We start from the raw sequence: 56,802 nt of genomic DNA, 5'->3' as shown, positions 1-56,802 counted from the left end.
CACGGTGGGCGCTCCTGATCGTCCGGTCCTACGGGCCCTGCCGACAAAGCGTTGCTGTTCTCGTACACGAAGCCGGCGGTCCGCAGCACGCCGTAGGCCCCCGGGGCCTGCTGTATGGGGTGGCTCCCGCGCAACCGCCGCGGACACGGAGCAGGAGCGGGGAGCGTGGCTGCACCCCGTGCGCTTTGCGCGGCTGCGGCAGGACATGGCTGCCGCAGACGTGCCGGCGTTCGGCGCGGGCGCAGTGCCGGCTGGCAGATGAGGTCAGCTGCCGGGCCAGTGACTTTTGATGTCACTCGGGTGCTGCGGGGCCACTCCCTCCAGTTCCAAGCTGAACCGGACGCCTCAAACCCCTGCTTCGCGGCCTGGCGTCGAGGTGGTCTGCCGGGACTGCGCGCCGTTCTTCGCAGAGGGCCGCCGCGGCGGGAGCGCCGCAGGTGCTGCAGGTCGCTGACCGCTGGCATCTCTGTCGGCACGACCGGAGCGATGTTGAGGAGGTCGCCGACAGGCTGACCCTTGGACGTCAGGTGTGGTTGTCGTGGAGGAAGTCGTGGATGAGGGTGGCCCATTCCTCGGGCTGCTCGACGAACGGGAGGTGCCCGGTGGTGATCTCGGCAAAGCGTGCCCCGGGGAGGGCCTCGGCGAGCTGCCGATGGTGGTGTGGGGTCACGAGCTGATCGAGCGTGGTGGAGATGACCAGGGTCGGCACGGCCAGTGCGGGAAGGTCGGCCCGGACGTCGACGTGGTCGATCAGCAGGTCGAGATGATCCGGCGTGCCGGGCGGGACCGTGGCCGCGGTGGTCTTGAGGACGGCGTCCAGATCGTCCTGGCTGACGGCATCCAGGGCAGGTGCGCTGAGTCCGATCAACGAGACAAAGGCGGCCAGCTGCTCCAGGTCCCCGGCCCGGAACAGGTCGCGCCACAGGTTGGCGGCGAGGCGGAAGCGCGGGTTGGGGTGGGCGAAGCCGGCGGTGAGTACGAGGGCGGTGACGCGGTGGGGGTGGCGGGTAGCGGCCCGGATGGCGACCGCGCTGCCGAGGGAATACCCGGCAATGGCGAAGGTCTCCACCCCCTCCTCGACGGCGGTGGCGACCAGTTCGTCGGCCAGGCCGTTGAGGGTGAGCGGCCCGTCGGCGCGCTCGGTGCGGCCGGTACCGGGGTAGTCCGGGCCGACCACGGTGTGATGGGCCGTCAGGGTGTCCATGATGGGGCCGTAGTTGGCGTCGATCCCGCCGCCGGCGCCGTGCGCGAGCAGCAGGCCGGGGCCGGTGCCGCCTACGAAGCGGCCGAGGCGGGAGACGGGCAGAGCGGTGGACATGTTTCATATCTCCTTCGGGTTGCGGCAGTGGGTGATCACTGGTGGCTGGTGCGGTGGCGGCGGGCGGTTGTGGCCGCGATGAGCACGGCGCCGCCGGTGAGCAGAGCGCTGGTCCAGGGCGGATCGGTCAGGTCGAGGCCGATGGTGGCGGGTCCGCCGACCTGGCGGCGGTGACCCACTCGCCGGTCCCTGCGACGAAGAGCTACGAGCCGTACGGACGGGACGCGGGTCTCGGTCGCCGAGGGCGAGGTGGTGGTCGTCATGACCGGGACGCTAAGGTCTCACATCGGTGTGAGAGTCAATGCGGTGAGGTACAGATCACGTGCGCATCGGGGAGATGGTCCGCCGGACCGGGGTGAGCGAGCGGCTGCTGCGCTATTACGAGGAGCAGGGGCTGCTGGCGCCGACGAGGCTGCCCAGCGGCTACCGGGTCTACACCGACGCCGACGTGGACGCCGTCCGCCGCATCCGGACCCTCCTCGCCGCCGGCCTGCCGACCGCGACCATCGCCCAGGTCCTGCCGTGCGTCCGTGACGACGGGGCGAACCTGGCGCCGGTGTGTTCGGACCTGGTGGCGGAACTGCGCCGTGAGCGCGAGCGCATCACGCACGCGATCAAGAACCTGCAGACGACGCGAGACCTGCTCGACGCGGTCATCGCCGCCGGCCCAGCCGACACTGCGGCCGAGCGGTCCAGCAGCCGCAGCCGGCGGGTTGACGCGGGCCAGATCTCGGCCGGCTGACTTCGGGGGCCCTCGCGGTACATCCCGTATGACAGACGGGTGTCGCTGGGCGCGTCGACGTCAGGCTGTCGCATGCGCGGACCGTGGCACTCCCTCGGCCACGCGGAGCATGTCGCCGAGTGGGCGCGCACCCGGGCCAGCGATGGTGACGTGCAGCTGGCCTGAGCCGACCCGGCCCTGAGGTCGCGTCGGCTGACGACCGGCCATTTCGTATGACGGAGGGCCTGTGGCTGCGCTCCCGCACGTGATGACGGCCTGGGCCGATTCGGCATCAGTTCAGGGTGTGGGGTGCGGCGGTGGCGATGTGGGTGAGCTTGGCGGGGTTGCGGACGAAGTAGATGCCGGTGACGAGGCCGTCGTCGACGCGGATCGTCATGACGCTGTCGATCTCGCCGTCGAGGCGCAGGAGGAGTGCCGTATCGCCGTTGATGGTGAGGGTTTCGCCGGTGAGAGTGCCTTCCTTGTTGCCGAGGCCGGCCAGGAGGAGGCGCACCACCTTCGCGGGGCCGGTGACGGGCCGCAGCGCGGCGCTCCTCACGCCGCCGCCGTCGCTGATCAGGACGACGTCGGGGGCGAGCACATCGAGTACGCCCTGCATGTCGCCGGTCTCCACTGCGTGCAGGAACGACTGGACGGCGGCCTGGGCCTGGCGCGGGGAGACCACGTGGCGGGGGCGGCGGGCGTCGACGTGTTTGCGGGAGCGGTGGGCGATCTGGCGGACGGCGGCGGGGGTCTTGCCGACCGCCTGCGCGATGTCGTCGTAGCCGACGTCGAAGACCTCGCGCAGGACGAACACGGCCCGCTCGGTGGGGGAGAGGGTTTCCAGGACGAGCATCACAGCCATGGACAGGCTCTCGGCGAGCTCGGCGCTCTCGGCGACGTCCGGTGAGGTGAGCAGGGGCTCGGGCAGCCAGGGGCCGACGTAGTTCTCCTTGCGGCGTTGCAGGGCTCGCAGCCGGTCGAGCGCTCGCCTGGTGGTGACGCGTACGAGGAACGCGCGCTGGTCGCGGACCTGTGCAAGATCGACTTGGGCCCAGCGCAGCCAGGTCTCCTGCAGGACGTCTTCCGCGTCGGCCGCCGAGCCGAGTATCTCGTAGGCGACGGTGAAGAGCAGGTTGCGGTGGGCGACGAAGGCGTCGGTCGCCGGGTCCACGGTGTTCTCTGGCATCTTCGAATCCTTTCATGGCGGCCCGTGGCCGGGGTGGGACATGGGGGAACGGCGGGGCGTGGGCCGCCCGCCCCACCGGTTACGACACGTGCGCGGGCCCGTTGGCGCGCGCGGCCTGGACGCGTTGCCGGCGTGTGTCGTCCGTGGCCTTCAGGGTGCGTGCGCCGGGCCTGCGCGCCTCGTCGGAGAGCTGCTTGACGGCGTGGGAGACGACCAACTCCTTCACTCGCGCGCCCGGGCGGCCGCCGATGTGGAATCGGACGGCGGTGTCGTCCTTGCGTGCGAACTGGAAGATGCCGGCGCTGCGACCGAGGCTGACGCACAGCCCGGCGAAAGCGATGCTGACGGCTTCGGGTCGCCTGCCCTCGATCCGGCTGAGCACGGCGTCGGCGGCGTGCGGACCGAGCTGGACGGCGGCCTGGCAGCCCATCCGGTAAGCGAGGCCCGAGGGCGAGGCGGCGTCCCCAGCGGCGACGATGCGGTCGTCGTCGATGCTGGTCAGGGTCTCGTCGGTGAGAAGGCGGCCCGTCTCGTCAGTGCCGAGGCCGCTGCGGGCGGCCAGGTCGGGAACGCCGAAGCCGGCGGCCCAGATGGTCAGGCCGCCGTGCACCTCGCGGCCGTCGGCGAGGCGCACAGCGCCGGCCGTCACTGAGGCCGCCCTGGTACCGGGGCCTTCGAGGACGGTCACGCCGAGGGCCGCCAGCCGCTTCGCGACGAAGCGGCGGCCGTTCGGGTGGAGGTAGGGGCCGAGCTGTCCTCCGCAGACGAGCGTGACGGTGCGGCCCGCCTCGGCGAGCTCGGCTGCGGTCTCGATGCCGGTGGCTCCGCCGCCGACGACCGTCAGCGTCGCGGTGGTGGGCGCGGCGGCCACGGCCTGGCGCAACCGCTCGGCCTCCTCCAGCGTGGCGATCGGGTAGGCGAACCTGTCCGCGCCGGGCACCTTTGGTATGCCGCTGCGGCTGCCCACCGCGTAGATCAGGTGGTCGTACGCGAAAGTGCCGCCGCCGGCCAGCGAGACGGTGCGTGACGTTCGGTCGATCAGGGTCGCGGTGTCGACCACGAGGTTGACCCGCTCGCTCAGGACATCCTTGTAGTCGACTACCGCGTCGTCGGACCCGGCGACCAGCTGGTGCAGACGCAGGCGCTCGACGAACGTGGGGCGCGGGTTCACGAGGGTCACGGCAACGTCGTCGCGACGGGTCAGGCGGTTGGCCGCGAGGACCCCGGCGTATCCGCCGCCGATCACGATGACTGACGTATGGCCACCGGTGTACTTCGTCATGGTCTGTGCTCCGTTCGCTCGGGGTTCGCACACAAGGCGTAGGGCAGAGGTCACTTGTGACAGCCTGTGTTCCAGATCACATGCCCGCGTCTGGTGCGCACAGCGAGCGACAGGCTGCGCTGGAGGTCGGTCCTCATCCGGAATAGGCCAGGGGCTACCGCACTGGTGCCATGCGGGGCGGGCGCGGAGCGGGTGATCGCCCGGGCGCCGGCGCTGCGCTCCCGGGGACTGAGCTGGCATCAGACCCCGCCCGTGGAGCAGGACCGGCTTGTCGAGACGCTGCGCTTTGCCATGAAGTAGGGCAGATGGCCGACCCGGCGGATATGTGTGGGCAGACTTGCCAGTGTCCCATGGGTACTTCCGCACGTGGGCGAAGATCACTTCTCACGTCTATGCCTGGTCAGGCGACGAAAGAACCGCTGATGCACCGTTCCTTGAACGAGCAGGCCTGTGCACACCGCTCTCCTATGTCCCCGAGGCCGCTCCGTGGCCTCTGACGCTGGAGGACGTCCGCAGGCCGGCCTGCTCTACAAGCCCGGCGACACCTTCGTGCTGTACACCGACGGACTGATCGAACGTCGCAGCGAGGACGACGCCGGCCTCGGCCGTCTCGTGGATGTCCTCGGAGAATGCACCCGCCTGCGACCCGGGCAGCTCGCCGACACCGTCCTGGCACACCTCGGCGTCTCCAGCGGCAGCCAGGACGACATCGCCCCGGTCATCCGCCGCCTCTGAGCGACAGCGACCGGCCTCGAAGCAACGGGCCGGTGGGCTGGCGCTGAGATGGACCACGGCCCTTGCCGGTCCCTGACGCACCTAGGATTACGAGGGTGACGGTACGTACCAGTGATATCGAGAAGGCAGCCGGTGTGCTGCGCGGGGGTGGCCTGGTGGCCCTCCCGACCGAAACCGTCTACGGGCTGGGCGCCAACGCCGAGGACCCGGCCGCCGTGGCGCGCATCTTCCAGGTCAAGGGGCGTCCGCCCTCCCACCCGCTGATTGTTCACATCAGCGGCGCGGAGTATCTGGACGACTGGGTGCAGGACGTGCCGGCGACGGCACGCCTCTTGGCCGAGCACTTCTGGCCCGGACCGCTCACGCTGGTCCTTCGGCGTGGTCGCCGGGTGCCCCTGGAAGCGACCGGTGGCCTTGAGACGGTGGCCGTGCGCGTGCCGGACCACCCCGTCGCACTCGCGCTGCTGTCAGCCTTCGGCGGGGGTGTCACGGCCCCGTCCGCCAACCGCTTCGGCTCCGTCAGCCCCACCACGGCTGCCCATGTCCGAGCGGAGCTCGGTGATGCCGTCGACTTCGTGCTGGACGGCGGCCCCTGCGACATCGGCGTCGAGTCGACCATCGTCGACGCCACCGGCGAAGTCCCGAGCATCCTCCGGCCCGGCGGAGTGACACGCGAGGCCCTCGAAGCCGTCCTGGGCTGCCCGATCTCGGTCCCCTCGACGAGCCTGGTCCGGGTGCCGGGCCAGCATCCGTCCCACTACGCGCCGCGGGCGCGGGTCATCCTCGTCGAGCCCGAGAAGGTCGCCTCCGAAGCCGAGCTGGCGCAGGAGCAGGGGCACCAGGTGGGCGTCCTTCTTCCTCCCGCCTGCGCCGGCGCTGCGGTGAAGGCGCACGCGGTGGTGGCCCTGCCCGGTTCGATGGCCGCCTACGCGCGCGGGTTGTACGGGTTCCTGCGCGAGCTCGACCAGCAGGGGTGCGACCTCATCGTTGCTTCCCTGCCGGTGGAGGAGGGGCTGGGACTGGCGATCGCCAACCGGCTGCGCCGCGCAGCGGGGCCCCGGCCCACCGTCTGACGCGCACCGGCGCCTTGCCTTTATTTCCCGGGCGCGGGGCACCGGGCGGGCGTGACGGGTGACGGATCCGGCTCAGCGCCCGCCCCTCCGGCAGGCCGGGCACAGCGTGTGTCGCCCGTCGTCGGTGACGACCGTTCCCCATCCCCGGCACCCGTCACAGTCTTCGGCCCGCGCCAGGTCGGCGCGGGGGACGTTGCCGGGTACCGGGTCAGCTGGGTGAGCCATCGAGAAGGACTCCTCACAGGGTGATCAACGCGCTGAGCCCGATGGGCTCGGCATCCACGTATACGGAAATCGCACAAGGGCGGCAAATCTCTCTCAAAGGTTGACATCCGGGGCGGTCAGGAGGCGGCGGTGACCGGCACGTCGAGGCCGTGGGCCGTGACGAGCTGCGCGCTGCCGTCAATAAGAGGGCTGTTCTGCCGCTGAGCTACAGAGGATTGGCGGGCCGCGCCCCTCGGGGAAGGGAAGGGAGAGGGCGCGGCCCTGGTGGCGGCCGGGCTGGGGGTGACCCGGCCGCCGGTCTGCTGTTCCGCCAGCCGGAGGCCAGCGAGCGGATGATGGGGCTGGCGGCGGACGTGGAACGATCCGGACATCTCGCCCCACGCCTCGGCGAGCGCGAAGCGGGTCTCGGCGAGGCCGAGCAGGTCATGGCGTGGCAGATGCTGCACGCGCACGAAACGGCGAGCCACAGGCCATGCAGGTCCTTGAACGAGCCGTGGTAGATGACCAGGCATGAGAAAGTAGGAGTTAACACAAGGCTGTACTCGTGCTTTGTTTCACATGACGCCTATCTGCTCATGACACGAGAAAGTGATCACCATGAGGAGGGACCTGCCACGAGTGCACCGGCGCAAGGTTGCCGAGGACGCACTTTCCAAGTTGGAAGCCGCGCTTGCGGACCTCGGTCTACCGCCGGCGTCCCGACGGCTACGAGTCGCCCTCCGAGCGAGGCACTACGCGTCAAACCTCGGCCACGCCGTCGTTGTGATGTTGAACGCGTTCATCGGCCTCATGTGGTGTGACGCCCTGATCACAACGCTCGTGAAGGGCGAACTGTGGGGACCGTTCAAACCCTTTGCTGCGGCGCCACTTCGTGCGTGGGAAGAACTTCGCAGTGGACGCTTCGACTCCGTCGCAAGCACCCTCAGCTGGCCAGTTGTGAACGCGATGGGCGCCGCGGCAATCGGACTGACCTTTTGGGTCGCCCCCATAGTCCTCGGCTTCGGAACTGCGGCAGGCCGAAGCTGGTCACTCTCAACGTCAACCAGATTGGCCACCCGTTTCGCCTCAGTGGACGCTGCCGCGCAAGCAGTCGCCGTGTGCGTCCGCGTCAGGAAGGCGCGCTGGGTTAAGCGTCCAAGGGAACTCAGGCGCTTGGCCAATGCGTTGGCCCGACTGAACGACGAGCTCATGCGCCTGCATCGGTCCAGTGGGCACCTGCTAGCTCGCTCCCATGGACGGCACCACCTCAAGCACCACGCAGGACTAGTCGTCGCCGCCATACGGCGTGCTCACCTGCGTGTGGACGAGGAGGGACAGACAGCGCTGGTACCACTTGCCACCCTCCTCATCGCAGTCGCCGAACGCGTCGCGGAAGGGCGCATCGGAGCCCTCCTCGACGACAACCAGCTCGATGCAGAGCTTGGGCCCGCGCGTGACTGGGAACCCCTGCGCCTGGCCACCGCCGCACTCCTCGTAGCTGCCACCGCAGTTGGCGTCGCCTACCTCCCCCTCCCTGACGGGGCCGACGTCTACATCATCGGCGGGTGCGGCATTGCGATCCTCGCCCTCCTTTATGGACGGCGAGTGCATCAGTTCCTGGACTTGTTGAACGTGATCCGAGGCGGATAATTGGCCCTGGTGCAAGCCGCGTTGCCCTGGGCCAGTGGGCGGTGGCGGTGCCCTCACCCGCAGTGTGCAGCTGCGGCTCACGTCAGATGGGCGCTACGTCCAGTGGCGTTGTCAGACCTGCATGCCAACATATGCGGTTGGAGGGGGTGTTGCATGACGAGATATCCAGTAGGGGACGGGCTTCCTGCGTGGCTCCAAGACCCTGCCGCCAGGGCTCGCGCTCTGAGCCTTCCTCGGCCTCGGCCGAAAACTGGCCATGTAGTGATGGCCACTGGGAGCGGCAAGACGGCGAGCTTCCTACCCTTGGTAGTGCAGGCGCACCGGACGCTACCTCTGTGTGTTCTTGACGACTACGCCGACTCACTGCCCTACACCGGCATTCTAGTCAACGGGAACTCTAGAGCTCTTGCCCTCTCTGAGCTGTGGGGGACAGCCGCCAGGATCGGTCCCCGGGAAGCTGCCGAACCGCCGCTGCCGCTGAGCCCCATGCCGTATGAGCGTCGCAGGCTGCGAGTCCTGCGAAGCGACGAGCACTACGTAAGGGTCATGGCAAGAGCTGAGCAACGGGAACGTGACGGACTGGATCGGCAGCGGACCGAGCAGACGATCACTCGGCGAGTGCGCAGCATGTCCGTGCGCAAGGCAGTGCTGTGGCGGTCGAAAGGGCACTGCGAAAATCCCGTTTGCCGAAACAACAAGGAGCCCGTGGGGTGGACAGATAGCGGTGACCCGATTTTGGAGGTTGACCACGTCGTAGAGCACGCTGCGGGTGGACGCGATCACGGAGAGAACATGATCGCGCTCTGCCCAAACTGCCACGCACTCAAGACACGTGGGCAGAAGCGTGCTGAGCTGACTCGAAGTCTCGTGAGCGTGGCCGCCGACCTACATCGTGCTGTCATGGACCGGTGTGCATAAGACCAGCCTCCGGGTGGCCCCGACTCATGACGCTCAGTTGTTCGGGAGCAGATACAGCCGGGGCCCGTTGTAGCGAATTGGTGCGCTGGTGTCTCCGTCCTGGGACGCATCATTGATGCACCAGGCCCGCGGCCGGTCGTCGTCAGCGCGCCCGTACACGGTGCGCTGCCCGCACGCCAGGCACAGCGCGTGCCGGGAGTGCACCGACGAGCCCCGCAGACCGAGCACCGTCAGCACCGTGCCGTGCCAGCGGCCACGATCCTCACGGCCTCCCCCACGCGGCCGGCGTTCTCCGCCGGGCGTGATCGCGGGCAGCGCCCGGGGCCAGGGCTGGGTATGCGGCGAGCCGCGCAGCTAGGGCCACGGCCTCGGCCTTGATGCGCTGCGACCAGGACACGGCCTCCAGAACGTCGGCGGCCGGGACCGGGCGGAGCTTGTCCGCCGTCCGAGGCCGGCCGCGTGCGCACCCCGAGGGTGTCGAGCCGAAGCAGCAGGCCCGGACCGCCGTCACCAGGGTGCTGGTCATCGCCGGTTTAGCGGTCGATGAGGTCTGCGATCAGGTCGTCAAGCGTCTGCACGAGCACCCCCAGCGGAGGCATCAGGCGCGGCATGGATCAAGGGGAGGCAGCCGTATGGGCGGCTGGGCTGGGCATCTTGGAACTCCGGTGGGAGCCATCGGTGACGCCCTGGTCCAGGGGTTCTTCAAGCGGCAGGTCAGCGCGCAAGAAGCAGTGGACGTCCGGCATCGGCTTCGCGGGGAACGCCGCACCGCGTTCGCCGCAGTTCTCGACCGCTGCGACGAGGCTGGAGAAACGCTCGACCCCGTCATCATTGCGCGAGCCAGTCCTGATTGGTGCGAGAGCGATGACCACCGGGACTTGTGGAGACCTGCGAATGACGCGCTGGCCGCGCTTCAGGTCAAAGAGGACTCGAAGCCACATGGGGTCAGTTCGTGGATGAAGCCCGCACCGTGTTGGACGCACCGCGCGGATAGTACAGGGCGCTGCGGAGCTCGCCGGGGCAGCTCTGACTCTGGCGGTCTCCTTGTTCTGCGTGGCGGCCCTCCAGGCGTCCACCACGGCCTTCGGGACGCGTCCGACAGGCGGGCAGGGGACTTTTGTTCTCTCGGGCCCAGGCGCGCACGACGGCGGCGTCGTAGCTCGGCGAGCGACGCTTCTTTAGCGCCAGCAGCTCCGCTTCGCGGGCGCGAGCTCGGCTAGCCGGGCCTCCAGGCGCTCGCTCTCGCTGGTGATGGCGGTGAGTTTTTGGTCCGCGGCGTACCGCTTCCGCAGGCCGGCGACGGCGGCACGGGTCCGGGCGGGCTGGTCGCGCACGTCGGGGTCGGCATGCTTGTCGGCCCACTTCAGGAGTCGGCCGATGGGCATCTTCTCGGCGTCCTGCCATGCGGGCAGTTCGGCGACGGCAACCACTGGGATTGCGTCGGCAACGGGGTCTCGCTGGCGGGTGTGGTGTCGGGCAGATGACGTGTTCAACGCCGGCACGGACCCTGCGGTGCTCAGCGTTGTCGTCTTCCTCGGCCTTCATCAGAAGGTGCCCGGGGCATTTGTGGTGCGGCACGGACATACCGCGGCCGGAAGAACTACAAGGTCCTCCGCGACTGCCGGCAGCGCGGCGACTGCTCCACCACGCTGTCCAGGCCGTCGCCCACATGCACAACCTCGCCCTCACCTCATGAGCAGACAGCCCCGTTCACCGGCTCTGACCTGCCCGAGCGCAGCCTTGCGCAACGCGCCTTAGTTCTCCGTATCCAGTCGGCCGGCCCGCAGAACGGGCAGGCAGGCATGGGCGAATCAGCCGCATAACCGCAGCCGGGGAAGGCGACACTGGTTCGCCTGTCTTTCCCGGTGGTTTCCGCCTGTTGTGTCGTCCACCATGCACAGAGATGGGCCGTTGACAGGCGTGCAGGCACCCAGGGAACAGGGTTGCCGAGGCCGATCTCAACCTTCGAAAGTTTTCGACTGACTCTGCATTCCAGCCCAAAAACCAGCAGTCTGCCGCAGTTTACGGGCCGGTTACAGCAATTCCCTTGCATGGGAAAGGAGGAGGCGTATTCAATGACGCCGCCCGGCCCGGCGACCGCTCCCTCGGCCGTCCGGTCACCGGCCCCACCGAAACGGGAAGGACAGGACAGTGCCGGACCCTGGAAGCAAACCCCCGATACGCACCTCGGCCGCCGTGGTCGTCCTGGTGGCCCTGGCCCTGGCACTGTTCTCGCTCAGTACTGTCGAGACGCTGCCCGTCGGTCTGCTCCCGTTGATCGCAAAGGACCTGGGGGTCTCCGAGGCGGAGGCCGGCCGGCTGGTGACCGGGTACGGCATCGTGGTGGCGGTCGCCTCGGTGCCCCTGACTCATTTGGTCCGCCGGGTGCCGCGACGGGCCCTGCTCGCCTGGCTGCTGATCCTGTTCGTGGTGGCGAACCTCGTCTCCGCCGCCACCCCCGGCTACTGGGTCCTGCTCGCGGCCCGGATCACCGTCGCGCTCACCCACTCGGTGTTCTGGTCGATCGTCGCGGCGACCGCCGCAGGTCTCTTCCCTCCCGAGGTACGCGGGCGGGTGGTCGCCGGGCTGTTCTCCGGCCTCTCGCTGGCCGGTGTGGTGGGTGTCCCAGCCGGCACCTGGCTGGGCCAGCAGACTGGCTGGCGGGTGCCCTTCCTGGTGATGAGCGGCCTCGGCTTCCTCGCTCTGCTCGCGGTCGTCACGCTGCTGCCCCCCACGGTCGGGGAGGAGAGCCACGCCACGACCGGCACCGAACCGAGCCGCCGCCGGTTCCTGGTGCTGATGGCGGCGATTGTCCTGGTGATCTGCGGCGTCTTCACTGGGTACACGTACATCACCGTCTTCCTCACCGAGGTGACCGGTTTCTCCCAGGCGGCCGTGGCCCCACTGCTGCTGGCCTCGGGCATCGCGGGCATAGCCGGCACTGTCCTGGCCGGCGCCGTGGTGGATCACTGGCCCCGCGGCACGCTGGTGCTGGCCGTAGGCCTGCTGACGGCGACGATGTTCGGCCTGTACGCGTTCGGCGGCACGGCCTTCTTGGCCGTCTGCCTGATGGCCCTGCTGGGATTCGCCATGTCCTCGATGACCACGGCTCTGCAGAACAGGATCCTCCATGTGGCGCCCGGCAGCACCGAGATGGCCTCGGCCGCCGGTTCCGCGGTCTTCAACGTCGGTATCGCGGGTGGCTCCTTCCTCGGGGGTTTCCTGCTGACCACCGGTCCCGGCGTACGGGGCGCGGTGCTCGTCGGCGGCCTGCTCGGAGCCTGCGCGGTGGCGGTCCTGCTCGCTGAGCCCCGGGCCGCCCGGCACGAGACACTCCGCGCCGCCACCCGGGAACCGGCGCGGGATGCGGCGGTCTAGCACCGCCGCAGTTACGGAGGCCGGTGGCCACGGCGGCGGTATTGGCTGAGTCGGGCTCGGTGTTGGTGGCGTCGTCGCCGGCGTGACCAGTGCAGGACGTGTTCGGTTTCGTGCCGGACGGCGTGGGCGAGCTTGCTCAGCAGGCGGCGTATCTCGTTCACGCTCAGTCGGATGAGGTCGGCCCGACGACCAACCGGACCACCGGTCACAGCAACTGCGGCTGCAGTACTAAGAGCACCCACGCGGTAGCCGACGTGCTCGGTGTCTCCCAGCGCACCATTGAGCGGTACATTCAAAGACCAGATCAAGCATCCCTGGCCCGACCTCGCGCAGCGCCTGGCCGATGCCGTACGCGCCCCGCACCTTCCGCGCCTACCTACGCAGACGCGGCATCAAAGCGACCATCCCCGAACGCGTCGACCAACTCGCAGGCCGACGCCGGCGCCGTGAACGGCCCTGCGGCTTCGAGCCGTCTACCGCCGCCGCAATGTCGTCGAACGCTGCTTCAACCGCCTCAAGCAATGGCCGGCATCGCCACCCGCTACGACGAACTCCCCGACCGCTACCGCGCCGCCATCACCCTGGCCAGGCGTGATCGACAGGACGCTACCTAGTCCTGGGGAGCGCCGTCGCACAGTGAGAAAGGCACGCAGTGCCCGCGGCAGATCACATAGTCAGGCCGCTGCGGTGCGGAAGACGCTGGGGCTGAGGCCGCGGTGGCGTTTGAATGCGGCGCTGAAGCCGAAGGCGTCGGCGTAGCCGACGGATTTGGCGATCTGGGCGATGGCGAGGTCGGTTTCGCACAGCAGAGCCTCGGCCTCGTCCATGCGGCATTCGGTCATGTAGGCGAGCGGAGGACGGCCCATGATCTCGGTGAAGCGCTTGGCGAACAGTGCCCGGGAGACGCCGGACTGGGCGGCGAGCGCGGCCACGGTCCACCTCTGGGAGGGCTGGGCGTGGAAGGCTTGGAGAGCGGGGGCGAGCATCGGGTCGGCCATGCCGCGGTACCAGTGCGGTGCGTCCGAACGCGCCTGCTCGAACCAGGAGCGCAGCGTGCACACCAGGGCCCAGTCCAGGAGCCGGTCCATCAGCGCTTGCGAGCCGGCCGAGTGCAGGGCGGCATCGACGGCGGCTTGCTCCAGCCAGGCGCAGACGTCGGCGTCCTCACTGACCACCAGCACCGGCGGCAGGCCGCGCAGCAGTCGCTCGTGGCGACGGCTTGAGGCGCGGTAAGCGCCCACGATCAGTGCGGTTGCTCCGTCCGGATCGTTGCCCCAGCGGATGCCGCCGAGGTTTTGGGCGGTGCACTCGGCGGATTTCGTGAAACAGGCGATCTCGTACTCGGAGTGGGGGCGGTCGAAGGAGGTCGACGCGTCCGCGAGGTGAAACGTGTCCGGGCCGCGTACGACGGCCGTGTCACCGGCGCGGACCGCTCGTTCGGTTCCGTCGGGCAGGCGCAGGGTGCCGCCGCCGCGCAACACGCTGACCATGGTGAGCGGGGCACCGTCGGCGAAGCGGATGGTCCAGGGCGCTTCCAGCACAGCGTGGCTGACCACCGAGCCCTCAGCCCGGATGCCGCTGAGTAGAGAACTCAAGGGATCCACGGGGGCCATCGTAGACGAACTCCTATGTCATGGAGCGTTTCTCCTATGGATCATCCAGTCGATCACTCGTGTACTGGACGGGCAGCACCGACCAAGACCAGTCAGGAGAAACGATGCCGCACCTCGACAGCACAGCCGGGACCGCCCTTGTGGTCGTGGCTCACCACCGCGCGGACTCCCTCACGGCGCACACGGCCCGCCGTACCGTCGCGCAACTGAAGGACGCCGGGTACAGCGTCGACCTGCTCGACCTGCACGCTGAAGGGTTCGACCCGCGGATGAACGTAGCGGACCAGCCCGACTGGGGTGACCGGGACAAGCCGTACTCGGACGAGGCGCAGGCCCACATGCGGCGCATCCTCGACGTCGATCTCGTCGTCGCCGTGTTCCCCGTGTACTGGCAGAGTGTGCCTGCCCTCCTCAAGGGCTGGATCGACCGAGTATGGAACTACGGATTCGCCTACGGCCGCAGCAAGCCCCGCCTGGCCGGCAAGCGCATGCTGTGGCTCGGCCTGGCCGGTGTCACCTCCGACGATCCCGTCACCGAGGGGATGCGTGCCGTGCTGGAGACCAACCTGAGCGAAGGTATCGCCTACTACTGCGGATTCGCCTACTCCTCCGTCGCTCTCCTCCCCGACGCCGAAGAGCGCCCGCAGCGCCTCGACGCCGAGGGAAACCTGCTGGTCGGCGACGCGGTCGCGGGAGCCGAACGCGAGGCTCAGTACGCCGAGTTCGACCGCCGCGCGAGGAAGGCTGTGGAACGGTTCCTCGCGGCGGAGCCGGTGGCGGGCTGAGAGCACGGCAGCGACGGGCCCCGCGGACGCGGGACAGCCGCCGCGGCGCTGCGCGTCGGCCATGGCGGCGGCGGGACCATCCCCGCATGCGCGGGAAGCAGAACCGGGACGGGCGCAACCCGCCCCGGCGTCCGGCTGGCATCTGACTGCGACCGTGTCGCCGTCCATGCTGTGCGCCTCGACGAGCGGCAGTGGCCGGTGATCACACTGATTCGGCGGAGTACGCCCCGGACGCAGCGCACCGGGGGGTGCGCCGTCCCGGGGGACGGGTCCGTGATGAACCAACTGATCTTTCCAGGAGAGGAGTTACTCGTCGTCGAGCCTCTGCAGAACGTGCGTGAAGTCGCCGGAGTCGAGCAGACCGGCGAGTACCTGGAACATGTTGGCGATGCCAGGGTCCCGGACGATCAGGCCGTCGGAGCACCAGAAGTAGCGGCCGCCCAGCACTTCGTCGGTTCGGGACCATGTCTGCATCAGACGCTCAACCACGGTGAGGGTGAAGACGGTAGCGCTCCACCGGGAGGCGTCCGCCGTCCCGGGTACGGCAGACGCTGCCGGCGTGCATGTCACAGGCCCAGTTGTGACGGGCTACCGCCCCCCGACCGTGAGGGTGGGCCGCCGGTCGCGGAGGCGGTGCGCAGGGTCGGCGTCAGGGCTCTTCGTCCCGATACGGCGTCGGGTCCGTGACCCAGCCGGCCGCCAGTGCCAGCCGGGTGTGCCGCTGCACGGCGAGGAAGCCGAAGGGTCGGTCGAAGCGGAGTCGAACGCGGGTGGTCAGCCAGCGAAGCTGGGGTATGCCGGCCCCGGCGGCCCCGATCACTGTCACGGCGGCGGCCTCGAACCCGTGCGATCCGAAGCGGGCCATCGCCGCCTGGCGGGCCGACTCGACGGCCAGGGGACGGGTTCGGGAGATCCCGGGGAAGTGGCCGCGCGTGGTGTCGCTTGCGGTGGTGAGCCCGAAGAGGCGGGACCGCTGTAGCAGTTCGTGCTCCGCCGCGAGGTCGAACGCCACCGTCATCACGTCCAGCGTCGGCGGGTCGGGCGTCTCGGACCGCTCGCGTACCACGGCCAGCCCCGGCCCGACCGATCCGAACGGCAGCCGCGGTCCCGGTGTCACATGGTGTCGGCCCGCGAGGACGCCGACGCCCGCTCCCAGAACCTGATCTGGCGTCATGTCCGGTTCTCCCAGTAGCAGGTGAACGTCGAGGGCGTTGTCCCCGAGCACCTTCAGTTCGGTGACGAAGCCGTGCGGGGTGTCCGCCACGCCGACCCGGTCCAGGAGCACGGTCTGCCGCCACAGGCTCAGCAGGCCGCGCCCATCCCAGGGGCCGCCCTCGAACTCCACCGGACGCTCGCTGAACGGCTGCAGCCACCGCGTGCGCAGCGCCAGTGCGGTCGCCAGCACCAGGTCCGTGTCGTCGGTGAGCGCGACCGGCATCCGCTTGACGAGTCCGCGCGTTGCCTGCGCCGCCCAGGCGTCCAACGCGCCTTGGTCCGCCTCGGGGTCACCGGTGAGCACGCCGTGCGCCCCGGCCGGCAGCCCCGCCCGCCACGCCTCGCGCAGCTCCAGGCTGCGCGTGGTCCACACACCCAGCGCCGCGTCCAGGCCACGCATCACGCCCAGGGTCTCCAGCAACTCCCGTGCGAAACCGCCTGCTTCATCGGCGGGCACTCCCAGTGCATCGGCCAGCTCCGCCCGAGCCGGGCCGTCCGCGCCGTCGGCGAGGAACGCCAGCAGCGGCCACAGCCCCGCCGCGGAGAACACCGTGCCGCCGCCCTCCGCCCCCGCCCAGCGGGCGGTCAGCTCGTTCACCGCCCGGACCGTCGCTCTTCTGACCGACATTCCGCCCCCAGTCCGACTCGTCCATACGATGCGCTCAGTCGTACGCCATCGCATGGCGGTGGCGCATGCGAATATCGGACGCGCACCCGCCCCCATCGCGGACATTGTCCGACCGCACCGTCGGAGCCCCCCGACCGTACCGCCCGAAAGTATTGCCGCGCCCACCTGCGCCGACGCGGGATCAAGGCAGCGATTCCCGTCCCGGCGGACAGGGTGCGCAACGCCAAGAACCTCGGCTCTCACGGCGGTCGGCCGCCGAAGTTCGACGAGACCGACTACCGCATCCGCCACGCGGTCGAGTGCGGGATCAATCGCCTCAAGCGCCACCGTGCGGTGGCCACCCGCTATGGCAAGTCGGCCGTCCGAGATGAGGCCACCGTGCTGGTCGCGGTCCTGAACGAATGGCTGCGACCAGCAGCGGAATCGTCCTCATCGGTCACCTTGTAGCCAGGAACGGAGGGCCAGCGGACTGTCAGCACCACGGACTCTTCCTCCGCGAACCATGAGTGATCGACGCCCCGGCCCCACACGACGTAGTCCCCCTGCTCGGCCAGGAGAACACTGCGCCCCGGCAGTTCCACCCGGAAGCGCCCGCTGATGAGGACCAGCAGCGCGGTGCGCTCTTCGCCGGTCACCCACTGAGCCCGCTCATCGCCCTGCGGGTGGACGCCCCACTTGATCTCCACGTCCTCGCTATGACGAGGATCGGAGGCGTCCTTGAAATGCCCCAGCAGCCACCCCCGGTCCAGTGCCGCGTCCCTGCCCGCATTGCCCACATACACACTGTCGGTCATGGCTCCGGAAGGTAGCAGGCGGCCGCATCAGCATTCACGGGAGCAGCTACCGCCCCTTCACAACAGGCCCTTAGCGGTGAGGAGGCGGGGACTGCGGGTCAGGAGTGCATGCTGCCTCCTGGGCTGCCATCACCTCATCGCCGTACTCGAAGGCCCACGCGCCGACGGCGTCGATGGGCGCCAGCAAGGTCCGGCCCAGGGCTGTGAGTTGGTACTCGACCCGTGATGGCGCGTCGGGGTCTGCCTGCCGGTCGACCAGACCGTTGAACTGCAGCCTGCGCAGAGTCTCGGTGAGGACCTTGGAACTGATGCCCCCGATCCGCTCCCGTAATTCGACCGGGCGCCTGGGACCGTCGCGCAGTGCCCAGAGCACCACGGCGTTCCAGGTGTTGGAGAGCAGGTCGAAGGCGAGGCGGGCGCGGCAGTCGGCAAGGAAGGCATCACTTGTCACGTACCAAATGGTGCCCGAACGGCCTTCTAGCGTCGGTGTGAACAGTCCAAGCAGGCACGGAGAGGGGCCACGTGATGAGAATCGGCGTATTGGGAACGGGCAACATGGCCGACGCACTCGCCACCCACTGGGTGCGGGCCGGGCACGACGTGACCATCGGGGGACGGGACGCATACCACGCGGAGCGGCTCGCGACGCGCATCGGAGGCAGCGCGAGGCCTGCCAGTCTGCGCGCGGCGGCCGAGTCCGGCCAGGTGGTGTTGGTCGCGCTGCCCTACGGGGCGGGAGCAGAGGTGGCACGGGACCTGCACACGGCCCTGGAGGGCAAGGTGCTGCTCGACTGCTCCAACCCGGTCGGGCCGGGCTTCCGGCTGCTGACGGAAGGAGGCCCATCAGCCGCGCAGCAACTGGCTGCGGCGGCACCGGGAGCTCACGTGGTCAAGGCTTTCAACCTCTGCCACGAGGATGTGTGGCGCATGCGGCCGCCCGTCTTCGGCGGGCGACCACTGGCCGTTCCTGTCTGCGGAGACGACGAGACTGCCCTCAGGCGTGTGCGTGAGCTGGTACGGGACGTGGGCTGTGAACCCGTGGCCGGCGGCGGTCTCGAACGTGCGGGCCTCCTGGAAGCGACTGCCGCGCTGTTCATCGCGCTATGGGTCGGCCAGGGAGCGGATGCCCAGGCAATCGCCCCTCCGCTTGCATACGCGGCCGGAGCGAGCCACCAAGAAACGGAGGGCGGCACGGCGGCCTTCCGTCAGGGGTTCTCAGGCCAAAACCGGTAGGTAATCAGGTGAGGAGCCCCCAACGTAAACGCTGAGGGCTTCTCACCTGTGGAGCACGAGCACGTCGGTGCCACTGTCGTGGAGTGGCTCGGTGCGGTTGAGGGGCTGCGATCGCCGGCCTGGCCTTCGTCGGCATTGGATGTGCAGGACACGAGGAGAAGCGCCGAAGCCACTGTGGCACATCCGGCCAGCGCTGCTTCGCCGGGCCCGCGGATCATGACGAGGTCTCCCAATACTTCCAGCCCGTCTCAGACGTCGGCAGTGTCGCCGTGCCGTCGCCGATCTAGGACCCGCAGACACTGCTGCGGCGGTCGCTCAGGCTCCGAGTTCAGCGCGGCGTTCGCCGGATTTGATCAGCGGTTGGAAGACTGGGCATACCGGACGGCCAGACGTTCCTGATCAGACCGGACGGTGAGTACGACGTCCTGTTGAGACGCGGGCGGGCCGGCCTGGAGCGTGCATCTGCTCTGGGCCGGCCTGCGCACGCAAGGTCAGTTTGCGGCGGGGACCGGGTCGCGGGTTGGTTCGGGCATCGCCGCGGGTGCGGGCGTCTGCTTCGGATCGGGCTCGGCTGTCACCGCGGAGGGAGCGGGCGTGGGGGAGTAGGGGATCTCTCCGCGTAGGACGGCCTTGGCGCGGTCCTTGTCGAGCTCGCCCTCCCAGCGGGCGACGGCCAGGGTGGCGACGCCGTTGCCGACCAGGCTGGTCACGGCGCGGGCTTCGGACATGAACCGGTCGACGCCGAAGATCAGCGCGAGGGCGGCGACCGGGACGTGTGGGACGGCGCTGAGAGTGGCGGCCAGGGCGATGAAGCCGGAGCCGGTGACGCCTGCGGCGCCCTTGGAGGTGAGCAGCATGACGGCGAGCATGGTCAGCTGCTGGGTGAGGCTGAGGTCGATGCCGAGGGCCTGGGCGAGGAAGACCGAGCCCATGGTCAGGTAGATGGCGGTGCCGTCGAGGTTGAAGGAGTACCCGGCGGGCAGCGTGATGCCGACGACCGGTTTCGAGGCACCCGCGTGCTGGAGCTTGGCCATCATGCGCGGCAGGACGGGCTCGGTGGAGGAGGTGCCCAGGACGATCAGCAGTTCTTCCTTGATGTAGCGCAGGAAGGGCAGCAGCCGCAGTCCGTTCAAGCGCATCACGGTCCCGAGGACGACCAGGACGAAGAAGAGGGCGGTCAGCCAGAACGAGCCGACCAGCAGGGCCAGATGGCGAAGGGTGCCCAGGCCGTAGTGGCCGATGGTGAAGGCCATCGAGCCGAACGCGCCGATGGGGGCCAGCCGCATGATCCAGCGGATGAGCGTGAACAGGACCGTGGAGAACTTCTCGATGCCCCGGGAGATGCTCAGGCCGGCCTCTCCGCTGGCGTGCAGGCCGAAGCCGAACAGCACGGACACCAGCAGCACCGGCAGTATCTCGTTGCCGGTCAGGGCGCTGACCAGGGTGGCCGGGATGATGGCCAGGAGGAACCCGGCGAAGCCCTCGTGGGCCGTGGTCGCCTCCGGCGGCAGGCCCTTGGCGGACAGGGCCGAAAGGTCGATGTGCAGACCGCTGCCCGGCTTGACGACGTTGACGACGAGCAGGCCGATCACCATGGCCACGGTGGTCAGCACCTCGAAGTAGATCAGAGCCTTCAGGCCCACGCGGCCGACCGCGCGGGCGTTGCTCATGGAGGCGATGCCGTGGACGACCGTGCAGAAGATGATCGGCGCGATGAACATCTTCACCAGCGCGATGAAACCGTCGCCGAGCGGCTTGAGGTCAGCGCCGAAGGACGGCCACAGCCCGCCCACGGCGGCGCCGAGGAGGACGCCGATCAGGCACTGGATGTAGAGGTGGGACAGCATCCGGCGGATGCGGCCAGGTGGTGCGGTGACGGTACCCGGGGCGGCGTCGTTGCGGCTCATGCGGGGCGTCCTTCCAGGACGGGAACGAGGAGTTCGGCTCGGGCGATACGCCGGGCGGCGCGGTGCAGCAGCACCGTGGGGGACGCGCCGTCCGGTGCGGGGACGGCTTGGGTGGCGATCACGCCGGCGGGGGTGCCCAGGCGCAGCGTGCCGTCGGCGGTCTGCCGGGCGACGCGGTGGGCGAGGGTGCCAGGGGTGGCGGCGGCCGTGGCCAGGGCCACGGCGGAGGTCAGGCCGATCGCCGGGTGCGGGGCGTGCATGGAGACCATGCGCACGGCCAGGTCGTACTCGTCCTGGTCGACGAGTGTGCCCTGGGTGCTGCGATAGGCGGCGGGTCGGGCGACGATGCCCACTTTCGGCACCGCGTGGCTGACCGGATCGCCCTCGCGGGCCAGGCCCATGGCCAGCGCTGCCTGGCGGCGCAGCAGTGTCAGCGCGGGCACTGCGGCGGCGAACGCGGTGAGGGACTCCGTGCCGTCGAGGCCGAACGCCTTGGCCTCGAACAAGGCGGCCGGTGCGCCGGCGTCCACCAGGGATGCCTCGACGGGACCGTCCGGGCCGGTCAGCTCGTCCAGTGCCCGGCCGGTCGGCAGAGCGCGGCCGGTCGTCGAGCCCGCCGGGTCCTGAAACCCGAGCAGGACCGGAACGCCCGGTGCCGAGGTACCCGGCACCACGGCCGTGCCCTCCTCCGGGGCCACGCCCGCAGGGGTGGGGATCGTGCCGGTGAGGCGGGCCCCGGTGTTGACGTTGAGCATGCGGACGGTGGTGGTGTCCGACGCGATCGGCACGAGGTCGTGGTGGACGGCGTACAGGGCCACGGCGGTGGCGCAGTTGCCGCAGTTGCTGGCCCACTCCACGCGCTCGTCGCCGATGCCGACCTGCGCGAAGGCGTACTCGACATCCACGCCGGGTTGCGTCGACGCCTGTACGACGGCGGCCTTGGAGGTGGTGGAGGAAGCGCCGCCCACGCCGTCGATCTGCCGGGGGTCGGCGGCGTTGAAGGCGGCGAGCAGCAGGGCGTCGACGTCCACGCCCGTGGCGGCCACGTCGCGGTGGTCGAACAGCCAGCACTTGCTGGTTCCTCCGCGGATCATTTCGCCCTGCAGACGCAGCACAACAGACTCCTCACAAACATGAAAAGGGGAATCCACCGACGGTCTCGCCGCGCGTGGTGTCCTCCACGGTGGGTCACGGCAGCATGAAGTACAATCTCGGAAATCTGTATGGCTATTAAGCTGAAGTGAACGCTGGAGGTGGCGGCATGCTCGACGTCCGGCGCATCCTGCTGTTCACGGAGGTCGCCCGCCGCGGCTCGGTGACAGCGACCGCCCGCGCCCTCAACTACACACCGTCAGCGGTATCGCAGCAGATCAGCCGCCTGGAAGCGGAGGCAGGACAGCCCCTGCTGGAACGCCACGCCCGGGGCGTCACCGTCACCGACGCCGGACGGGCGCTGGCCGAACGAGGGGAACGGATCGAACGCGAACTGCAGGCCGCGGAAAACGAACTCGCCGACTTCGCCGGCCTGCGCGCGGGCACCCTGCGCATCGGCACCTTCCCCACCGTCGGCGCCTCGCTCCTCCCGCAGGCCGTGATCGCCTTCCGAAACGCCCACCCCGACGTACGGCTGACCGTCCGCAGCGCCCGCATCGCCGGGCTCTGGGCGATGCTGGAGAACCGGGAGATCGAGATGTCGCTGATGTGGGACTACGACTGGAGCCGCATCGACCGGGAGGACATCGTCGTCACCCCACTCCTCGACGACCCGCCGGCCCTTCTCGTCAGCGACGACCATCCACTCGCCGGCCGCGACACGGCCTCACTCGCCGACTTCGCAGACGACCCCTGGATCACCCGCGCCGACCATCACCCGGTGGCCGAAGCCCTCGTCCGCGGCTGCCGCGCCGTCGGCTTCGAGCCCCACATCGCCTACGAGGCCCACGACTACCAGGAAGCCCAGGCCATGGTCGCCGCCGGCATCGGCGTCGCCCTCGCCCCCACCCTGGCCCTGGAGGGAATCCGACCCGGCGTCAGTGTGCTGCCCCTCCAGCCGCCGGCCCCCGTCCGCCGCATCCTCCTGGTTCGCATGGCCGACCACTCGCTCACCCCCGCCGCCCTGGCCTTCGCCGCACTCCTCGGCGACGCCGCTGCGGCCCGAACCCTCTGACACCGAACCACGCCCACCGGTCATGGAACCGTCGCGCTCACCGCTGCCAATCCAGACCCCGCGCTTCGGTGTTGGACCTGAGCAGCGGGCGGCGGCAAGCAACCCTGGCCATACGGGTCAGGCTGCGGCGGGCCAGCATCCACCGCTGATGGGTCGGGTTGCTGGCGCTCCTTGAAAACGGTTCTGTCAGCGATCTCGTGACATGCCCGGTCAGGGTCGCGTGAGGAGACGAGCTCGCAAGAGCGTGACCATCGCCCGGGGCGAAGTTGTTGGCTCGGCAAGGCAGCGTGGAGGGGAGTGCAGTCGCCGATATGGGACGCGCTAGGACCCGCTCAGCAGGGGAGCGATCCAGCGTGCGAAGTCATCGATGCCGCGCGGCTCACGGCCGGTCAGTTCCCGCACCCAGTCGGTGGTGTACGCGTTCACGCCTGCGCGCAACGCGCCAAAGGCGGCCACGATCTGTTCTGCGAGCCATTGAGGTAGCCCTGCCTGCGCGAGACCGTTCAGCGCCGCCTCGTCTGTGACGGCCACATACGTGATCGGGCGGTCCAGGGCGTGCGACAGGTGCTCGGCGACCTCGCCGTAGGTGATGGCCTCGGGGCCAGTGAGGAGGTACGTTCGGCCGTCGTGGTCGGACGTCTCCATGACGAGGGTCGCCACCGCCGCGACGTCGCGTGGATCGATCATCGCGATACGGGCGTCACCGGCGGGCAGGAAGAAGCGTCCGGCCTGCTTGATGGAGTCGGCCGAGGCGCGGATGTTCGACATCAGGTGGCTGGAGCGGAGAACCACGGTCGGGACGCCGGAGTCCTGCGCGTGCTCCTCGATGCGGCCGTGCTGATCGAAGAAGACGGTCTGCGAGCCGGCCTCGGCCCCAACGGTGGACATCACGACGATCTGCCGGACGCCTGCCAGGGCTGCCGCGTCGATCGCGTTCGCCGCGTATTCCACCTGCAGCGGATCATTGGGGCACACGAGGAACACACGCTCGACGCCGTCGAGCGCCTGCCGGAGCGTGCCCACATCGGCGAAGTCCCCGTACGCGAGGTCGATGTCGTCGCCGAGGATCGCAGCAGCGCGAGCGAGATCCCGTACGAAGGCACGCACGCCGACGCCCCGGCCTCGCAGCTCCTGGACGACTTGCGCCCCGACGTTGCCTGTCGCACCTGTCACCAAAACCATCGCCACAAGAGCCAACCGTAATTTTCTTGCCACGTTACGTAACGAGGACGCGCCTGGGGCTGAGGAGGATTCGCCGAGTTGAATTTCCCCACCCCATGCTCGGTCAGAGGCCACACTTGCTCACCCGATTCCCCGCCTGGCCGAAGGGTGCCCGGGTCACAGTCAGACCTGAGACCCGCCCTGGGCCAGCGGGCACTTCACCGGCCGAAGCCTCGCGGAGTTCGTCGACGCTGATGTGCTCGAAGTCGTTGCTGACCCCGGTGGGCGGCACCGTCGGCCCCCGCGTCATCGCGGAGCACCTCCTCGCCGCTGCGCTGACCGGTAACGGCGAGCCGTGGGGCCGAGGGCCGGCGAACGCGGCCCGGCTGGCCGTGGACCGCGGGGTGCGGTGACGCGGTGCCTCCGGCCGGTCGCGGCCGGTCGGTTCAGCGGCCCTTCGGGGCGAGCACCGCAGCGATGAGTTCCCGGCGGCTGCTCACGCCGAACCGGGCGAACACCGCCGTAAGGTGCTCTTGCACGGTGTACCCGGAGACGTGCAGCCGGGCCACGATCTCCCGGGTGGAGCACCCTTGCAGCACCAGGGCGGTGACCCGGCTCTGGGCCGGGGTGAGGCCGTGCGCGGCCAGCAGCAGGGAGCCGAGCTCGGCGGCGGGCGCCGGCTCGATCACCACCCCGATCTGGTCCTCTGACCGCCCCCGCAGCCAGGTGGCGTGCAGGGTCAGCCACTGCCCGTCGGCGGTGCGCAGCCTGACCGAGCCGGGCCGGTGCGCAGCCTCATGCGACGCGTCGGGCGCCCGGGCCAGCTGGGCGGCTACCGAGTAGACCGGCATCGGCAGACCCTGTATCTCGGGCCCCTCAAGCCGGGCCAGCCAGCGTTCGGCGTCCGGGCTGATCGAGACCAGCGAGAGCCCCTGGTCGAGCACGATCACGCCGGGGCCGCCCGCGGTTCCGGCCCCGTCGTCGGTCAGCGCTTGGTGCACGACGGCGCGACGCAGGCCTTCGGCCAAGTGCGGGGCGAGCCTGCGCAGGACGTCCAGGTCGCTGCTGGAGAAGCCGGCTTCCGCGTCCGCCCTGTGCAGGCAGAGCACACCCCAGCACTCGTGCCCGACGATCAGGGCGGCTCGAAGCTCGTCGCCAAGCCCCAGGCCGGCCATGATCTCGCGGTAGCGGGCGCTGGCGGAGCGCTCGCCCCGGGTCGCCCGGTCTAGCGACATCACCGGCTCCGGGCTCCGGGCCAGCGCCGCGAACTTGTTGACGTCCGCGCGGCCATACTCGTTGTCCAGGAAGAGCGGGGTGGCACCGGCCAGCGGATCCTGGGCGACAGCCGAGGTGAAGAGCAGGGTCGCCGGGTCCACCGAGGCGAAGAACACGGCCTCCACGGGCAGGATGCCCGGCAGGCGGCGCAGCACCTCGGTGGTCAGGGCGGGCGTGTCCAGGTCGGCGTAGCAGCTGTCGATCAGCCGCTCGACGTGTCGCTCCCGCAAGGTGGCGACCATGGCACTCACGCTACGCCGCCGCCCGCTCCGGCACGAGCCCCAGCTGGCTCAGCAGGCCCAGCTCGTCCAGCCGGCCCCAGCGTTCGGCGATCCGGCCGTCCCGCAGCCGGAAGACGTTGATGCCCTTGAGCACCAGCGTGCGGCCGTCACCGGGGACGCCCATCACCTCGCCGTGCTGGGTGCCAGAGGCGGTGAACAGTTCCACCACCACGTCGCCCTCGCCGACCAGGCGCCCGAGGTCGGAGTGCCAGTCGGGGCACGCCTGCCGGAAGATCGCCCCTGCGGCGCGCATGCCCTCGCGGTCCGTGCCGACGCCCATGGGCGGGTCGTGGTTGACGAAGTCCTCCGTGAGGTAGGTGTCGACGGCTGACAGGTCGCCCCGGGTGAACAGCGCGTCGATGAATGCGGTCACTATCTGCTTGTTCTGTTCGATGGTGTTCATATGGCCAGCCTCGGCCTGCGGGCCCCGAACCGGAACCCCACTTTTCTGGGGTCCGCTCGTCCGGGGTCCGGACCGGTCATCTCACAAGCCGTTCGCGGCACCAGCGCACCGCGCGGGCCTCGCTCTTGGCCAGGACTCGACGGCTAGGGCAGTTCAAGAGATCACCGCGCGGCTGGCTCGCATCACGATCAGGATCCTGGGCAACGGACCTGTGGTGGTGGCCGCGAAGACGCCGGGATTCGCCAGTTTTCGCTGGGGCCTCGCAAGGCAGGAGACTTGGAGGCGTCACCCTGGCAGCCGTACGACCGCCACCACCACGACCATGGAACGGCTGCCAGTCCAGGAGAAGGCCCGGTAAACGGCCCGGCTGGTGGAAGGCATCCCGGTCCCACAATGGAACAGCCCGATCCGGCTATGACCACTGGGCCGAGCTGTTGAAACCCGCCGAGCTGCACCGCGGCCGGCTCCTCGACCGCCTCACCCCCGGCCGGCCCCTCGCGGCCTGAGCCCCGCGCGGGGCCCGGGCCGGCCCCCAATGCCCTCCGGCGCGTGCCCGGGGCCCGACCCTCCGGGCTGTGCCCCAAAGCTCGCCGTGGGGAAAGGCTCGGTCATGACCTTCAAGAATCCCGTGCAGCGCGGCGGCTCCCGCCGCGGCCGGTTCGAACAGTTCGCCGAGTACGCCTCGAACTTCACCAGCTCCCCGGCCTTCTTCCTCTTCTGCCTGCTGCTCGTCGGCTTCTTCGTCGCCGTCCACGCTGCCCACCTGCCACTCGAACTGCTGCTGCTCGCGGGCGAGGCCATGACGGCCGTCACACTCCTGCTGCTGGCCCTGCTGAAGAACGCCGAGATGCGCGCCGAGCACGCCGTCCAGCGCAAGCTCGACGCGATCGCCGCGGCGCTGCTGGAGGCGCACCGGGAGGAGCAGGGCCAGGCGTTCGAGGACCTGCGCCATGCGATCCGGATGGAGGAAGAGACCTGACCGAGGCCGGCGAAACGCCGACGCGGTTCTTCACGGCATCCCGAAGAGGGACGAACATGCCGTGTCATGGACATCTTGCTCGTCGCGAGCGCGTTCAACTCTCTCTCCCAGCGTCTGTACGCCGAACTGTCGGACCACGGGCACCAGGTGGACGTCGTCCTGGCCGCGCACGGCCCCGACCCGGTCCGGGCAGCCGTGCGCGAGCTGCGCCCGGACCTGATCGTCGCCCCGATGCTCAAGACCGCGCTGCCCGAGGACGTGTGGCGGGAACACACCTGTCTGATCGTCCACCCCGGCCCGCCGGGCGACCGCGGCCCCTCCTCGCTGGACTGGGCCGTCTCCGGCCGGGCGGAGCAGTGGGGCGTGACCGTGCTCCAGGCCGAGGCGGTCATGGACGCGGGCCCGATCTGGGCGGCCGAGCCGTTCCCCGTTCCGCCCGTCGGCAAGAGCGACCTGTACCGCAACGAGGTGTCCGACGCCGCCGTCACCGCCGTCCTGACTGCCGTACGGCGCTACGCCGAAGGCGCCCACAAGCCGCTGGCGCAGACCCACGAGTCGGTCACCGTCGTCCAGCGCGACGTCATCCGGCAGGAACGGCGGCGGATCGACTGGGAACGGGACGACACCGAGACGGTCCTGCGCAAGCTGCGCGGCGCCGACTCCCAGCCCGGCGTCCTGGACGAACTCCTCGGCCACGAGGTGTTCCTGCACGGAGGCCACCCCGAAGACCGGTTGCGCGGCCGGCCGGGCGCCCTGCTGGCCCAGCGGGCGGGCGCCGTCTGCCGCGCCACCCGCGACGGCGCCGTCTGGATCCCGGAACTGCGCCCCCGCAAGAACTCCGGCGACCCCGCACCCTTCCGCCGGCCGGCCGCCTGCGTACTCGCCTCCTGGCAACCGGATCCCGGGCTCCCCGAGGACCCCGCCCCGCTCGAACTGCCGTCCGGCCGGAGAACCTGGACCGACATCCGCTACCGGCAGCGGGGTGACGTCGGCTTCCTCGCCTTCTCCTTCCCGGGCGGCGCGATGAGCACCAGCCAGTGCCGCCGCCTGCTCGCCGCCTACCGTGAGGCGCTCAGCCGGCCCACCCGCGTCCTCGTCCTCGGTGGGCCACGGGACTTCTTCTCCAACGGCATCCACCTCAACGTCATCGACGCGGCCCCCGACCCGGCCCAGGAGTCCTGGACCAACCTCAACGCGATGGACGACCTGGTCGAGGCCGCCCTGCGCACCACCGACCGGCTGGTGGTGGCCGCGCTCGCCGGCAACGCCGCGGCCGGCGGCGCCATGCTCGCCCTCGCCGCCGACCAGGTGTGGTGCCGCACCGGTGTCGTCCTCAATCCGCACTACCGCCGGATGGGCCTGTACGGCTCGGAGTTCTGGACCTACACCCTGCCGCGCCGCGTCGGCGCGGAGCGGGCCGAACAACTGACGGCCGAGGCGCTGCCGGTCAGCTCGGCGACCGCCCGGCGGATCGGGCTCGTGGACCGGCTGGTGCCCGCCACACCCCAGGACTTCGCGGACGAGGTCGGCCGGCTGGCCACCGACCTCGCCGGCACCCCCGGCTTGGACCGCCTCCTCGCCGAGAAGGCCGCGGCCCGCGCGGCCGACGAACGGCAACGGCCCCTCGCCCGCTACCGCGAGGACGAACTGGCCCGCATGCATGCCCTCTTCTTTGACCCCGCGGCCCCCTACCACGCCCTGCGCTCCGCCTTCGTCCGCAAGACGCCGGGCGGCTCGCACCGCCCCCTCGCCGCCCCGGCCGGCGGAGATCTCCGGTGACGCCGCGGCTGCTGGTGGCCGGCGTCGGGAACATCTTCCTCGCCGACGACGCCTTCGGCCCCGAGGTGATCCGCGCCCTCGAAGAGCGCCCCCTGCCGCCCGCGGTACGGGTCCGCGACTACGGCATCCGCGGCATGGACCTCGCCTACGACCTGCTGTCCGGCTACGCGACCGCCGTCCTTGTCGACGCGGCTCCGCGCGGCCACCGCCCCGGCACCCTCTCCCTGATCGAGGCCGAACCCCCCGACGGCACCGTCCAGCCCGAGGCCCACGGCATGGACCCGGCCAAGGTGCTGGCCCTGGCCACCCACCTGGGCGACGAGCCACTGCCCCGGGTCCTCGTCCTGGCCTGCGAACCCGCCGTCATGCCGAGCGACGACGACCTCCTGCCGGGACTCAGCGCGCCGGTGCGCGAAGCAGTCGGCCGGGCCGTGGACGCGCTGCACGCGCTCCTGCCCGCCCTGCTCGACGACCCCGCCGCACCGCTGCCCCCGTTGGGCCGCCCGGTGGAATCCGGGACCCCGCGCACGGCTGCGCTGCCCGGCACCGCGCCCGGCGGCGCCGAAGATCGATGAGACTCCGAGCCGCACGGAAGGCGGCCCGGGCTTCGTCACCAATCCGAGGAGCAGCGCCCATGTGCGGGTCCGACGTCAGACAGGCCGTCCTGGCGAAGAACGACGACCTGGCCGCGACCCTGCGCGGCGAGCTCGCCGGACAGGGCGTGACCGTGGTGAACCTGCTGTCCAGCCCCGGCAGCGGCAAGACCGAACTGCTCGGCCGGGTGCTGGCCCGCGCGGTGGAGCAGGGCGTCCCGGTGGCCGCCCTCACCGCCGACCTGGCCACCGAGAACGACGCCACCCGGCTGGCCCGCTCCGGCGCCCCCGTCCAGCAACTGCTCACCGACGGCCTGTGCCACCTTGAGGCCCGCCAGGTCCGCGCCAGGCTCGATGGCTGGCTGCCGCCGAAGACCTCCGTCCTCTTCGTGGAGAACGTCGGCAACCTGGTCTGTCCGGCCTCCTACGACCTCGGCGAGACCCTGCGGATCGTGCTGATGGCCGTCACCGAGGGTGAGGACAAGCCGCTGAAGTACCCCACCGCGTTCGGCTCCGCCCATCTGGTCGCCATCACCAAGACCGACCTCGCCGGGCCGGCCGGCTTCGACGAGAGCCTCTTCCGCGAGAACGTGCACCGGGTCAACCCGGGCGTGGAGATCGTCCGTTCCTGCGCCCGCACCGGCGCCGGCGTCGGCACCCTGCTGGAGCGTTGCCTCGCCGCCCGCGACGGCGCCCCGGCACACCGGCCGCCCCTCGCCCCGCACCCGCACGTCCACCACCACACCCCGGCCGCACCCGTAGCATGACCGCCCCCGCGACCGGACTGGTCCGCCGTCGGCTCACCGTGCGCGGCACCGTCCAGGGCGTCGGCTTCCGCCCGCACGTGCACCGCCTGGCGTCCGCGATCGGCCTGAGCGGATTCGTCGGCAACACCGGCGACGGCGTCCTGATCGAGATCGAGGGCCCGGCGGACGAGGTGGACCGCTTCTGCACGTTGCTGGCCGCTCAGCCGCCACCCCTGGCCACCGTCACCGCGGTCGACGGCGTCCACGTGCCCGCAACCGGCGAGACCGGCCCGTTCACCATCCGCTCCACCGAGCGGGCCCAGGGACGCACCCAGCTCCCGCCCGACACCGCGACCTGCGCCGACTGCCTGCGCGAACTGGCTTCCCCCGGCGACCGCCGCCACCGTCACCCCTTCGTCACCTGCACCCACTGCGGCCCCCGCTTCACCATCGCCACCGGCATGCCCTACGACCGGGCGGCCACCACCATGGCGGGCTTCCCGATGTGCCCCGCCTGCGCCCACGAGTACGGCGACCCGGCCGACCGGCGCTTCCACGCCCAGCCCGTCGCCTGCCCCGACTGCGGCCCGCGTCTCGCGCTCACCCCGGCCGAGGGCCTCGGGATCCGCCCGGCCCGGGACGCGGAGGCACTCGCGACGGCACGGGCGCTGCTCGCCGCCGGGCGGATCGTCGCCGTCAAGGGCGTCGGCGGCTACCACCTGGCCTGCGACGCCACCGACCCGCGGGCGGTCAGCGCCCTGCGCGACCGCAAGGAGCGGGGCGGCAAGGCGTTCGCGGTGATGTGCGCCGACCTGGCCACAGCCGAGCGGATCGCCCTCCTCTCCGACGCGGAACGCGCCGCCCTCACCTCCGCCCGCCGCCCCATCGTCCTGCTGCGCCGCCGCACACCCCCGGGCGGCCTCCGCCTCGCCGATCAGGTCTGTCCGGGCAGCCCGTACATCGGTCTGCTGCTGCCCTACACCCCGGTGCACACCCTGCTGTTCGGACTTCCCGGAGATCCCCCCGGCCCCCGGACGCTGGTCATGACCAGCGGCAACCGCTCCGGCGAGCCCATCGTCACCGACGACGGCGAAGCACTGAACCGGCTGGCCGGACTCGCCGACGCCTGGCTCGGCCACGACCGGCCCATCGCCGCCTTCTGCGACGACTCCCTGCTCCGGGTCCGCCCCGACGGCACCGAGCAGGTGCTGCGCCGCTCCCGCGGATACGTCCCCCGGCCCCTGCGCCTGCCGCGCCCGGTGCGCCCCACGCTCGCCGTAGGCGCAGACCTCAAGAACGTGCTCTGCCTGGGCGAGGGCGAGCACGCCTGGCTCGGCCCGCACGTCGGCGACATGGGTGAGCTGGCCACCTTGGAGGCCGCCGAGCGGGCCGAACGGCACCTGGCCCGCCTCACCGGCGTCACCCCGCGCCGGGTGGCGGCCGACCGGCACCCCGGCTACCACTCGCTACGGCGCGCTCGCGCCCGCGCCGCCGGACTGGGGCTGCGCGCACCGGTGCTCGTCCAGCACCACCACGCCCACATCGCCTCAGCGATGGCCGAGCACGGCCTCGACGGCACCACACCCGTGATCGGCGTCGCCTTCGACGGCACCGGTCACGGCGACGACGGCACGGTGTGGGGCGGGGAGGTCCTGCTCGCCGACTACAGCCGGTACCGGCGCTTCGCCCACCTGGTCCCCGCCCCGCTGCCGGGCGGGGACGCCGGCGTGGCCAACCCGTGCCGGCTGGCCCTGGCCCGGCTGTGGGCGGCGGGGCTGCCCTGGACGCCGGGGCTGCCGAGCGTCACCGCCTGCTCGGACACCGAACGCGCTGTCCTGCGCCGGCAGCTGGAACGCCAGGTGGCCTGTGTGCCCACCTCCAGCATGGGCCGGCTCTTCGACGCGGTGTCCTCACTCGTCGGCGTGTGCCACCGGGCGGGCTACGAGGCGCAGGCCGCGGCGGAACTTGAGGCGGCCGCGCTGGAGGCCGCCGGCTCGGACACCGTGGCGTACCCCTTCGGCCTGAGCGGCGCGGACAGCCTCGGCTGCGACCCCGCGCCGATGCTGACGGCCCTCCTGCACGACCAGGCCCGCGGCACCCCCGTGCCGGTGCTCGCGGCCCGCTTCCACCGCGGAGTCGCGCGGGCCGTCACGGAGATCTGCCACCGCGCCCGCACCGCGACCGGCCTGGCCACCGTCGCCCTCACCGGAGGCGTCTTCGCCAACGCCCTGCTGGAGCAGGAGTGCGCCGCTCTGCTCACCCGGGACGGCTTCACGGTCCTGCGGCACGGCGAGGTCCCTCCGAACGACGGGGGACTGGCGCTCGGCCAGCTGATGGTCGCCGGAACAGCCCACCACCACGAGACGGAGTGACCCATGTGTCTGGCAGTGCCCGGCAAGGTCGTGTCCATCGACCAGCGCGCCGACCCCCTCACCGGAATGATCGACTTCGGCGGAGTGCAGAAACAGGCGTGCCTGGAGTACCTGCCCGACGTCCAGGTGGGGGAGTACGTCATCGTCCACGTCGGATTCGCGCTGCAGCGCCTCGACGAGGAGTCGGCCCGGGCGTCCCTGGAGCTGTTCGAGCAACTGGGGTTGCTGGAGGAGGAGTTCGGCGACGCCTGGGAACAGGCCGCCCGGCAGGAGAACGGAAGTGACGTCCGATGAAGTACATCGACGAGTTCAACGACCCGGCACTGGCCCGCCGGCTGCTGGACGAGATCCGGGCCACCGCCACCCGGCCCTGGGCGCTGATGGAGGTCTGCGGCGGCCAGACGCACTCCATCATCCGCCACGGCATCGACCAGCTCCTGCCGGAACAGGTGGAGTTGATCCACGGCCCCGGCTGCCCGGTGTGCGTGACGCCGCTGGAGGTCATCGACAAGGCCCTGGAGATCGCCGCCCGCCCCGACGTGATCTTCTGCTCCTTCGGTGACATGCTGCGCGTGCCGGGCACCGACCGCGACCTGTTCCGGGTCAAGGGCGAGGGCGGCGACGTCCGCGTGGTCTACTCACCGCTCGACGCGCTCGACCTCGCCCGCAAGAACCCCGGCCGCCAAGTCGTGTTCTTCGCGATCGGCTTCGAGACGACGGCACCCGCCAACGCCATGGCCGTGCACCAGGCCCGCCGCCTCGGCCTGGACAACTTCAGCCTGCTGGTGTCCCACGTCCGCGTCCCCCCGGCGATCGAGGCCATCATGACGGCCCCCAGCTGCCGGGTGCAGGGCTTCCTCGCCGCCGGTCACGTGTGCAGCGTGATGGGCACCGCCGAGTACCCGGACCTGGCCGCGAAGCACCGCGTGCCGATCGTGGTGACCGGTTTCGAACCGCTCGACATCCTGGAGGGCATCCGCCGCGCCGTCCACCAGCTGGAACGCGGTGAGCACCGGGTGGAGAACGCCTACCCCAGGGCCGTACGCGACCAGGGCAACCCGGCGGCCCTGCGCATGCTGGAGGAGGTGTTCGAAGTCGCCGACCGCAACTGGCGCGGCATCGGACCCATCCCGGCCAGCGGCTGGCGGCTGACCGACGCCTTCCGCGCCTACGACGCCGAACACCGCTTCGACGTCACCGGCATCCGCACCGAGGAGCCCGCCGTGTGCCGGGCCGGCGAGGTCCTGCAGGGACTGATCAAGCCGACCGAGTGCGAGGCGTTCGGTACGGCCTGCACCCCGCGCACCCCGCTCGGCGCCACCATGGTCTCCAACGAGGGCGCCTGCGCCGCCTACTACCTCTACCGCCGCTTGACCGACGGCCCGGCCCGGCAGGGATCCCGTGTCCCCCGCGAGGAGATGAACCCCGTTGGCTGATCTCGCAACCGAAGCGGTGGAGGCGACCGGACCGGTCGTCGACCCCGCGAACTGGACCTGCCCCGCCCCTCTGCGCGACCAGCCGGTCGTCGTCATGGGCCACGGCGGCGGTGGCGCCCTGTCCGCCGAGCTGATCGAGCATGTCTTCGCGCCCGCCTACGGCAACCCCACCCTCGCCGCCCTCACCGACTCCGCCGTCCTCGGCCTCGGCGGCACCCGGCTGGCCTTCTCCACCGACTCCTACGTCGTACGGCCGCTGTTCTTCCCCGGTGGCTGCGTCGGCGACCTGGCCGTCAACGGCACCGTCAACGACCTGGCGATGAGCGGCGCTCGGCCCGCGTACCTCTCCACCGCCTTCATCCTCGAAGAGGGCGTGGAACTGGCCGTCGTGGAACGCGTCGCGCGGGCCGTCGGCGCGGCGGCCGAGGCGGCGGGCGTCACCGTCGCCACGGGCGACACCAAGGTCGTGGAGTCCGGGCACGGCGACGGCGTGTACATCACCACCGCGGGCGTCGGTCTCGTGCCCGACGGCGTCGACATCCGCCCGCAGCGGGCCCGGCCGGGCGACGCCGTCCTCGTCAGCGGGCCCATCGGCCTGCACGGAGTGGCGGTCATGAGCGTGCGCGAGGGCCTGGAGTTCGGGGTGGAGATCGCATCCGACACCGCACCCCTGGCGGACCTCGTGGCCACCATGCTGGCGGTCACCAAGGACATCCACGTCCTGCGCGACCCCACCCGCGGCGGCCTCGGCGCGTCCCTCAACGAGATCGCCCGCGCCTCCGGTACCGGTGTCCGGCTGCGCGAGCGGGCCCTGCCGGTCCCCGACGAGGTCGCGAACGCCTGCGGCTTCCTCGGCCTGGACCCGCTGTACGTCGCCAACGAGGGCCGGCTCGTCGCCTTCGTACCCGCGGGGGACGCCGACGCCGTGCTGGCGGCGATGCACGCCCACCCGCAGGGCGCCGGGGCCGCCCTGATCGGCGAGTGCGTGGCCGACCACCCGGGCATGGTGGTCGTCGCCACCGGGCTCGGCGGCACCCGGGTGCTCGACCTCCCGCTGGGCGAGCAGCTGCCGCGCATCTGCTGACCCGTCGCCGGACGGACATCGGCCCCGCCGTGAAGGCGGGGCCGATGTCCGTCTCACGGCTCAGGTCTGGACGCCGGTGATCTCCAGCTCGCGTCCCCTGCGCAGCTCCCGGGACGGCCGGTCGCAGCGCGGGCACCAGAAGAACGGGGGCATGCCGACCGCGAACTCCTCGGCACACTCCCCGCACCAGGCGTACGCGGGCACCTGCTCCACCACGAGCCGGGCCGCCGCGAGGGCCGTACCGTCGCGTGCCACCTCGAAGGCGAAGTGCAGCGCGTCCGGCACCACACCCGCGAGCTCTCCGACGCGGACGGTCACCGACGCGACAGCGTCGGCGCCGTCCGCGCGCGCGATCTCCCCGGCCTGCTCCACGATCGCGGTCGCGATCGACAGCTCGTGCACGCCGGCCTCAGGGGTACCGGTGGCGGGCGCGCAGCCCCCCGGTCATCCGATAGATCCGCAACTCCCGGACGATTCCCGGGAGTTCCTTGACGATCACCGTGGCGACCACGCTGCCCACCAGCGCGCCCTGCACCGCGAGCAGCTGCCGTCCCGACAGACCCCGCCGCACGGTCCTTCTTCTTCGCCCGGCTGTGCTCATCACGTTCATCGCGTTCATGGCCTTCATGGCGTCACTTCCGCTCTCTCATCCCGGTGAGATGTTCGGCATGTCCTTCACCAGGGCGTCATGCCGTTTCCAGTGGATACCGGTGGAGCGGCGCGCGTCGGAGGTGCCGTCCTGGTGATGTCCGGTCTGATGCTTGTACGGACCCCTGTTGCCCTGGTGCAGTCCGCGCACGTGGGAGGGGGTATCGGGCCTGGCCTGGGGCCGGCCCACCCGGATGCTTCCCATGTCCGATCTCCTTTCGGTCCTCACGACCGCTCGGTCAGCTCCCCGAAGAACTGTTCTACGGCCGGCCAGACCCGGCCGCCACCGGAGAGGCCCTGCCACTCGCGGCGGACCAGGGCGGTCATCCGGAAGCAGTCGTCGACCGGCACGATCCAGTGTTCGTCGAGTCCGCGTACGGTGTTCACCAGCAGTGCCTCCACATCCGGTGCCATCGTGGCCAGCTGCGGCACCGCGGCGACCAGCCGCCGCCAGGCCGCCGCGTCCACCTCCCAGCGCATGGCCCCGGCCGGACTCGGTCCCTGCGCGGTGACCGTGCCGTCGGCGCGCGGCACGAAGAACACCAGCCCGACCGGCACACCCAGCACCCCGGTGTCGACCGGGGTCAGGCGGAGCCGGCGCCGGGGCACGAGCCGGTAGCGGCCCTCGCCCGCGCCGTCGTCGGCGAACAGCACCGAGCAGGGCCGGCACACACACCGCACCTCGGCGGCACCGGTGTCGTACAGGTGGGGGTGCTCCTCGCCCACGTCGGCGGCGCACAGCTCGCAGCGCTCGGCCGCCGCCGACTCGGCGCGGCCGGCAGTGGAGCGGATCACCCGGGCGAGCGCCCCGTCCACGCTCACCGCGCCTCCTCGGGCAGCGCCCGGCGCCGGATCGTGCTCAGTGGTACGAAAGCCGGAGCCGCCTTGCGCTCCTCGGTGACCGCCTCGACCGATTCCAGCTCCGGGGCCACGGCGAGGACGGCGGCCCGCACGGCGTCGACGACGCCCTCCGACCCACCGCCGCATCCCGAACCGCAACCGCCGCCGCTGTCCAGCCGGACCCGGGCCACCTGCCCCTCGACGCCGGCCCACACCAGGTCGCCGCCGCGTTCACGCACCGCCGGCCGCAATTTGCGGACCGCGCGTTCGGCCCGGCGCTCCGGCGGCTCGGGGTGGATGTCGTGGAGTACCAGCAGGTGACCGAGCAGCTCGTCCTTCGCCAGCGTCTCCCGCAAGGGCCGCTCCGCGTGGTCCAGTACCCGGGCGAGGGCCTCGCCGTAGACCTCGGTCAGCAGCCGCACCGCCTCCATGGCCGGTCCGGGAGCGGACTCCAGGCCGGCGAGCACCTCGTCGAGGCGGGCGAGCCGCGCCTCCACCGCGGGGTCCGCCAGCCGTACGGCGGTGTCAGCCATGGTCGGCTCCGTACGTCGGCGAGTGCACGGTGGTCAGGGTCTTGCCCTTGCCCATGTACATGTGGACGCCGCACGGCAGACAGGGGTCGAAGCTGCGGACCGTGCGCATGATGTCGACGCCCTTGAAGTCGTCGGGCCCGTTCTCCTCGAAGATCGGCTGGCCCTGGACGGCGTCCTCGTACGGGCCCGGGGTGCCGTAGATGTCGCGGGGGCTGGCGTTCCACGGGGTGGGCGGGTACGGGTGGTAGTTGGCGATCTTCTTGTCCCGGATCACCAGGTGGTGCGAGAGGACGCCGCGTACGGCCTCGTGGAAGCCGCAGCCGATCGACTCGTCCGGCACCTCGAAGTTCTCGTACACCTTCGTGTCGCCGCTCCGGAGCATGCCCATGGCCTCCTCCAGGAACTGCAGGGCCATGGCGGCGGCGTAGGCGATGAAGTACGGCCGGGCGCGGTCCCGCTCCAGGGTGTTGCTCCACTTCGGGATGCGCCACTCCAGGGTCGTCTCCGGCAGCTTCTCCCCCTTGGGCAGGGTGATGCGGATACCGCCGCCGGTCGTCTTGACGTACGGCGTGTCGACCAGGCCGCTCAGCGCGGTCGACCAGAGCCGGGCGAGGGGGCCGCCACCGGTGTCCAGGGCGAGGTGGTCACCGGTCTCCTTGTGGAACCAGCGGGGGCTCATCACCCAGCTGTAGTTGCCCTCGAAGTCCCGCTTCTGCGGCACCGGCACGGTGGTCTGGTTCCACGGGTGGCGCATGTCGACCGGGTTGCCGAGCGGGTCGTGGGTGACGAAGGGGTCCTCGTTGACCCAGTCCTCGTAGAACGAGCTGCCCAGCATGATGCGCAGGCCGAGGTTGATGTCGATGAGGTTGTTGGTGACCAGCTTGCCGTCCACGATGACGCCCGGGGTGACGTACATCGCCTTGCCCCACTCGTTCATCGTCGCGTACCGGTAGTCGACGACGTCCGGGTTCTGGAAGGCGCCCCAGCAGCCCAGCAGGATGCGGCGCTTGCCGACCTCCTCGTAGCCGGGCAGCGCTTCGTAGAAGAAGTCGAAGACGTCGTCGTTCATCGCCACCGCCTTCTTGATGAAGTCGATGACGCGCATCAGGCGGCTGAGGTAGTCGGTGAAGGTGTTCGGCTGCGGCATCGTGCCGACCCCGCCGGGGTACAGCGTGGAGGGGTGCACGTGCCGCCCCTCCATCAGGCAGAACATCTCCCGGGTGATCCGGCTGACCTTCAGCGCCTCCTTGTAGACCTCGCCCTCGAAGGGGTTGAAGGCCTTCATGATCTCGGCGATGGTCCGGTAGCCGTGGATGTCCCCGCGGGGGGCGTCGGTGCGCTCGGCGCGGGCCAGGACACCGGGGTTGGTGGCCTTGACCATCGCCTCGCAGAAGTCCACGAAGACCAGGTTGTCCTGGAAGATCGTGTGGTCGAAGATGTACTCCGCCGCCTCGCCCAGGTTGGTGATGTGCTCGGCCAGCTTCGGCGGCTTGACGCCGTAGGCCATCTGCTGGGCGTAGTTGGAGCAGGTGGTGTGGTTGTCGCCGCAGATGCCGCAGATCCGCGAGGTGATGAAGCCGGCGTCCCGCGGGTCCTTGCCCTTCATGAACACCGAGTAGCCGCGGAAGAGCGACGAGGTGCTGTGACACTCCACGACTTCCCGGTTGGCGAAGTCGATCTTCGTGTAGATCCCCAGGTTGCCGATGATCCGGGTGATGGGGTCCCAGGACATGTCGACGAGCTGGGCGGGTTTGCGTTCTGTGGGCCGGGACTCGGTGGTGGTCATCTGCGGTACTGCCCCTCGCTGTTCGGGTCGATCGGGTCGGTGTCGGGGTGGGGACGGACGGCCTCAGGCACGCCAGTGCGGGTCGTAACCGCTGGTCAGCTTGCGCTTGTTGTGGCGCCACTTCGGCTCGTGGTTCACCATGTCGTTCGTCAGGCCGCGCAGCCGGCGGATGACCGCCCCGTACGGCCTGATCACCATCGTCGACAGCGTGCCGCCCGGGGGCTCGTCCATGAACGGCATGAACGCGTCGGGGAAGCTCGGCATCGTGCAGCCGATGCAGATGCCGCCGACGTTCGGGCAGCCGCCGATGCCGGCCATCCAGCCGCGCTTGGGCACGTTGCAGTTCACGACCGGACCCCAGCAGCCCACCTTCACCTGGCACTTGGGAGAGTTGTAGTCCCTCGCGAAGTCACCCTGCTCGTAGTAGGCGGCCCGGTCGCAGCCCTCGTGCACGGTCTTGCCGAACAGCCACTGCGGACGCAGCATGTGGTCCAGCGGCGGCGGGGGAGCGGCACCGGCCGCGTGCTGGAGCACCCAGATCAGGGTCTCCATGAAGTTCTCCGGCTGGATCGGACAGCCGGGCACGTTGACCACCGGCAGTCCGGAGCGAGCCTTGAAGTCCCACCCCAGGTAGTCCGCGAGGCCCATGCAGCCCGTCGGGTTGCCCGCCATGGCGTGGATACCGCCGAACGTCGCGCAGGTACCGGCCGCGACCACCGCCCATGCCCGGGGCGCCAGCTGGTCGATCCACTCGTTGAGTGTCTGCGGCTCGCCCGTCTCCGGGTCGTTGCCGAACGACGTCCAGTAGCCGTCGCCCTCGATGATGTTCTGGTTCGGGATCGAGCCCTCGATGACGAGGATGAACGGCTCCAGCTCACCGCGCGCCGCCGCCCGGTAGGGGGCGAGGAAGTCCTCACCGCCCAGGCTCGGCGAGAGCACCTTGTTGACCAGGTTCACCTTCGGCAGCCCCGGGATGAGCCCGAGCACCACGTCCTCGATGGACGGCTGGCCCGCGGCGGTCAGCGACACCGTGTCGCCGTCGCAGCTCATGCCCTCCGAGATCCACAGGATGGTGATCTCGTCGAAGCCCTCCCTGGCCTCGGCCCTGGCGGGCTCGCCGCCGACTTCGGTGGTTCCGCTCTGTGTGGTCATCTCTTGGCCTCCGTTGCAGCCGGGTCTGGAAAACCGTTCAGGCCGCGGCCGTCGGGGCCGCGAGGGACGGTGCGGGGGGTTCGCCGGGGACGGCGGCCGGCCGGTGGTGGCCCGCGGGCCCCTCAGGCGTGGGCATCGGACCGTCCCCTCTCGTGGCGGTCGGCCGGGTGTGCGGGCGGCGGGGACCCCGGCGCGGCCGGGCCGCCCTGGTCAGCTGCGTCCGCGACGGCGAGCGGTTCCACCTCGTCGGGGCGGAAGTAGTGGAACCGGCCGTACCAGCCGTGCAGTTCGGCGGCGGGGTCGTCGTCCACGGTGACGGCCAGGTGGACGCTGCCGTCCACGTCGTGGAAGAGCGCGGAGACCCGCGCGGACCGCCCGGCCAGGAACATGTCCTGGGCGTCGGCGCCCCGGACGCGCGGACGCAGCCGCACCCGGCTGCCGCCGCCCACGGGCACTCCGTCCACCAGCACGGTGTCCGTCGTGGGGAAGAGGCCGTCGTCACCGCCCTCCTGCCACCAGGCCGGCCGGGCCGAAGGGGGTGCCTCGGCCGAAGCCTGAGCCGGGGTCAGGGAGCGGATGGTGCCGTGCAGCCGGGCGAAGACCTCCTGAGGCATGGTGTCCACACGGTCGACGATCCGGGCGGCGCGCGGATCGGTGGCCCGCGCCTCGGCCTTCTCCTCGTCGGTCAGCAGCATCGTGCGCAGGGTGAGGATCTCGTCGATCTCCGCCGCGTCGTGAAGATCGCCGGGACTCTCCGGCGCCACCTGCGGATGGTCCGGCAGGATGATCGGCGCGGAGAGCAGGGACGCGCCGGTGGCCCCGTCCTCGCCGCCGGACTGTTGCGGCGCCCCGCCGAGCACCGGGAACGTGAAGGCGTTGCGGCAGCCGCGCACCTGTTCCGCGAGGCCGGCCGGCGGATCGATCAGCGACACGAACTCGACGCCGTCGCCGATGAGAAGAGTGTGCGTGGCGAGCAGTGCCTGCCCCAGCACCGCACCGCGCGGGGCCGCCGGGTCCGGCGCCTCGTCGGTGTTCTCGGTGCGCACACGCAACCGGTACAGCTCCGGGGCAAGGGGCTCGGCCACGACCGTCGCCTGGGCCCGTACCTCCCGGCGCCGCCGCGCCGTCCGCCCCGCTCCGGCGGGCAACGGCTCGTACTCCGTACCGGCCGGCGCCCCCACCGCGACGGTCCTGCCGCCGCGCAGAAGCTCCTCCAGGGTGAGCACCAGCTCGGTTTCGCGGGGCACCGCTTCCTCGAAGGACAGGTGTGTGACGCCGTCCGCCGTCCGCAACGACTCGACCGGGCGGTGCCCCCCGTCTCCGTCGGCCGCCTCCACCTGCTTGTGCTGGAACTGCAGGTACCGCACTCGCACCCGGACGGCGGCATCCTCGCGCCGCGCCCGGACCAGGCACTCGGTCTGCTGGTACCAGGAGTCGGCGGAGCCGGAGAGTCCAGGCGTGACCGGGCCGTCCCTCTCCACCCAGTTCCGGGGCAGCAGTACGCCGAACTGCCAGCGGACCCGGTTCTTCGCCGAGGACCGGCGGTACGGGTAGAGCAGGTATCCCTCGTACAGCACGGCGTCCGCCACGGCACTCAGCGCACAGCCCTGGCCGGCTCCGTTCACCACGCTCGCTCCTCGCCACTCGTGGTCTGCGCTTCCCTCCCCACGGTCACACCCGCGACGCCGGCCCGCCCCTCCGGCGCACCGTCATTGGGCCGGACAGGGGAAGCGCCGCCTCGACAGCGGGCTGCGGTGACCGTGCGACGGCGGGGGAGAGCAGCGGGCGGGAGAGAGCGGCGCGGCGCCGGTCTCATCGACCGGCCGGCGCGCGCCGGCGATCCCAACGACCGGCTGGCCGCCGGTTGTGGGGCGAGGCGGCGGGCCGGGGGCGGTGCAGAGGTGGAGGGTGTCAGCGCAGTGGCAAGTAGTGCGTTACGAGGGACTGGGCTCGGTCCGCGTCCTGACCCGGGCCCGGGGGGCCTGCCATCGGCGGTCGCCGTCCTGAACCTACTGGAGGGTGAGTTGAGCGCTGCCGAGACGGGCGCGCACCGGGCCCGGGCGGGGTTGGGGGGGCGGGAGCGGCCGGTCATCGGGTGGTCGCGTGCGGCTGCCGCGGGGCACGACCCGGCGGCGCCGACCAGTGGATCGCCGAAGGGCTGCTGATCCATCTGCCCGAGGACGCGGCAGACATTGCTGCCGACCCGGATCAGCGCGCGGTCGGCGGCGGGCAGTCGGATGGGTCTGACGTTGGGCTCGCGCGGCGTGCTCGAAGCCCTTCGGCGCGACCGCCGTGCCGGGATCGGCGGCGCTCCCTGTGGATCTCGGAGATGCCCGGCGACCCGATGGGCCGTGGGGAGCGGTCAGCGGACGATGTCGGTCATCTCTTGTCGGCGCACTCCTCCGCTTCCGCCAGATACCGCGCAATCGGTCCCAACGTCAGCATCCCGCTCGCCCCGCCCGCGTGTTCGGTGCGGGCGGCGCGCAGGGCCGTCGCCGCGCGGGCGGCGAGCGGGCGTTCACCGAGGCGGGTGGCGGCGTGGGCGGTCAGGCACCAGAGTGCCTCCTGCATGTGATCAAGGGGTGGTTCCGGCGCCATGGCCAGGGCGTTACGGGCCTCCTGTGCCCGGTTCCGGGCGAGCAGCACCAAGGGGTGCGTCCAGGGCTGGTACGGGCCCCAGTCGAGAGCGGGATCGGTGGGGGCGGGACGACCGTGCAGGAGACGTAGACCCAGGAGGGCGAGGGCGAACAGGCCCCGGTGCAGCCCTGGCATGCCCGCTGTTTCGGCCAGGGCGTCTTCGGCGGCGCGATAGTGCGCTGCGGCCGTGGCGGCGGTCGGTCCGCCCGGTGCGGTGCTGCGGGCGGCTGTGACCCGGGCGCGGAACCAGCCAGTGAGTACGGGGACGAGAGAAGCCTCAGTGCTGACGGCGAGCTGCTCGGCGGCCTCGGCGTGTGCGGTCGCGGCGTCGAGGTCGCCGAGAGCGGAGGCGGATTGCAGGCGGATGAGCCGGCCGAGCACGGTGAAGTTCGGCAGCTCGTGCCGGGTGGCCAGGTCGAGGATCTCGGCGCCGATCACGTCCCGTGCCGCCGCGAGCCCAGGCCGGGTGAAGGACTGGAGGAACACGCCGTTGAGGGCGAAGACCAGCAGGGCGGGATCGCCCAGCTCCCGGGCCAGGGCCTCGGCCTCACGCGCCGCCTGTTCGGCGCGCGTCCGTTCGATTGCGGACAGATCGGCGGTGCGGCTTTCGACCGCGACGGTCGCCAGCAGGCGGGCGCGTAGTTCGGCGGGGCCGTCGGTGCCGAGCGCGGTGAGTGTACGCTCGGCCGCCGCGACGACGGCGCGTGACTGCTCGGGATCGTCGGCCCGGCTCCACAGGGCGGGCACGTCGTAGGCGCCGATGACGCGGGCGGTCAGGGCGATGTCTTCGGTGCGCTCGGCCGCCTGGACGGCGGCGAGGCGGTCGCGCCGCGAGTGGACGAGCGCGTCACCACCCGCCAGGGCCAGGGTGCGGGCGAGTTCGACGGTGGTGCGCGGTCCGAGTCGTACGCCGGCGGTCCACACGGTACGCGGGGGCTGGAGCGTCGTAGCTCCCTGGAGAATGTCCGTCTCCAGGCGCCGGAGGTCGGCACCGGGGTCTAGCCCGAGCTGGTCCGCGAGCATCGTGCGGGCGCGGCGGAGGGTGGCCAGCGCGTCCGCCTGACGGCCCGCTCGGTGCAGTGCGCGGGCCAGCAGCCCCCAGGCCGGTTCGCGCCAGGGGTGTTCGGTGACGTGGGCGCCCAGTTCGGCGACCAGCTCGGCTCCTGAACCGGAGTCGAGGAGGAGGCGGGCGCGCAGTTCCACCCCCTCCAGCCTCAGCTCTCCCAGCCGGGTCCGTTCGCGCTGGGCCCACGCGGAGCCGGTCACGTCGGCGTAGGCGGGGCCGCGCCAGGCTCTAAGGGCCGCGTCGAGGTCGGTCAGCGCATCCGGGGTACGCCGGGCACGGGCCAGGGCGTCCTCGAACCGGTGGACGTCCACGGTGTCGCGTGGCAGGCGCAGCGCGTAGCCGGGGCCTTCTGTGACGATGACGCGCGGCGGGGTGCGGGGCGGCCGGCTGGGTTCGAGGGCGCGGCGCAGCGCGGCGACGAACGTACGCAACGCACCCACGGCGCGCACCGGCGGCTCGGCCCACAGGTCATCCACGAGGGTGTCGGTGGGGACCATCCGTCCCCCGGCGGCGACGAGCCGGGCGAGTACTTCACGGTGGCGGGGTCCGCCCAGGTCGACCGTGGTGCCGTCGTCGCGGAGGGCTCGCACGGCACCGAGGACGTCGATTCGCATGCCCTCCATCTTCCGTGTCGCGGGTCTGCGGCGTCGAAGCGTACTGATCGGCTGCTGATCGCTGTCGCCCACGCTGATTCCGTCAGTCCTCGGACCAGGGCTTATGCCCGGTCCCCCGACCCCAGGAAGGGGCCTTTCGTGACGCTCGCGATTCCCGGTTTCGACCACGTTCGTCTGCCAGGCGCCGACGGAGTGGAGCTGGCCGCCGCCGTCGGCGGCAGTGGCAGCCCGGTCGTGCTGCTGCACGGCTTTCCGCAGACTCACCTGATGTGGCGGCACGTCGCCGAGCGACTCGCCGGCGAGCACACGGTGATCTGTCCGGACCTGCGCGGCTACGGCGCCAGCGACAAGCCGGCGGCCACCGGCCCCGAGGTGTACTCCAAGCGCACCATGGCCGCCGATGTCGTTGCCCTGGCGGGGGCGCTCGGCCATGAGCGCTTCGCTCTGGTCGGCCACGACCGGGGCGCCCTGGTCGCCTTCCGGGCGGGACTGGACCATCCCGAGACGCTCACCCACCTGGGCATCCTCGACGTCGTGCCGACCCTGGACATGTGGAACGTTTTGCACGGTGTCCCCGCGGCGGTCGGCTACCACCTGTTCCTCATGGCGCAGCCGCCGGGGCTGCCGGAGACGATGATCGCCAACAGCGCCGACGCCTTCTTCGGCTCCTTCCTCGACGCCTGGGCCAGTAACCCGGCTGCCATGCCGGAACCGGTCCGGGCCGCGTACCTGCGGACGAGCGCCGCGGCCGTGCCGTCGATCGTCGCGGACTACCGGGCCTCGGCGGGCATCGACATCACGCACGACCAGGCGGACCAGGATGCCGGTTCGCAACTGGCCATGCCCGTGACGGTCGTTCAGCAGGACTGGGGCGCGCGACTGGGCTACGACGCCGCCGCGGTCTGGCACGCGTGGGCGCCCGACCTGGACCACCGGCTGACCGGCGCGGGGCACTTCATGGCCGAGGAGGCGCCCGACGAGATCACCGAGGCGATCCGCGACCTGCTGCTGCGCTGAGCCCTCCACCCGGCCCACGGGAGGCGGCGGGCACGCCCCGCTTTCCCGGCCACCGGACCGGCTCCGCGATCCGGTGGCCGGGGGCCGGGGGCGGCCGTGGGTTCCCGGGCAGAACGACCGCCATGGTGACGACACGGACCGGTGAGCGTGGCGGGAGGGCAGGTGACGCACGTCGTGAAGCCGGCCGTCCCCCGCCCCGCGCGGTCAGGCCATTTCGACGTAGCGGTGGACCCGGTCGAAGCGCCGGGCCGCCACGTCCCGCCGGCGGACCACCCAGTGGGCCACACCGGAGTCCAGTTCCGGGACGTCCTCGCCGCACCTCCACGTGGCCAGGAGAGCCCACTCGTCGGCGCCCTCTCCGTGGGCCGTGCCGCCCTGCTCGGAGGGACCGCGATCCTCGGGACCACGGGCGTAGTGAACGGGGTCGTTCTGGGGCGAGACCGGGTGGCCGCCGATCTGCAAGGCCCAAGAAGGGCGGTAGCCGCCCACGCCTGCCCAGGCGTCGCCGAGTTCGTCGGCAAGCTCGAACTGCTCGTCCTCGGGACAGTCGCCCCATCTGTCAAGGGCGAAGCTCTCCGGCATCTGCGCGCTCGGCTGGTGCCAGACCGTGCGGAGCTCACGCGGCCGGTACGGCTCGCGCCAACCGTGTTCGAGGGGGCTCGGGGTTGTAGGGGACCCGGCGGGGACGTACAGCACCGCGTCGGACACCTGTCCCCCGATACCGTGCACATCCGTGCCGGAGAAGAGGAGCAGATGGCCGTCGGCGGGGAGCGGGAGGCCGGTGACGCCCGGCGGGAGAGCCGCGAGGTCGACGGAGGCCACGAAAGGATCGGACGGCCGTGGCACGCCGTGCGGCAGCATGGGGTCCCCGCCGACCCGGGCCACGAGGGGACCGTTACCACCCTCAGCCAAGTACGCCGCCGGACGGGCGACACGTATCCATTCCTCCACCTCCTCCGATGGCAGTGCCCGGGATGCCGCCTCGGCCCGGAAGCGGTTCACTCTGTCCATGCTCGCGTCGGTCACCGGGCCACCCTAACCGCCTCCTGATCGGGCAGCGGAAGGTCCGAACTCGCTTGGACGCGAGGCGATTTGGCGCTACTGGCCGGTGAAGCGCGATGTCGGCTGGGAGCTGACGATGTGTGATCGGCGAGGCATGCCGCTTTTGACGGCACGTGTTGATGCGGCCGAGTCGTGTCTGGGGCTCGTGACAGGGCTGTCACGGGTTCCCATATTGCTTGACCTTGTTCCCAAGGGAAGGGCAACAGTGTTTTCGTCGGCCCAAGGAGTGTGCTCGCTGGCCAGGCGGGACGAAGAGGGGGAGATCGCGTGACTACGACCTGCGTCGTTCTCGACATCGGCGGCGTACTGGAGATCACGCCCGATACCGGATGGGTGCAACGGTGGGAAAGACGGCTGGCGCTGCCGCTGGGTACCGTGCATGAGCGGATGCGCGACGTGTGGCGTGCTGGAAGTGTCGGGAGGATCAGCGAACACGACGTTCAGTGGGAAGTGGCATCACGCTTGGGTCTCGACGTTCACCAGGTCGAAGCCTTCATGGCTGACCTTTGGGCGGAGTATCTGGGAACGCCGAACGAGGAACTCATCGCCTATGTGCGGGGGCTGCAGGGACGATGCAGGCTGGGAATCCTGAGCAACAGCTTCGTCGGGGCTCGGGAGCGGGAGACGGCGCTGTACCACTTCGACGAACTGGTTGAGCAGATCGTCTACTCGCACGAGATCGGGATTCTGAAGCCTGATCTGCGGGCCTTCGAAGCTGTTTGCGCCTCCTTGGAGGTGGCGCCGGAGAGCTGTCTCTTCGTGGATGATGCCGCAGTCAACGTTGAGGCCGCCCAGGCGGCAGGCATGCAGGCGCATCTGTTCGAGGACAACATCGGGACGATCACGCGCATCGCCGCTCATCTGGACGCTGGGCCCTTGACTCCAGCACGCGTCCCACTCGGGTGACGAATCGCCTCGCGAACCGTCCGCCATGACGCCCCTCGTGTCCGGCCGTACCGTCCTCTCGCGGTCGGCTTCGAGGCTGGAAGGCTGGGCCGACGCGCTGGTCCGGCCTGCCGCCGGCGCAGACGTGGCCTGGATGGAGATGAGCAGGGGCCGTCCATCTTCATCCAGCTCACCGGTGAGCATGGCTGCCCTGAGGTTGTCGTGGAGGACGAGTCGGGGTCACCGGCGGCACAGCCTGGAGGAGCCGGATCAGCCGGGTGACGTCACTGCCGTGGCCGCCGGAAACCGATCACCGTACGCGACGCGTCTGCTGTCACACTGGTCTCATGCCGAAGAAGCGAACGTCAGACAAGAAATTCGCCGACGTCGTGGCCGCCATAGAAGCCGCGGAAGGATCCGATCCGGTGGAGGGCGGGCGCTCTCCGGCGAGTTCGGGCGAGCTTGTCGACGAGCAGGGCTGTCTGTGGACGAAGAGCCGGGGGCCGTTGGACGTCCGGCTGGTCAAGCGGCTCGTACGGGGCGCGGACGAGATGATCGTCGGGGAAGGTGCCGGGGAGGTGCTGCGGCCCGTGCCGGGGGAGGAGCGCGAGGCGGCGTGGGTACTGATCAAGGACGGACTCGACACGGCCGGGTCGGGGACATGGACGTACCAGGCGTACGAGTTCCACTCCGAGGACGGCCGCACCCTGCTGTACGTCGAGGAGTTCTGCTGACGCCTGACGCCTGACGCCTGACGCCTGACGCCTGACGCCTGACGCCTGACGCCTGACGGTTGGCGTACGCAGCTACGCGTCGGGGCGGTCAGGAGATCCCGACCGCCCCGACGTTCATGTCACCTCTCTCGGTTCACCGGCCCGCTGCTCACCAGCGGTAGTGGTTCGTGCGGAAGATCCGCCCGAATCGGTTGATGAAGTCGACGTGGACGTGGTTGCCGGAACCGCACGGCCCGCGGTAGCGGCAGCGGCCTCCGGTCCGCGCGACCTGCTTGGCGTGGCGGATCGCGGCGGACTTGCTGCTGAACCGGGTGGGGTGCCACCAGTTCAGGACGTTGCGCTTCTTGGGGATGTAGCGGGCGCAGTTGTGGACCAGCGCCGACCGGCCGTCGGTGGCCACGAAGTAGGTGTGGCTGCCGGCGACGGTCAGGTTGAAGACGGTGCGGACCGCCTGCGTGCGGCTGGTGGCCGTGACCGTCGGCGCGAACCCGGTCGGGTTCGACAGGCGCGAGCCCGGGATCAGCTGGAACGCGTCGATCCAGCCGCGGCCCTGGACGAAGAACGGGTGGTTGGCGGTCGCGGTGATCTTCTTCGACCGGCCGTCGCCGTCCGCGTCCACGGACAGGGTGACGAGATCCTTGGTGCCGTGACCGATGATCACGTCGGAGACCGGGGAGATGGTGGTCTCACCGGTGATCTCGTCGACCGCCTGGACCAGGTCGCCGACCTCCACCTGGCTGATCGGCAGGGTGCTGCCGTCGGCCATGACGACCGGCGTCTCGGGCAGGAAGGAGTTCCAGCGGCAGCTGCGGCCGATGGCCCGTGCGGCCCGCAGGGCGCGGTAGCCGCGGTAGGCGCGGTAGCCCCAGGCGGCGGCGCCGAGTCCGGGGATGAAGCCGGCCGCGGTGAGCGCGATGTCCCACTTGTTGCGCCAGGCCCAGCGCTTGGCCTTCTTGAAGAACTTCTTCCAGCCCCACTTGCCGTCGAGGTCGAAGCAGTTGACGGGGTCGGCCGAGCAGTACTCGTAGGCGTTGGCGTTGCCGCCGCGCTGGGGGTCGACGGACAGGAACCTGCCGGTGGCGGGGTTGTACTGGCGTACGCCCATGAGGGTGAAGCCGGCCACCGTCTCGCTGGAGCGCTGTTTGCCGCCCAGCCAGCCGTAGCGCACGGCCTGCTGCTTGTCGCGCGGGTTGCCGTACTCGTCGGTGTCCAGAACGATCGGGGCCTCGCCCGCGTTGAGCGGGAGCTGGAGTGCCACGTCGCCGTGGATGTCGGTGAACTGCAGCACCGTGTCACCGGTGGCGCTGGTGACCGCGCCGAGGTTCCCGGAGAGGGAGTCCACGTTGCGGGTCAGGGCGCCGGTGGCGGTGTTCTCGATGATCCAGCGCGGATTGTCGTTGTCGCCGTCGTAGTGGTTGAGCTTGTTCTCGGTCGGCGACCAGGTCCCGCCGCTGTTGCTCTCCACGGTCCAGCCGCGGAAGCGCAGGGCGGCGTCGAGGGTCCAGGTCTGCCGCTTGGTTCCGACGGTCTGCTGGTAGGCGAGGTCGTTGGCGTAGTAGCCGACGCTCACGCCGCCCGGCAGGGTGGTGGTGCGGCCGAACGCGTCGTAGGCGTAGCCCGTGTCGGTGATGCGGTCGGCGCTGTCGAACGTCGAGGTCTTGCTGGTGCCTCCGGTGGTCGGGCAGTCCAGACCGGGCGCCGAGGCGGCCGTGGTCAGGGATGTGCGGTTGGCGTGCTTGTCGAATCCGTAGGTCCGCCGGGTGCAGACCGTGTCCACGGTGTCGTCGACCTGGACGAGACGCCCGGCGGCGTCGTAGCGGTAGGTCTGGTCCGACCAGCCGGCGTGGCTGGTGGTCTGGCCCTGCACGGACTCGGTGACCGCGTCGGACATCACCACGGTGCCGTCGCTGTCACGGGTGTAGGTGCGGTCGACCGCAGCGCCGGTGGTGTCCTCGGTCTGGGTGGCCGTGTAGCCGCCGGGCAGCTTCTCCGTGGCGACCGAGCCGTCCGCGTCGTAAGTCGCCTGGAAGACGCCCGCGACGGAGTCCGTGGCCTTGGTGGCCAGGCCGCGCGGCTCGACGGTGTGGTCGTACGTGAAGGTGACGCTGGACGGGACGGTGTCGCTGACCTTGACCGGGCGGTCCAGCAGGTCGTACTCGGTCGTGGTCTTTCCGCCGTCGGCGTCGGTGTACGAGGCGAGCCGGCCGAGCTTGTCGTAGACCCGCGTGATGGTGCCGCCGGTCGGCGACGTCGTACGGGACTCCTGCCCGGTGGCCGGGTCGTACTCGGTGGTGGCGTCCGGGACGGCCTGGCCGGTGCCGCCGGTGACCTTCACGGTGACGGGACGGCCCGCCGTGTCGTACGTGGTGGTCGTGGTGCGGGTGACGCCGTTCGCGGTGTCGGTGCCGATCGTGGCGTTGCCCCACCAGTCGTACTCGGTGGTGGTGGTCGGCAGTTGGGCCGGGTTGCTGCCGCCACCGGTGATGGCGCCGCCCGGTCCGGTGGAGCACACCAGGTCGGCCCACTCCGGGCGGCCGGCGCACGCGCCGGTGCCGGTCGCGGACCAGTAGGAGGTCACCACGGTTCCGGCGTCGGCGCCGGTGCTGCCCGTGTTGTACGTTTTGACCACACGGCCCAGCGAGTCGTACTCGGTCGTGGTGGTGATCGCCAGGCCGGCCGGGTCCTGGACGGACTTCACCGGCAGGCCCTTGGCCCAGTCGTACACGGTCTGCACGACGCGCGTGTCGCCGTGCACACCGGGGTGCTCCCGGACCTGGGCGCCGGTGGTGACCTTGGTGACCTGGTCCTTGACCTTGGCGGTGCCGTCGGTCGGGCGGCCCTCGTCGTAGGCGTTGACCGTCCAGCTGCGGGCGGTGACCGGCGAGCCCGCCGCCACCAGGGTGGTGGTGCCGGACTTCAGGTCGGTCGTGAGGTCGATACGGTGCAGCGGGCCGAACTCCTCCAGCTCCCGGGTGCCGTTGCCGTTGTAGACGGACTTGGTGGTGAGCAGGTCGGCGCGTTCGGACGAGGCGAGCGAGGCGATGCCCAGCTCGGCCTGCGTCGCACGGTCCTTAGCGGTCGTGCCGAGTGCCACGTCCCGGTTGGCCGCCGTCAGCTCACGGACGGTGTTGCCGAAGCGGTCGTACTCGGTCGTGGTGATGTGCCCGCCGGGCGTCGCGGCGTTCACCGCACGGCCCGAGGCGCCCATGTAGGTGATGTCCGCGCGCTGGTAGGACGTGGCGGTCAGGGCGCTGCCCGCGTTCGACGCCGGGACGGCGTCGGCGGGGAACACGGCGGTCGCGTCGGTCGGCGCGTCCGTCTGGCCCCAGGCCCGCACGTCGGCGGCGCCCATCTTGTAGGGGGCGCTGGTGCCGGTGAGCGGCACGTCGTAGACGACGCTGGTGGCGGCCTCTCCCTCGACGACGTCGAGGGTGCCCTGCTTCAGCGCGGGCCGGGACGCCTTGAGCAGCATGCCGTCACCGGCGGCGCTGCCGGAGCCGGCCTTGCCGTACGTGAACGTCCACGGCAGCTGACCGGGCGGGGTGACCTGGGTGACGCGGCCCGCGGCGTCGTAGCCGTACGTCGTCTTCAGCGCGGGGCTGATCAGCGGGTTCCAGGTCTCGGTGAGCCGGCCGGCGGCGTCGTACCGGTAGGTCTGGACGACCTTGGAGGTCGCCGCGGCGGCGCCGGGGTCGGTCGACCACAGGCGGATCTCCTTCACCTGGCCGGCGAAGTCACCGAGGGTGGTGGCGTTCGCGGTGGTGGTCGTGGCGTACACGAACTCCAGCGAGCGGCAGCCCTTGGTGGCCGGGGTGGCCGTGCAGGTCGCGGCGGACGCGGCCGACGTCGGCGCGATGACGCGCTTGGGGCGGGCCAGCGTCTTGCCGGAGACGTTCACCGTCTCGGAGACCACGGTCGTGGAGGTCTGGGCGAGCCCGTCCATCAGCGCGCTGGACACCTGCCAGGTGGTCGCGGCCGGGTCCGGCTTGGTGAACTCGGTGACCGTGCCCTCGGTGTCGGAGAGGGTGAAGCTGCCGGTCACGCTGCCGGTGAGGGTCAGCTCCTCGGAGCCGGGCTCCGGTATCCAGCCGGTCTTCGCCGCGTTGGCGGTGAAGGAGATCTCCTCGCCCTCCAGGTCCACCACGGCCACGGCCGTGTCGGAGATCCTCTGAAGGTGCGAGTAGTCGGAGTCGGTGGCCTCGGCGGCCGTGCCCGACACCCACTCCTTGCCGAAGATGGCCACCTGACCGGCCTGCTGCGCGCCGGCGTCCGGCTTGCGGGAGGACGCGGTGCGGGTCACCGACAGGTCGAAGTGCGTGGTGTCGGTGGCGGACAGGGTGAAGTCACCGGTCAGCAGGTTCAGCTGGCCGGGGCCGATCTCGTCGGTGGCGGCACCGGAGGCGGTGCGGTCGACGACGACGTTCAGCGGCTGCGTGCTGCCCGAGGCGCTGTTGGGCCCGGTGAAGTCGGCCTTGATCTGGACGGTGCCGTCCGGGTCGACCGTGCTGGTCGCGTCCCACACCAGCGGGGCGTTGCGGCCGGCGGTGAGCGGGACGGGCCAGGCGGTCAGCGGGGTGCCGTCGGAGGTGACGTGCGCCGCGGGGATCTGCGTCCATGCGTCGGCCTCGGAGCGGCGCCAGGAGAACGACACCTTGTCGTACTTCGATCCGTCGGCCTCCGCGACGAGCGGCAGGCGTCGGGCGGTGCGCTCGCCCTCGTCGGGCTGGACGAAGCCGCCCGGCCCGGCGTGGAAGGTGTACTCGACGGCCTCGGACTTGTTGTCGGCCTTGTCGACCTGCCGGACCTGCAAGGTGTGCGTGCCGTCCTTGGGCGGGGCGATGCTGAGGGCCTTGGCGGCGGTGGACCCGCCGGTCGAGACCTTCGTCCAGGTCACGCCGTCCAGCGTCCACTCCAGCCAGTTGTGGTCGGTGCCGCTGGGAGTGACCGTGAAGGTGCCGGCCTGGCCTGCGCCCCTGACCCACGCGGTGGACGGGTAGTCCGTGGACGTGATCGAGGTGGGGGCGGAAGGCGCCGAGGTGTCGACCGTGAAGGTCTTCCACTCCGACCAGCCGAGGTTGTAGTGCGTGCCGTCGTACGGCGACGTACGGAACTTGTACGTCTTGCCGTTGCCGAGCACGCCGGCCGGGACGGTCACGGAGGCGACCTGCCCGGAGTTCACCCACGGCGAGACGATGACGTTGCCGACCTGGGTGTTGGTGGCGGAGTCGAAGATCTGGAAGGTGCCGTTGACCTTGTCACCGTTGGGGTCGACGAAGGTGTCCCGCAGGGTCGGGGTCGTGGTGTTGACCACGTAGGCGCCGCTGTAGGAGTAGTACGGCGGGCCCGCCTCCTGCTTGGTGCCCGTGCGCGGCCGGTAGTTGTACGTCACGACCAGCTTGGGCGGGTTGGCGGCGGCGTTGGCGGAGTTGACGCGCTTCCACTGCCCGGTGACGGTCTCGTCGGAGGCGCGCAGGCCCATGTGGGACTTCGCGGCCTTCGCCGACGCCCACTCCTGCACCAGCGTGGTGACGTCGGCGTTGATCCAGCCGTCCGGCTGGGTGGTGCAGGAGGCGTTGCCCCGGGTTTCCGAGGACGTGGCCTTCTGCGCGATCCACGCCGGCTGAGCCGTCCAGCGCGAGGAGGTGGAGGCGGCCCCGGTGGACCACACCTCCCACGGCTGGTTCGGGCAGGAGGAGCCGGTGTAGTTGCCGGAGTGGAAGTTCCACAGCGACAGCTTGGCGTCCATCACCAGTGCGTCGGCGATCGGCGCGGTGTTCCAGGAGATGAACGAACGGGCCGTGCGGAAGGTGCCGTCGGCGTTCTTCGTCCCCGGGTTGCCCAGGTCCAGTTCGGTGTCGGCGGACCAGTCGACGGTCTCGCCCTGCTGGACGTAGGTGTCGAAGACGTTGCTGAGCGCGGAGGTGGACGGGTCGACCGTCACCGGGTACTTCGTCTGCGGATCGGCGAGGAACTTCTCGTCCGGGGTGAGGACGAGGTCGACCGAGCCCCTGCGCTGGACCACCTTCAGGCCGACCTTCGCGCGGTGGGTGTGCTCTCCGGAGACCTTGTCGGTCGTGGCGTCCCACATCACGGGGGCGGGCATGACGGCCCGCCTGTTGTTCTTGCGGTCGGTGAAGAGGACGCTGCCGTCCTTCAGTTGCTTGACGTTCAGGCCCTTGGCCTTCAGCGGCAGCGTGTAGGTGTAGCCGGTCGTGGCCGGGCGCTGCCGGATGTCGACGTACTGCTCGTATCCGGTACGGGTCGCCTCGACGACGACGTCGGCACCGGGTAAGGCGTCCACGTAGGTGGCGCGGGTGCCGTCGAGCTTCGGCTTGGGCAGGCCGCCCTTCCACTGCAGGGTGATCTGCTGGTCGCCCTCGCCCAGGGTCACGAGGTCGCGCGCCCCGGCGGTGGCCGCCTCCCGCAGCGAGCGGGCCTTGGCGCCGCCGCCGACGTTGAGCCGCAACCCGTTGGGGTGGCCGACGGGCTCGACCGCGCCGCCGGCCTGTTCGACCAGCGTGAGGTCCACCGGGCGCCAGCGGCCGTCCTCCTGGAACCGGATCGGGCCGGCCGTGAGTTCGGTGGTGAGTGAACCGTCCTTGTTCGCCCACGTCGTGGAGGTCTCGGTCCGTTCGGAAAGGGCCTCGACACGTCGCCCCGACAGGCGCGCGGCCACTCGGGCTGAGGGGATGTCAGCGGCCTGTGTCACGGCCGGCTTCGACTGCTTGGCGGCCTTGTCCGCGTCGGCGGCGGCCGCCGTACTCGCGCCGTCGAGCAGCGAGACGGCCAGGGCCAGGGCAACGCTCCCCGCCACGTAGCGGAGTGTTCCCCCCGACCAAGGCCTGCCCCGCTCATGAGGAGCGGGCTTATGGATCGTCATGAATCTCGGCTTCTTCGTAGTTTGCTGTGTGCCACCTGTGTGACACCGTTGCAAAGGTAAGAGGGAGGTAAGAGGCAAGGAAGGGCGACAAGTTGGCACAACTGATCCTTGATGGGGCTCAAGTGCGCAGTGATATGAGTCACCGAGCCGGCCTGGGCGAAGTTGAGGCTTGCCCAGAACCATCACCTGTGGGATCAGATGACCAGCCAGGGGTGCCGCGATGGTGGGAGAAGGATCTCGCGTACCGCGGACGGTGGGCGCACCTTCCTCAGCGGCGGTACGCCGGCCCGCCCTGGTGCCAGGCGTAGCCACGGACCGGGTCGAGCTGAAGTTCATTGGGACCCGTACAGTCGGCGCCCAGGTGGCCAGGCGCGAACGCAGAGGACAGCCAGGTTGGGGCCGTGTGCGCCAGTTGGACCGCAGCGCCCGAGCCAGTTGTCCCCGAGTGCCAAGGGTTCGAGGGTGGCAGGACACCGTCTGGGTGGGCTACGAAGCTGCACGCCACCCGGCGGATACGGTCTCCTCGCTGTCGGCTCGTGGCAGCTCGCGCCCGGTGCTGCGGGCGGGGTCGCGGCTGGACGCGGCCGCTGCGACGAACGGGGCACCCCAACGGCTCGGGTTCGATGGCCCAGTGCCCGCGGGGGACGTCGGAGCGAGCCCGACCGTCAGGTCAGCCTGCGGAACGCACTCCTGGTCCGGAAGGCCGTATGCGGCTGACCGGAGCCGCCGCTGATTGACGCGTGCGGATCGTGGAAGAAGTGCTTGGCAGGGGTGGACCCTGCTTCGGGGAAGGGGGCACGGGCATGGCCGCAGACGCCAACTCCATCAGGATCACCGGGAAGGTGCAGGGGCGGGACATCGTCCTGACCGGTCCCATGTCGAAGGACGAGATCCGGGACAGGGTGTGGTGGTGGCAGCTCCCCGCCACGGAAGACCCGAACCAGCCCGATGAAGTCCCCCACGTATACGACGACTCGGCTCGTGACGTGATCGCAGCCCTGGGCGGCTACTACGAGGTTCCCCGCGATCCCCACGCCTCCGAAGCGAGCGATCTGATCGACATGCTGTACACGGAACTGCACCCGGGGGAGTGATGGAGCCGCACGTGCGGCCCGCTCCCCGCCGTTCCCCGGTGCGGTCGCTGCAACGACCGTGGGTGTCGCGGCCAGGCAGTGGACGGCGAGCACGGTGGCCCGTCACCGGCAGGATCTACCCCGTGATGCTCTGGCCGGACTTCCGGGCCCCCGACTTCCTCGCCTGCCTGTACGCCTACCGGCACCACTGACCGGCAGGACACACCGTGATGCAGGCCGTCCACGACGCCTACGGCCGCGTCACCCAGCACACCGATACCGAGGGCAGTAACGGCCACCTTCTCCGCATCCAGAGCCCGGAGGCCTTGGCCGGAAGTGACATACACAGGCCTGCCGGCATGGCCAACGCAGCGAACTCACACCCGTCCTCAGCAGCGCATTCTGCCCAGCGCCGCTCGCCGGTCTTCCGAACTTCCCCAACCCGGTCGTCGCCGAGTCGCTGCTGGACCGGCTGATCAACTCCAGCCACCAGGTCATCATGAACGGCCCCAGCTACCGGCCCAACAAGCGACCGAGGGGACCCACAACCCCGACCGGACCACCGGGGCAATAGGCAGTCCGGCGGATCACCGGTCGGCTCGGCACCGCTGTCAGTGGTGCGGAATACGATGCGGGGATGCGAGCTTCAGGAACCTTCAAAGTGGCCGACTTCACCCCAGCTCCGGTGCCGAGCCCGGCGATCGAGACCGCGGTGCCCGTCGGCCTCGCCACGATGAACAAGCAGTACGAAGGCGAGGTCGTCGGGCGCTCCGCCACCTTGTTCACCGCGGCGTTCGACCAGTCCACCGGCACGGGCACCTATGTCGCGATGGAGTCCTTTGAGGGGGAGCTCCATGGCCAGTCGGGTGCCTTCAACTTTGCACACTCCGCAACCACCCTGGGCGAGGGCAGGCAAGGCGACTTCTTCATTATCGTTCCGGGTAGCGGAACGGGTG

Annotated in this window: 50 protein-coding genes and 4 pseudogenes (1 of these 54 cut by a window edge); 25 read left to right on the top strand and 29 right to left on the bottom strand. The window is 70.7% G+C overall.

Going from position 1 to position 56,802, the window contains the following annotated elements:
- Positions 1 to 523: 523 nt before the first annotated feature.
- Together C3489_RS08390 and C3489_RS38310 are read right to left on the bottom strand one after the other, a co-directional pair.
- Entirely contained in the window at positions 524 to 1,318 is a 795-nt protein-coding gene (locus C3489_RS08390) for an alpha/beta fold hydrolase (protein ID WP_103781112.1), read from the bottom strand.
- 35 nt (positions 1,319 to 1,353) lie between these two features.
- On the bottom strand, positions 1,354 to 1,581 hold the full coding sequence (locus C3489_RS38310) for a hypothetical protein (RefSeq protein WP_146075291.1): 228 nt from the start codon (positions 1,579 to 1,581) through the stop codon (positions 1,354 to 1,356).
- Between the two features lie 59 nt (positions 1,582 to 1,640).
- On the opposite strand from C3489_RS38310, the gene C3489_RS08385 reads away from it, so the two are divergent.
- Positions 1,641 to 2,060 carry a MerR family transcriptional regulator gene (locus C3489_RS08385; protein WP_103781111.1) on the top strand — a complete coding sequence of 140 codons (420 nt, stop codon included), beginning with the start codon at positions 1,641 to 1,643 and terminating at the stop codon, positions 2,058 to 2,060.
- Between the two features lie 271 nt (positions 2,061 to 2,331).
- On the opposite strand, the gene C3489_RS08380 is transcribed toward C3489_RS08385, so the two are convergent.
- Positions 2,332 to 3,228, bottom strand: a complete 897-nt coding sequence (locus C3489_RS08380; RefSeq protein ID WP_103781110.1) for an RNA polymerase sigma-70 factor — start codon at positions 3,226 to 3,228, stop codon at positions 2,332 to 2,334.
- Between the two features lie 79 nt (positions 3,229 to 3,307).
- Positions 3,308 to 4,510 (bottom strand): NAD(P)/FAD-dependent oxidoreductase, encoded by a 1,203-nt coding sequence (locus C3489_RS08375; RefSeq protein ID WP_103781109.1) that lies wholly within the window; start codon positions 4,508 to 4,510, stop codon positions 3,308 to 3,310.
- A 486-nt stretch (positions 4,511 to 4,996) separates the two neighbouring features.
- On the opposite strand from C3489_RS08375, the gene C3489_RS08370 reads away from it, so the two are divergent.
- Positions 4,997 to 5,245, top strand: coding sequence for a SpoIIE family protein phosphatase (locus tag C3489_RS08370; RefSeq protein WP_374936723.1), 249 nt, complete (start codon positions 4,997 to 4,999; stop codon positions 5,243 to 5,245).
- A 95-nt stretch (positions 5,246 to 5,340) separates the two neighbouring features.
- Positions 5,341 to 6,318, top strand: coding sequence for an L-threonylcarbamoyladenylate synthase (locus tag C3489_RS08365; protein ID WP_103781107.1), 978 nt, complete (start codon positions 5,341 to 5,343; stop codon positions 6,316 to 6,318).
- Positions 6,319 to 6,659: 341 nt separating this feature from the next.
- Here C3489_RS08365 and C3489_RS08360 read toward each other — a convergent pair whose 3' ends face one another.
- Positions 6,660 to 7,010: a hypothetical protein gene (locus C3489_RS08360; RefSeq protein ID WP_103781106.1), complete on the bottom strand. Its 351-nt coding sequence runs from the start codon at positions 7,008 to 7,010 to the stop codon at positions 6,660 to 6,662.
- A 796-nt stretch (positions 7,011 to 7,806) separates the two neighbouring features.
- Complete coding sequence (locus C3489_RS08355; RefSeq protein ID WP_103781105.1) at positions 7,807 to 8,133, bottom strand: hypothetical protein; 327 nt, start codon at positions 8,131 to 8,133, stop codon at positions 7,807 to 7,809.
- A 192-nt stretch (positions 8,134 to 8,325) separates the two neighbouring features.
- On the opposite strand from C3489_RS08355, the gene C3489_RS39980 reads away from it, so the two are divergent.
- Positions 8,326 to 9,090 (top strand): HNH endonuclease signature motif containing protein, encoded by a 765-nt coding sequence (locus C3489_RS39980; RefSeq protein ID WP_103781104.1) that lies wholly within the window; start codon positions 8,326 to 8,328, stop codon positions 9,088 to 9,090.
- 33 nt (positions 9,091 to 9,123) lie between these two features.
- Here the strand turns inward: C3489_RS39980 and C3489_RS38305 are convergent, their stop codons facing one another.
- Both C3489_RS38305 and C3489_RS08345 read right to left on the bottom strand, forming a co-directional pair.
- Positions 9,124 to 9,318 (bottom strand): hypothetical protein, encoded by a 195-nt coding sequence (locus tag C3489_RS38305; protein ID WP_146075290.1) that lies wholly within the window; start codon positions 9,316 to 9,318, stop codon positions 9,124 to 9,126.
- Positions 9,319 to 10,268: 950 nt separating this feature from the next.
- Positions 10,269 to 10,520, bottom strand: coding sequence for a hypothetical protein (locus C3489_RS08345; RefSeq protein WP_103781103.1), 252 nt, complete (start codon positions 10,518 to 10,520; stop codon positions 10,269 to 10,271).
- Between the two features lie 165 nt (positions 10,521 to 10,685).
- Here C3489_RS08345 and C3489_RS39975 point away from each other — a divergent pair.
- The 3 genes and pseudogenes from C3489_RS39975 to C3489_RS39190 all read left to right on the top strand — a co-directional run.
- A pseudogene (locus tag C3489_RS39975) lies at positions 10,686 to 10,786 on the top strand (IS5/IS1182 family transposase); the annotation flags it as partial.
- Between the two features lie 455 nt (positions 10,787 to 11,241).
- Positions 11,242 to 12,468 carry an MFS transporter gene (locus tag C3489_RS08340; RefSeq protein ID WP_103781102.1) on the top strand — a complete coding sequence of 409 codons (1,227 nt, stop codon included), beginning with the start codon at positions 11,242 to 11,244 and terminating at the stop codon, positions 12,466 to 12,468.
- A gap of 349 nt (positions 12,469 to 12,817) precedes the next feature.
- Positions 12,818 to 13,082, top strand: a pseudogene (locus C3489_RS39190) (transposase); the annotation flags it as partial.
- A 60-nt stretch (positions 13,083 to 13,142) separates the two neighbouring features.
- On the opposite strand, the gene C3489_RS08330 reads toward C3489_RS39190, so the two are convergent.
- Positions 13,143 to 14,081 carry an AraC family transcriptional regulator gene (locus tag C3489_RS08330; protein WP_103781100.1) on the bottom strand — a complete coding sequence of 313 codons (939 nt, stop codon included), beginning with the start codon at positions 14,079 to 14,081 and terminating at the stop codon, positions 13,143 to 13,145.
- A 104-nt stretch (positions 14,082 to 14,185) separates the two neighbouring features.
- Here C3489_RS08330 and C3489_RS08325 point away from each other — a divergent pair, with 104 nt between their 5' ends.
- The gene (locus C3489_RS08325) at positions 14,186 to 14,866 is read left to right on the top strand and encodes an NAD(P)H oxidoreductase (protein ID WP_181139568.1); all 681 of its coding nucleotides are present in this window, start codon (positions 14,186 to 14,188) and stop codon (positions 14,864 to 14,866) included.
- A gap of 306 nt (positions 14,867 to 15,172) precedes the next feature.
- Here C3489_RS08325 and C3489_RS08320 read toward each other — a convergent pair.
- From C3489_RS08320 to C3489_RS08300, 4 genes and pseudogenes are all read right to left on the bottom strand, one after another.
- Positions 15,173 to 15,394, bottom strand: a pseudogene (locus C3489_RS08320) (hypothetical protein); the annotation flags it as partial.
- A gap of 121 nt (positions 15,395 to 15,515) precedes the next feature.
- Positions 15,516 to 16,709 (bottom strand): serpin family protein, encoded by a 1,194-nt coding sequence (locus C3489_RS08315; protein WP_103781098.1) that lies wholly within the window; start codon positions 16,707 to 16,709, stop codon positions 15,516 to 15,518.
- Positions 16,710 to 17,053: 344 nt separating this feature from the next.
- A complete protein-coding gene (locus C3489_RS08305) occupies positions 17,054 to 17,503 on the bottom strand; it encodes a signal peptidase I (RefSeq protein ID WP_258054604.1) in 450 nt (149 codons plus the stop codon).
- A 70-nt stretch (positions 17,504 to 17,573) separates the two neighbouring features.
- Positions 17,574 to 17,954 (bottom strand): helix-turn-helix domain-containing protein, encoded by a 381-nt coding sequence (locus tag C3489_RS08300; protein WP_103781097.1) that lies wholly within the window; start codon positions 17,952 to 17,954, stop codon positions 17,574 to 17,576.
- 74 nt (positions 17,955 to 18,028) lie between these two features.
- On the opposite strand from C3489_RS08300, the gene C3489_RS08295 reads away from it, so the two are divergent.
- Positions 18,029 to 18,736 carry an NADPH-dependent F420 reductase gene (locus C3489_RS08295; protein ID WP_103781157.1) on the top strand — a complete coding sequence of 236 codons (708 nt, stop codon included), beginning with the start codon at positions 18,029 to 18,031 and terminating at the stop codon, positions 18,734 to 18,736.
- Between the two features lie 491 nt (positions 18,737 to 19,227).
- On the opposite strand, the gene C3489_RS08290 is transcribed toward C3489_RS08295, so the two are convergent.
- Together C3489_RS08290 and C3489_RS08285 are read right to left on the bottom strand one after the other, a co-directional pair.
- Positions 19,228 to 20,643 carry a dicarboxylate/amino acid:cation symporter gene (locus C3489_RS08290; protein WP_103781096.1) on the bottom strand — a complete coding sequence of 472 codons (1,416 nt, stop codon included), beginning with the start codon at positions 20,641 to 20,643 and terminating at the stop codon, positions 19,228 to 19,230.
- Positions 20,640 to 21,758, bottom strand: a complete 1,119-nt coding sequence (locus C3489_RS08285; protein WP_103781095.1) for a PrpF domain-containing protein — start codon at positions 21,756 to 21,758, stop codon at positions 20,640 to 20,642. Before C3489_RS08285 ends, C3489_RS08290 begins: the two co-directional genes overlap by 4 nt.
- A 146-nt stretch (positions 21,759 to 21,904) precedes the next feature.
- On the opposite strand from C3489_RS08285, the gene C3489_RS08280 reads away from it, so the two are divergent.
- On the top strand, positions 21,905 to 22,810 hold the full coding sequence (locus C3489_RS08280; RefSeq protein ID WP_103781094.1) for a LysR family transcriptional regulator: 906 nt from the start codon (positions 21,905 to 21,907) through the stop codon (positions 22,808 to 22,810).
- Between the two features lie 321 nt (positions 22,811 to 23,131).
- On the opposite strand, the gene C3489_RS08275 is transcribed toward C3489_RS08280, so the two are convergent.
- A complete protein-coding gene (locus tag C3489_RS08275) occupies positions 23,132 to 23,992 on the bottom strand; it encodes an SDR family oxidoreductase (RefSeq protein WP_258054613.1) in 861 nt (286 codons plus the stop codon).
- Between the two features lie 248 nt (positions 23,993 to 24,240).
- Here C3489_RS08275 and C3489_RS38605 point away from each other — a divergent pair, with 248 nt between their 5' ends.
- The gene (locus C3489_RS38605) at positions 24,241 to 24,384 is read left to right on the top strand and encodes a hypothetical protein (protein WP_181139566.1); all 144 of its coding nucleotides are present in this window, start codon (positions 24,241 to 24,243) and stop codon (positions 24,382 to 24,384) included.
- 33 nt (positions 24,385 to 24,417) lie between these two features.
- Here C3489_RS38605 and C3489_RS08270 read toward each other — a convergent pair whose 3' ends face one another.
- Positions 24,418 to 25,488 carry a LuxR C-terminal-related transcriptional regulator gene (locus tag C3489_RS08270; protein WP_103781092.1) on the bottom strand — a complete coding sequence of 357 codons (1,071 nt, stop codon included), beginning with the start codon at positions 25,486 to 25,488 and terminating at the stop codon, positions 24,418 to 24,420.
- Between the two features lie 10 nt (positions 25,489 to 25,498).
- A complete protein-coding gene (locus tag C3489_RS08265; RefSeq protein ID WP_103781091.1) occupies positions 25,499 to 25,930 on the bottom strand; it encodes an ester cyclase in 432 nt (143 codons plus the stop codon).
- Between the two features lie 610 nt (positions 25,931 to 26,540).
- On the opposite strand from C3489_RS08265, the gene C3489_RS08260 reads away from it, so the two are divergent.
- The 8 genes from C3489_RS08260 to hypE all read left to right on the top strand — a co-directional run bounded on the left by C3489_RS08260 (position 26,541) and on the right by hypE (position 34,919).
- Positions 26,541 to 26,909 (top strand): hypothetical protein, encoded by a 369-nt coding sequence (locus tag C3489_RS08260; protein WP_103781090.1) that lies wholly within the window; start codon positions 26,541 to 26,543, stop codon positions 26,907 to 26,909.
- 66 nt (positions 26,910 to 26,975) lie between these two features.
- Complete coding sequence (locus C3489_RS08255) at positions 26,976 to 28,688, top strand: hydrogenase maturation protein (RefSeq protein ID WP_103781089.1); 1,713 nt, start codon at positions 26,976 to 26,978, stop codon at positions 28,686 to 28,688.
- Positions 28,685 to 29,263, top strand: coding sequence for a hydrogenase maturation protease (locus tag C3489_RS08250; protein WP_103781088.1), 579 nt, complete (start codon positions 28,685 to 28,687; stop codon positions 29,261 to 29,263). Before C3489_RS08255 ends, C3489_RS08250 begins: the two co-directional genes overlap by 4 nt.
- A 59-nt stretch (positions 29,264 to 29,322) precedes the next feature.
- Positions 29,323 to 30,048 (top strand): hydrogenase nickel incorporation protein HypB, encoded by a 726-nt coding sequence (gene hypB, locus C3489_RS08245; protein WP_103781087.1) that lies wholly within the window; start codon positions 29,323 to 29,325, stop codon positions 30,046 to 30,048.
- Positions 30,045 to 32,399, top strand: a complete 2,355-nt coding sequence (gene hypF, locus C3489_RS08240; RefSeq protein ID WP_103781086.1) for a carbamoyltransferase HypF — start codon at positions 30,045 to 30,047, stop codon at positions 32,397 to 32,399. Before hypB ends, hypF begins: the two co-directional genes overlap by 4 nt.
- Before the next feature lie 3 nt (positions 32,400 to 32,402).
- A complete protein-coding gene (locus tag C3489_RS08235; protein WP_103781085.1) occupies positions 32,403 to 32,693 on the top strand; it encodes a HypC/HybG/HupF family hydrogenase formation chaperone in 291 nt (96 codons plus the stop codon).
- Entirely contained in the window at positions 32,690 to 33,835 is a 1,146-nt protein-coding gene (hypD, locus tag C3489_RS08230) for a hydrogenase formation protein HypD (RefSeq protein WP_103781084.1), read from the top strand. The genes C3489_RS08235 and hypD overlap by 4 nt, the downstream gene beginning before the upstream one ends.
- Positions 33,828 to 34,919, top strand: coding sequence for a hydrogenase expression/formation protein HypE (gene hypE / locus C3489_RS08225; protein ID WP_103781083.1), 1,092 nt, complete (start codon positions 33,828 to 33,830; stop codon positions 34,917 to 34,919). Before hypD ends, hypE begins: the two co-directional genes overlap by 8 nt.
- Before the next feature lie 60 nt (positions 34,920 to 34,979).
- On the opposite strand, the gene hypA is transcribed toward hypE, so the two are convergent.
- The 8 genes from hypA to C3489_RS08185 form a co-directional block, all read right to left on the bottom strand.
- Positions 34,980 to 35,321, bottom strand: coding sequence for a hydrogenase maturation nickel metallochaperone HypA (gene hypA / locus C3489_RS08220; protein ID WP_103781082.1), 342 nt, complete (start codon positions 35,319 to 35,321; stop codon positions 34,980 to 34,982).
- Between the two features lie 7 nt (positions 35,322 to 35,328).
- The gene (locus C3489_RS08215) at positions 35,329 to 35,538 is read right to left on the bottom strand and encodes a hypothetical protein (RefSeq protein WP_181139577.1); all 210 of its coding nucleotides are present in this window, start codon (positions 35,536 to 35,538) and stop codon (positions 35,329 to 35,331) included.
- A gap of 27 nt (positions 35,539 to 35,565) precedes the next feature.
- Positions 35,566 to 35,772, bottom strand: a complete 207-nt coding sequence (locus C3489_RS08210; protein WP_103781080.1) for a hypothetical protein — start codon at positions 35,770 to 35,772, stop codon at positions 35,566 to 35,568.
- Positions 35,773 to 35,792: 20 nt separating this feature from the next.
- On the bottom strand, positions 35,793 to 36,389 hold the full coding sequence (locus tag C3489_RS08205; protein WP_103781079.1) for a DUF5947 family protein: 597 nt from the start codon (positions 36,387 to 36,389) through the stop codon (positions 35,793 to 35,795).
- A complete protein-coding gene (locus C3489_RS08200) occupies positions 36,386 to 36,940 on the bottom strand; it encodes a NifU family protein (RefSeq protein ID WP_103781078.1) in 555 nt (184 codons plus the stop codon). Before C3489_RS08200 ends, C3489_RS08205 begins: the two co-directional genes overlap by 4 nt.
- Positions 36,933 to 38,726 (bottom strand): nickel-dependent hydrogenase large subunit, encoded by a 1,794-nt coding sequence (locus C3489_RS08195; RefSeq protein ID WP_103781077.1) that lies wholly within the window; start codon positions 38,724 to 38,726, stop codon positions 36,933 to 36,935. The genes C3489_RS08200 and C3489_RS08195 overlap by 8 nt, the downstream gene beginning before the upstream one ends.
- Positions 38,727 to 38,789: 63 nt before the next feature.
- Complete coding sequence (locus tag C3489_RS08190) at positions 38,790 to 39,878, bottom strand: hydrogenase expression protein HypE (RefSeq protein WP_103781076.1); 1,089 nt, start codon at positions 39,876 to 39,878, stop codon at positions 38,790 to 38,792.
- 122 nt (positions 39,879 to 40,000) lie between these two features.
- A complete protein-coding gene (locus C3489_RS08185) occupies positions 40,001 to 41,506 on the bottom strand; it encodes a hypothetical protein (RefSeq protein ID WP_258054603.1) in 1,506 nt (501 codons plus the stop codon).
- Positions 41,507 to 41,986: 480 nt separating this feature from the next.
- On the opposite strand from C3489_RS08185, the pseudogene C3489_RS39185 reads away from it, so the two are divergent.
- Positions 41,987 to 42,228: pseudogene (locus C3489_RS39185) on the top strand (class I SAM-dependent methyltransferase); the annotation flags it as partial.
- A gap of 29 nt (positions 42,229 to 42,257) precedes the next feature.
- Here C3489_RS39185 and C3489_RS08175 read toward each other — a convergent pair.
- Positions 42,258 to 44,195: an AfsR/SARP family transcriptional regulator gene (locus C3489_RS08175; protein ID WP_103781075.1), complete on the bottom strand. Its 1,938-nt coding sequence runs from the start codon at positions 44,193 to 44,195 to the stop codon at positions 42,258 to 42,260.
- A gap of 138 nt (positions 44,196 to 44,333) precedes the next feature.
- On the opposite strand from C3489_RS08175, the gene C3489_RS08170 reads away from it, so the two are divergent.
- Positions 44,334 to 45,212 (top strand): alpha/beta fold hydrolase, encoded by an 879-nt coding sequence (locus C3489_RS08170; RefSeq protein WP_103781074.1) that lies wholly within the window; start codon positions 44,334 to 44,336, stop codon positions 45,210 to 45,212.
- A gap of 204 nt (positions 45,213 to 45,416) precedes the next feature.
- On the opposite strand, the gene C3489_RS08165 is transcribed toward C3489_RS08170, so the two are convergent.
- Positions 45,417 to 46,223, bottom strand: coding sequence for a YwqG family protein (locus tag C3489_RS08165; RefSeq protein WP_258054611.1), 807 nt, complete (start codon positions 46,221 to 46,223; stop codon positions 45,417 to 45,419).
- Positions 46,224 to 46,541: 318 nt separating this feature from the next.
- Between C3489_RS08165 and C3489_RS08160 the strand changes: the two genes are divergently transcribed.
- Both C3489_RS08160 and C3489_RS08155 read left to right on the top strand, forming a co-directional pair.
- Positions 46,542 to 47,180: an HAD family phosphatase gene (locus C3489_RS08160; RefSeq protein WP_103781072.1), complete on the top strand. Its 639-nt coding sequence runs from the start codon at positions 46,542 to 46,544 to the stop codon at positions 47,178 to 47,180.
- A gap of 326 nt (positions 47,181 to 47,506) precedes the next feature.
- Positions 47,507 to 47,893: a hypothetical protein gene (locus C3489_RS08155; protein WP_146075288.1), complete on the top strand. Its 387-nt coding sequence runs from the start codon at positions 47,507 to 47,509 to the stop codon at positions 47,891 to 47,893.
- Positions 47,894 to 48,041: 148 nt separating this feature from the next.
- On the opposite strand, the gene C3489_RS08145 is transcribed toward C3489_RS08155, so the two are convergent.
- Positions 48,042 to 54,683, bottom strand: a complete 6,642-nt coding sequence (locus C3489_RS08145; protein ID WP_258054610.1) for a polymorphic toxin-type HINT domain-containing protein — start codon at positions 54,681 to 54,683, stop codon at positions 48,042 to 48,044.
- A gap of 893 nt (positions 54,684 to 55,576) precedes the next feature.
- Here C3489_RS08145 and C3489_RS08140 point away from each other — a divergent pair.
- Together C3489_RS08140 and C3489_RS08130 are read left to right on the top strand one after the other, a co-directional pair.
- A complete protein-coding gene (locus tag C3489_RS08140; protein WP_103781070.1) occupies positions 55,577 to 55,867 on the top strand; it encodes a hypothetical protein in 291 nt (96 codons plus the stop codon).
- Positions 55,868 to 56,483: 616 nt separating this feature from the next.
- Positions 56,484 to 56,802: the 5' portion of a DUF3224 domain-containing protein gene (locus C3489_RS08130; protein ID WP_103781069.1), read on the top strand. 89 nt of this gene lie beyond the right edge of the window; 319 of the gene's 408 nt are visible here — the first part of the coding sequence; it begins with the start codon at positions 56,484 to 56,486; the stop codon falls past the right edge of the window.

It is taken from the genome of Streptomyces sp. Ru71, assembly GCF_002920535.1.
Lineage (GTDB): Bacteria > Actinomycetota > Actinomycetes > Streptomycetales > Streptomycetaceae > Streptomyces.
The sequence above is the reverse complement of the archived record's forward strand: the minus strand, read 5'-3'. Positions and strand labels throughout refer to the sequence as shown.

Coding starts and splice junctions, on each gene's coding strand:
- C3489_RS08390 (WP_103781112.1), bottom strand. CDS start 1,318: ATGTCCACCGCTCTGCCCGTCTCCCGCCTCGGCCGCTTCGTAGGCGGC.
- C3489_RS38310 (WP_146075291.1), bottom strand. CDS start 1,581: ATGACGACCACCACCTCGCCCTCGGCGACCGAGACCCGCGTCCCGTCC.
- C3489_RS08380 (WP_103781110.1), bottom strand. CDS start 3,228: ATGCCAGAGAACACCGTGGACCCGGCGACCGACGCCTTCGTCGCCCAC.
- C3489_RS08375 (WP_103781109.1), bottom strand. CDS start 4,510: ATGACGAAGTACACCGGTGGCCATACGTCAGTCATCGTGATCGGCGGC.
- C3489_RS08355 (WP_103781105.1), bottom strand. CDS start 8,133: ATGCACTCGCCGTCCATAAAGGAGGGCGAGGATCGCAATGCCGCACCC.
- C3489_RS39980 (WP_103781104.1), top strand. CDS start 8,326: ATGACGAGATATCCAGTAGGGGACGGGCTTCCTGCGTGGCTCCAAGAC.
- C3489_RS08330 (WP_103781100.1), bottom strand. CDS start 14,081: ATGGCCCCCGTGGATCCCTTGAGTTCTCTACTCAGCGGCATCCGGGCT.
- C3489_RS08325 (WP_181139568.1), top strand. CDS start 14,186: ATGCCGCACCTCGACAGCACAGCCGGGACCGCCCTTGTGGTCGTGGCT.
- C3489_RS08315 (WP_103781098.1), bottom strand. CDS start 16,709: ATGTCGGTCAGAAGAGCGACGGTCCGGGCGGTGAACGAGCTGACCGCC.
- C3489_RS08305 (WP_258054604.1), bottom strand. CDS start 17,503: ATGACCGACAGTGTGTATGTGGGCAATGCGGGCAGGGACGCGGCACTG.
- C3489_RS08295 (WP_103781157.1), top strand. CDS start 18,029: ATGAGAATCGGCGTATTGGGAACGGGCAACATGGCCGACGCACTCGCC.
- C3489_RS08290 (WP_103781096.1), bottom strand. CDS start 20,643: ATGAGCCGCAACGACGCCGCCCCGGGTACCGTCACCGCACCACCTGGC.
- C3489_RS08280 (WP_103781094.1), top strand. CDS start 21,905: ATGCTCGACGTCCGGCGCATCCTGCTGTTCACGGAGGTCGCCCGCCGC.
- C3489_RS08275 (WP_258054613.1), bottom strand. CDS start 23,992: ATGGTTTTGGTGACAGGTGCGACAGGCAACGTCGGGGCGCAAGTCGTC.
- C3489_RS08270 (WP_103781092.1), bottom strand. CDS start 25,488: ATGGTCGCCACCTTGCGGGAGCGACACGTCGAGCGGCTGATCGACAGC.
- C3489_RS08265 (WP_103781091.1), bottom strand. CDS start 25,930: ATGAACACCATCGAACAGAACAAGCAGATAGTGACCGCATTCATCGAC.
- C3489_RS08260 (WP_103781090.1), top strand. CDS start 26,541: ATGACCTTCAAGAATCCCGTGCAGCGCGGCGGCTCCCGCCGCGGCCGG.
- C3489_RS08255 (WP_103781089.1), top strand. CDS start 26,976: ATGGACATCTTGCTCGTCGCGAGCGCGTTCAACTCTCTCTCCCAGCGT.
- hypB (WP_103781087.1), top strand. CDS start 29,323: ATGTGCGGGTCCGACGTCAGACAGGCCGTCCTGGCGAAGAACGACGAC.
- hypF (WP_103781086.1), top strand. CDS start 30,045: ATGACCGCCCCCGCGACCGGACTGGTCCGCCGTCGGCTCACCGTGCGC.
- C3489_RS08235 (WP_103781085.1), top strand. CDS start 32,403: ATGTGTCTGGCAGTGCCCGGCAAGGTCGTGTCCATCGACCAGCGCGCC.
- hypD (WP_103781084.1), top strand. CDS start 32,690: ATGAAGTACATCGACGAGTTCAACGACCCGGCACTGGCCCGCCGGCTG.
- C3489_RS08215 (WP_181139577.1), bottom strand. CDS start 35,538: ATGAACGCGATGAACGTGATGAGCACAGCCGGGCGAAGAAGAAGGACC.
- C3489_RS08210 (WP_103781080.1), bottom strand. CDS start 35,772: ATGGGAAGCATCCGGGTGGGCCGGCCCCAGGCCAGGCCCGATACCCCC.
- C3489_RS08200 (WP_103781078.1), bottom strand. CDS start 36,940: ATGGCTGACACCGCCGTACGGCTGGCGGACCCCGCGGTGGAGGCGCGG.
- C3489_RS08195 (WP_103781077.1), bottom strand. CDS start 38,726: ATGACCACCACCGAGTCCCGGCCCACAGAACGCAAACCCGCCCAGCTC.
- C3489_RS08190 (WP_103781076.1), bottom strand. CDS start 39,878: ATGACCACACAGAGCGGAACCACCGAAGTCGGCGGCGAGCCCGCCAGG.
- C3489_RS08175 (WP_103781075.1), bottom strand. CDS start 44,195: ATGCGAATCGACGTCCTCGGTGCCGTGCGAGCCCTCCGCGACGACGGC.
- C3489_RS08165 (WP_258054611.1), bottom strand. CDS start 46,223: ATGGACAGAGTGAACCGCTTCCGGGCCGAGGCGGCATCCCGGGCACTG.
- C3489_RS08155 (WP_146075288.1), top strand. CDS start 47,507: ATGCCGAAGAAGCGAACGTCAGACAAGAAATTCGCCGACGTCGTGGCC.
- C3489_RS08140 (WP_103781070.1), top strand. CDS start 55,577: ATGGCCGCAGACGCCAACTCCATCAGGATCACCGGGAAGGTGCAGGGG.